This is a genomic window from Brevundimonas sp. NPDC055812 (assembly GCF_053616535.1).
Map to the genome: position 1 here is coordinate 221,996 of NZ_JBSHDX010000006.1, position 48,686 is coordinate 270,681.

The window sequence follows — 48,686 nt, forward strand, 5'->3', positions numbered from 1 at the left end:
CGCAGCCCTGATAGTATTCGTAGGCTAGTCGGCCCGCCTCGGTCATGCGGATCGAGCGCCGTCCGCGTTCGATCAGGGCCACGCCCATCTCGCGTTCCAGTTGTGCGATCTGGCGGCTGATGGAAGAGACGGCGACGCCGATCTTGTCGCTGGCCAGGCGCATCGAGCCCAGACGCGCGGCCTCATGGAAGTAATAAAGCGCGTTTCCCTGCATGGAGTCCTCCTAGGACGCAGAGGCTAGCGCGCGTTGCGTGAAACGCAATGATATTGATCATTTGTCCCGTATTGTGAGGCTAAACGAAATGATCGAGACAGGGGCGATCTGTCGCACAGTATTGATCTAGAGGTGTTTGTGACTGGCAAGAGAATGCGCGTCGGCTGGCGCGGCTACATCCCCGCGATCACGACGCCCTTCGACGTCGATGGACAGCTTGACCTGTCAGGCCTCGGGACGTTGCTGGAATGGCTGCACGCTGAGGGCATGCACGGTCTGGTGGTGGCCGGAACCACGGGGGAATGGACCAGTCTGGCCCCCCAGGAGCGCAAGGCACTGATCACCGCCGTCGGCGAACAGATGAAGGGCAAGATCTCTCTCATCGCCGGTTGCACCGCCTTTACGGCTCAAGAGGTCGTTGATTTCGCCGAGACTGCCCACGCCTGCGGCTATGAAGGCGTGCTGGTGACGCCGCCGCCCTATATTCGCCCGTCAGCGGATGAGATCGTCACCTTCTATCAGACGGTGTCGGACGGTTCCGCCCTGCCGATCTGCGTCTACAACTGGCCGCCGGGCACGGGCGTCGACATGGACTTCGACCTGCTGCGCCGTCTGGCCGACATCGAGAACGTCGTCGCCATCAAGCAGTCGACGGGCGACCTGCGCCGCTTCGTGCAGACCTATTTCGGACTGTGCGAGCAGATCCGCGTTTTCGGCCACAGCATGGACGACGGCGGCCTAGCCTTGTTAAGGGGCGGGGGCGGCGACGGCACCATGGGGGCCGGCGGCGTATTGGGGCGGACCCAGCCGGATTTCTACAATCACGTCTGGGCCGGGGATTTCGAGGCGGCGCGCGCCTGTGGCCGTCAGGACCGGGTCATCATGGACGCTTGGTACACGTCGGAGCTTGTCGGCCGCTTCGGGTCGGGGCCTGCCATTCTGAAGGCGGCGCTGAATATCCAGGGCCTGCCGGGGGGCTATGTGCGCCGTCCGCTGCTGGACGTGCGCGAAGCGGATCTGGAGCGCATTCGCGAGACTCTGGCGTCGCTCGGGCGCGCCTGATCGATGAAACGTCTGGACGTCGTGGTGATCGGCGGCGGCCTGGTCGGCGCCGCTACGGCGTTCAGGCTCGCCCAGGCCGGGGCGTCGGTGGCCGTGGTGGAGGCGGGCTATCCCAATATCGGCGCGTCCGGCGCCAATGCGGGGTCTCTGCATTTTCAGCTGGAGCGCCGTTTCCTGGAGAACGGCGAGGCGCTGGCCGATCAGGCGGCGCAGGTGTTGAGCCTCAACCGCCTCGCGATCGAGGAATGGCGGAGGCTGGACGCCGAAATGGGTCCGGATCTCCACATCCACATGCGCGGGGGCCTGATGGTCGCCGAGACGGCGGACCAGGTCCGTACGCTTGAGCGCAAGGTCGCCCGCGAGGTCGAGGGCGGTCTGGACACGAGGCTGATCGACGGCGCCGAAGCGCGAACGATCGCGCCGGGCCTTTCCGAAGCCGTGACGGCGGCGGCCTATCTCCCGTCGGAAGGCCATGCAGACCCGAAGGCTTTGACCCCGGCCTTCATGACGCGGGCCCAGACGGGGGGCGTCCAACTGCTGCAGGGCGCGCGCCTGACGGCGGCCGGAGCGGATGCGCAAGGCTATCGTCTGACCGTGCGGCGGGGCGAAGCGGACATCGAACTTGCGACCCGCAAGGTGCTGATCGCGGCGGGCGCCTGGACCGGCCGTATCGGCGAGTTGTTCAACCTGCACCTTCCCATCTATCCGGTCGCCCTGCTGATGAATGTGACCGAGCGGGCGCCGCCGATACTGGAGCAGTTGATCCAGCACGTCGGTCAAAGGCTGTCGATGAAGCAGGCGCACGCCGGAAACATGCTGATCGGCGGGGGATGGCCGTCCCGCATGCGGCTGGACGCAGCGGGCCGGTTCGATCTGGACCGGCCGGCGGAACTGCTGACGCCGTCGCTCGCGGGCAACCTGGGGGTCGCATCGCGCATCTTTCCGCCGGTCGCCGAGCTCAATCTGATCCGCAGCTGGACCGGGATCACCGCCATCACAGCCGATCAGACCCCGCTGGTCGGCGAAGTGCCCCAGGCGCCGGGCGTCTATGTGGCGGCGGGCGGCTCGGCTTTCACTCTGGGGCCGGTGTTCGCGCGTCTTCTCGCCAGACTGATTCTGGATGAGCGCGAGGATCGCCTGTCGATCTTCTCTCCGGCGCGTTTCGGCCACCTCAACAGCTTCATGGGAGGTCGGCTTGCGTAAGACCGAAGGCGTGTTGCGGGGGGAGCCCTTCGCCTTCAGCGTCGACGGCGACGCGATCCAAGCCTATCCGCGCGAGACCATCGCGACGGCCATGCTGGCCGCCGACGCCACGGGGTTCAGGCGCGATCGTTCGGGTCGGGCGCGCGGTCTCTTCTGCAACATGGGCGTCTGCAGCGAATGCCTTGTCCATGTGCGGGACGGTGACGTTTCCCGACGCGTGCGCGCCTGCCTTGTCCCGGCTGCACCCGGAATGACGGTCGAGACGGGGATCGGTGAATGAGTTCGTCCCTCAGCGGCGCGAGCCCGGATTACGACCTGGCCGTGATCGGCGCAGGACCGGCGGGGCAGGCGGCCTGCCTGAGCCTCAACGGGGCCTTGCGGATCGCCGTCATCGACGAACAGGCGCGGCCGGGGGGGCAGATCCTGCGCCAGCCGCCGCGCACGTTTTCGGTCGCCGAGTGGATGAAGGGCGGGGCCTATCGCGGGCTGAAGGCGCGGCTCGCCGCCTTTGAGGCCCTGACGAACGTCGACTTCATGGGCGGGCGATCGGTGCTTGGGCTGCGCGAAGCGGGCGGCGTGTGGACGCTGACCCTGTCCGGCGCGTCGGGCGTCGACGAGGTTTCGGCGCGCCGGGTGCTGATCGCCGGCGGCTGCTACGACCTTGCCGCGCCCATTCCCGGCTGGACCCTGCCGGGCGTCATGAGTGCGGGCGGGACGCAGGCCTTCATCAAGAGCCAGCAACTGGTCCCCGGAAAGCGCCTGGCCTTCGCGGGCAGCCACCCGCTGCAACTGCTTGTGGCCGAGCAGGCCCTGGAGGCAGGCGGCGAGGTGGCCGTGGTGGCCTTCATCCAGCCCTTCTCGACGCTCGCATGGCGCGCGATCACCCGACCCTGGGCCGCCCTGACGCATTGGCCCGTTCTGGTCTCGGCGCTAGGCAGCGCCTGGCGCCTGCTCAGGGCCGGCGTTCCCCTGCGTTTCGGTCGAGCGGCGCTGAGCGTGGAGGGGCAGGGCAGGGTTTCCGCCTTGCATCTAGGGGGCGCCGAGCGGTTCGACTGCGACGCGGCCGCCCTCTGTTTCGGTTTCATGCCCCAGGCGGACCTTCCGCGCGCGGCGGGCCTGCAGGTGACGCCTGCTCGGCCCGGCGGTTGGAAGGCGAGCCACGACGAATGGATGCGGGCCTCGCGTCGGGGCGTCTATGTCGCAGGCGAGACGACAGGCGTGAAGGGCGCCGCAGCGGCGTCGGCCGAAGGCGCTCTGGCCGGTCTGGCGGTCGCCCTGGACGAAGGCCTTATCGATCAGGGCGCAGCGCGTCGTCGCGCACGGCCCTGGCGCAAGGCGCGGCGGGCGGCGATGCGGTTTGCGGCCTTGCTTGAGGCCATCGCGGACCCGGGGCCGTTCAGCGCGCGGTTGCCTGATGCGGACACGATCGTGTGTCGGTGCGAGGATGTCGCCTTGGGTGATCTGCAGGCCGCCGTGGCGCAGTGCGCGGAAGTCGGCTCGGTCAAGCTGGCGACCCGATGCGGCATGGGCGCCTGCCAGGGCCGAAACTGCGAGCATAGCCTGCTGAGTCTGGCCGGACAGCCGCATTCCGAACGCTCAGGGTTCACGGCGCGCTTCCCTGCAAGGCCCGTCAGAGTCGGTGATCTCGCCGTTCGTTGATTGCGTTTATCGCAACGAATTTTCCAAAAGCTGTCATTGTGTGCGGCGACAGAACGCCACAAAACTGTCTTCATCAAAAGTCGGAACACGTTGCAATGGAGGGGAGCGTGGCCGGAACTACTCGCGATGGGGGCAGGCCGTCGTTCACGGTGGATCACGTGTCCAGAACCGTCCCTGACCTCGATCAGGCGCTGGCGTTCTACTGCGGCGTCCTCGGGGCGGTGGAGCTCTACCGCATGGGGCCGATGGACGCGGCCGACATGCCGACGGGTCCCGATGGGCGCGACTGGATGGAGGCCCATGTGGGCGTCCAGGGGGCTTGTCTGACCCTGGCGATGATCGCCTTCGGCGATGGCGCTCGCGTCCAACTGGTGCAGTACGACCGGCCGGACGGGCGGTGGACGGAGCCGCCGCTCAACTGCGACATCGGCGGGCATCACATCGCGTTCCGGGTGGATGACGTTCTCGCCGCCGCCGCATGGCTGACGGAGCGGGGCTGCACGCCGCTGGACGCCATCGAGATCGACGCCGGACCGCTGGCCGGAAAGACCAACCTCTACATCCAGGATCCTTTCGGGCTGCAGCTCGAACTCGTCGACTAGCCGGGAGGGCGACATGGCGACCACGAAAATCAATCCATCAGGACTCTACGACAGCACGCCTTTCGGCTTCTCGCATGCCGCCGTTCAGGACGACGGGAAGGTGCTTCACCTCGCCGGCCAGGTCGCATGGGACGCCGATTGCAACGTCGTGGGCGTCGGCGATTTCGCCGCCCAGGTCGACAAGGCGCTCGCCAACATCGCGGCGGTCCTCTCCCATTCCGGTCTGGGTCCGTCGGACGTCGTCCGGCTGCGGACCTACATCGTCGATAACGACATGGAGCGCCTCGGGGCCGTGGTCGGCGCCCTGAAACGCTTCTACGGCGACGAAACGCCGGCGCCCAACACGGTCATCGGGGTCCAGTCCCTGGCCTTGCCGGACTTCCTCGTCGAGATCGAAGCCACCGCCCAGTTCCGCGATTAAGGCCGCGGCCACGCGCGCCTGATCGCTCATCCATTCACGCTAAATTCCCTTGGAGTTCCTTCGTTGACCTCTCCCAATACGCGTCAGTGTCTGCTGACATCCACTGTTATCGGCGGTGTCGCCGCCCTGACGGCTTTCGCCGCCCAGCCCGCCGCCGCCATGGTTCAGGACGAACCCACCTCGGTCAGCGAGATCGTCGTCACGGGTTCGCGGATCGTCCGTAAGGACTATAATTCGACCAGCCCCATCGTGACCGTCGGCCAGGAAGACCTGCAAGCGACCGGGTCGGTGACGGTCGAAGGCCTGATGAACGACATGCCGCAGTTCATGCCCGGCAACAGCCACGGCTCGGTCAACCCGGGCAACGGCGGTCAGGCCAACCTGAACCTGCGCGGCCTGGGCAGCAACCGGACGCTTGTCCTGATGAATGGTCGCCGCATCGTGCCGTCGAACGCGGACGGCACGGTCGACGTCAACCTGATCCCGGCGGCCTTGATCAAGAACGTCGAAGTCATCTCGGGCGGCGCCTCGGCCACCTATGGTTCGGACGCCCTGGCCGGCGTGGCGAACTTCATTCTGAACGACAGCTTCTCCGGCGTTCAGATCGACGCCCAGTATGGTCAGACGGAACGCGGCGACGGCACGACCGAGAGCTTCACCGTGACGGTGGGCGGCAATCTGGACGACGGTCGCGGCAATGCGGTGCTGTCGATCGGCCGTTCGACCCGTTCGGCGATCATGAGCGATGCGCGCGGCTTCTCGCGCGTTTCCGGCCGCAACAGCGTCTCGCCGCTCGGGGTCACGACCTTTGACTCGACGAACCTGCCGAGCCAGGCCTTCATCAACAGCTATCTGAACTGCGCCAACTGCGTCACCCCGACCGGCGAGTTCGGCTACAACACCGACGGTTCGCTGTTCAGCCACGTCGGCGCCTACAACTTCAAGAGCCCCGGCGGCGCGGAATGGGACGCCTATCACGAGCCCGGCGTGGCCTGGGCCTACAACACCGGCGCGACCGGCATGCTCAGCATTCCGCTGGAGCGCTGGAACGCCTTCTCGGCGGTTCGCTACAACCTGACGGACTCGATGGAGCTGTACGGCAACGTCCTGTACACTCAGTACAGCTCGGACGTGATCCTGGCGCCGACGCCGATGCCGGGACCGTCGCCGACGTACGGCTTCCGCGTGCCGACGACCAATCCGTTCATTTCGGCCGACCTGCGCGCCTTCCTGGACGCGCGTCTGGATCCGACGGCTTCGTTCGGTCTGAACAAGCGCTTCAACGCCATCGGCGGCCGCCTGGCCGAAGACAGCACCACGGTCTATCAGGTGACGACCGGCGTGCGCGGCGATCTGCCCTTCGGCGACTGGCGCTACGACGTCAGCGCCCAGTACGGCCGCGTCGACAACCAGACGCAGCAATCGGGCAACGTCTCGCGCTCGGCCGTTCAGCGACTGCTGGATGATCCGACCGGCGGCGCCAGCCTGTGCGAAGGCGGCTTCAATCCCTTCGGCCTGACGCAGCTGTCGCAGAGCTGCATCAACTACATCAACCGCAACAGCAAGAACGCCACCCTCAGCGAGCAGAGCGTCGTCGAGGCGACCCTGCAGGGCGGCCTGTTCCAACTGCCGGCCGGTGAAGTCCGCGTCGCCGTGGGCGCCCAGTATCGCGAAGACACCTTCGCCTTCCGTCCCGACGCCGGCCTGTCGCAAAGCAATCCGATCGTCGACCACCTGGGAGCTGACGGCCTGCCTGACGGCGGCAAGATCGGCGGCGTGGAAGTCGCCGGTTTCAATCCGGTTCAACCCCTGACCGGCTCGACCAACTCGACCGAAGTCTTCATCGAGGCCCTGATCCCGGTCCTGGCGGACAAGCCGTTCGTCCAGTCGCTGGATCTGAACCTCGGCTATCGCTACGCCGACTACAGCACTGTCGGCGGGGTTTCCGCCTATAAGGCGGACATCGACTGGGCCGTTGTCGACGGTCTGCGTGTTCGCGGCGGCGTCCAGCGCGCCGTGCGTGCGCCCTCCATCGGCGAACTGTTCGGCAACCGCGATATCAGCTCGCCGCAGATCGGCAGCCCGGTGAACGCCGCAGGTCAGGCCGTCTATGGCGGCGACCCCTGCGACATCCGCGGCGCCTACCGGAACGGGCCGGATGCGGCCAAGGTCCGCGATCTCTGCATCGCCCAGGGCCTGTCGGCGGCCGCTGTCGACAGCTATGTCTTCAACAGCACGCAGATTCAGGGCTTCGTCGGCGGCAACCGCAACCTGAAGGAAGAGACGGCGGACACCTGGACGCTGGGCTTCGTCTATCGTCCGCAGCTGGAGAACCCGCTGTTCTCGCGCCTGTCGACCTCGCTCGACTACTACAGCATCGAGATCACCGACGTGGTCGGCACCATCACGGCCGCGAACCAGCTTCAGGGCTGCTTCAACGCCACGGGCGTGACGAACACCAGCTATGACGTCAACAACGGCTATTGCCAGCTGTTCCGCCGCGACTCCATGACGGGCAATGTGGTGGACAGCCTGGGCCTGCAGCAGAACCTGGCCACGCTGAAGACCTCGGGCGTCGACCTCCAGGTCGACTGGGGCTTCGATCTGGTGGACGCCGGCATGCCCGACTGGGGCGCGCTGAACCTGAATTTCGTGGTCGGCTGGATGGACGCATGGCAGCGTCAGGATGCTGCGGGCGGGCCGTTCAACGAGCGTGCGGGCACCATCGACTCCACCAACGGCTTCACCTTCCCGGAATGGAAGTTCCTGACTTCGGTCAACTATTCCAAGGGGCCGTATGGCGTGGGCCTGCGCTGGCGCCGGGTGGGCGAGATGGATATCTACCGCACCGACAACAAGCTGGATGCGATCAACTACTTTGATCTGCTGGGCACCTGGGAGGTTAACGAACGCGTCGTTCTGCGCGCGGGCGTCAACAACCTGACCGATCAGGACCCGCAGACCTGGTCGCCGGGCATCCAGGCCAATACCGATCCCTCGACCTATGACATCCTGGGACGGCGCTACTTCGTGGGTCTGACGGCTAAGTTCTGACCCCGATCAGGCGCGGCGGCGACGGTTCGGCCATCCTCCTGAGGCCGTCGTCGTCGCGCTTTGAATTCTGAGCGGGACGTATGAGTTGAGGGAACCGAGTATGAGAAGACGTGAACTCCTTCTGGGCGTGGCCGGTGCGGCGGCGCTCAGCATTGTAGCCGCATCGCCCGCTGCGGCTGCATGGCGCCAGACGGACGCGCGCGAGCGGTTCGCGGCGCTGGTCAAGGAGAGCCAGAAGGCGGATGATGCCCTGAATCCGCTGCGCCTGGCGCGACGGGGGCAACGGCCGACCGGCGACGTCTTCATCGACCCTCAGGGCGAGGCCTACGCCCGGCAATTCGGGGCCCAGAAGCGGGCGGAGCTGAACGCGCTGTCGGCTATCGACCGCGCCTCCCTGCCCGAGGGCGATCAGATCGCCTATGATGTCTTCCGCTATCAGGCGGAGAAGGCGGTCGACGAGATCGACAGCGGTCTGCATGCGATCCGCAACAAGGCGCCGCTGAACGCCTCGTTCGGCCTGCACGTCGAATTCCCCGACTATATGACCAGCGCCCAGTTCAAGTCGGTTCAGGACTATGAGCTGGGTCTGGCCCAGCTGGAAGGCTTCACGACCTTCATGAACGACACGGTGAAGCGTCTGGAGCAAGGGATGGCCGAGGGCTATCATCAGCCGAAGATCGTGGTCACCAACGTCCTGGCGCAGGTCGAGGCCTTCCTAGCCCTGCCGGTCGAGGACAATCCCCTCTATGCGCCGGCGACGCGCTTCCCCGACGCGATCGGGGCGGCGGATCGTACGCGGCTGGAGGCGGCCTATCGCAGGGTGGTCCAGGACGGCGCCTATCCGGCCTATGACCAGTGGCGCGTGTTCCTGCGCGATCGTTACCTGCCGACCGCGACCGATGGCGCGGGCCTGTGGGCGATGAAGGACGGCGCGCGCGTCTATGCGGCCGACCTGGTCCGCCACACCACGACCACCATGAGCGCCGAGGAGATCCACCGTCTGGGCGTGTCGGAAGTGGCCCGTATCCGGGCCGAGATGGAGGAGTCGCGCAAGGCGGCGGGCTTCACCGGCGATCTGCCGGCCTTCTTCGAACATATCCGCACGGAGCCGAGCTTCTACTACACCGAGCCGAAAGACCTGATCGATCACTTCGAGCGGATCGAGGCCAAGGTCTGGCAGCGGATGCCCGAACTGTTCTCACGCCGCCCGCGCGCCGAGTTCGAGGTCCGTCCGCTGCCGGCGCTGGGGGACCAGCGCGGCACGGGCTATTACCGCTCGGGCCCGCCGGACGCTTCGGAGCCCGGCGTGCTCTATTTCAACATGGCGATGCTGAACACGCGCCCCATCCCGACGCTGGAGACCCTGGCGCTGCACGAAGGCGTGCCGGGCCACCACTATCAGTCGTCCTTGGTGCAGGAAGACGAAAGCCTGCCGGATCTGCTGCGTTTCCGCCTGGCGCCGGCGACCGCCTATACCGAGGGCTGGGGGCTTTATGCGGAGTCTCTGGGCAAGGACTTGGGCCTGTTCACCGACCCCTATCAGTGGTTCGGTCATCTGGACATGGAGATGCTGCGCGCTGTGCGTCTGGTGGTCGACACTGGGCTTCACGCCCTGCGGTGGGAACGTCAGCAGGCCATCGACTACATGCTGGCCAACACCTCGATGGCGCAACGCGACGTGGTGGTCGAAATCGATCGCTACATCACCAACGCTGGTCAGGCCTGCGCCTATAAGGTGGGCGAGCTGAAGCTTCAGGAACTGCGCGGCCGGGCGACCCAAAAGCTGGGCGACCGGTTCGACATCCGCCATTTCCACGATCAGGTGCTGGACACCGGCGCCCTGCCGCTGGACGTGCTGGAAGCCAAGATCGACCGCTGGCTGGCCGCCGCTTAAGCGGGCGGGACTGAAGGGGAGCAGGGCATGAACAGACGGCAGATGCTGACGGCGGCGGCTGGGACCGCCGCTCTGGCGGCCGCGCCTGCGGCTGCGGCTTTCGACAGCGCTGATGCTCGGCTGGCGGCGCTGTTGGAACGACACGCCCGCTCCCTTCAGGTGTTCGACGGCGGCAGCGAGGCGGATCCGCTGGGCGACCGTTCCGTTGCAGGACGCGCTGGTTTCAGAGCGGAGAACACGCAAAGGATCGCCGAACTTCAGAGCGTCGATCGCGCGGCCCTGTCGCCTGCCGCTCGCATCGACCGCGATACCGCGGCCTTCGTCTATGGCGTTCTGGATGATCATCTGGCGCGGCCGGGAACCGTGGATCTTGATCTTCGCCCCAGCCCCTATGTCGTCAGCCAGATGAACGGCGCCTACTACTGGTCGCCGCCGCGTATCGGGGCGCGGGCGATCAAGGGACGGGACGTCTATCTGGACGGCGTCGCCGCCCTAGCGCGCGGCATCGAGCAGGAGAGCGAACGCATCGTCCACGACGCGGCGCAGGGCGTCATTCCACCAAACTTCATTCTGGCGATGACAGCGGCGCAGGTCAGGGCCCTGCGCGACAGCGCGCCGGAGGCCAATCCCGTCCTGGCTCCGGCGTATCGCTCCGACGAAGCCCTGGGCGAGGAAGGGGCGGCCCTGTTCCGCCGGATCGTTGCCCCCGCGCTGGACCGTCAGGCGCAGGCGCTGGACGCCCTTGTCGGGCGCGCGTCGGACAAGGCGGGGGTCTGGGCGCAACCGGACGGCGAGGCGCTCTACGCCTCGTCGCTGTACGCCAACATCACCATCCGGCGGGCGCCGGGCGAGTTGCATCGTCAGGGTCTGGAGTGGGTGGCGGCCCTGTCGGCCGAGATCGACGCTGATCTGAAGCGACTGGGTATGAGCCAGGGCTCGGTCGGCGAGCGTATCGCCGCCCTGAACGTCGACCCGCGCTTCCTGCAGCCGAATACCGATGCCGGGCGGGTCGAGGTTCATCGTCAGGCCGAAGCCTATCTGGCGGCGTCGCGGGCGCGGGCGTCGCGGGCCTTCACCCATCTGGTCGATACGCCGGTCGAGGTTCGCCGCATGTCGACGGCCACCGAGGACAGCTCTCCTGTCGCCTTCTACAACGGGCCGTCAGGCGGAGCGCCGGGCGGGGTGCTGCTGAACCTGAAGACGCCCAGCGATCTGCCGTCCTGGCGCCTGCCGACGCTGATCCATCATGAGGGCGTGCCGGGTCATCACTCTCAGGCGGCGGTGCTGGACGAGGTCGGCGGCCTGTCGGCCTTCCGGCGCGCAGCGCGCTTCTCCGCGTGGACCGAAGGCTGGGCCCTTTACGCCGAAGCCATGTCGGACGAGATCGGCGCCTATGAGGCCGACCCCTACGGCCGTATCGGCTATCTGCAGGCGCAGCTCTGGCGCGCCGGCCGCGTGGTGGTCGACACCGGTCTGCACCACGAGCGCTGGGACCGCGAACAGGCCGTCGCCTATATGGTCGACACGGTCGGCGAACTGCGCGGACCGACCGAGCGGGAAGTGAACCGCTACTGCGTCTACCCTGGGCAGGCCTGCTGCTTCATGGTCGGCAAGCAACAGATCGTCGCCTCGCGCGAGGCGGCGAGACAGGCCATGGGCGGTCGTTTCCGCCTGGGCGACTATAACGATCTTGTACTGCGTTCCGGCCCCTTGCCGATGGAAGTCCTGGACGCTCTTGTTCAGCAATGGAGCGCCGCCTGATGCGTCGTCGTGATCTCCTGGTCGGCGCTGCGGCGCTCGGCATGGCTTCCCCTCTGGCGGCGTGCGCTACGGGCGCCGTTTCGCCCGGCGCGGCGAAGGGCGGCGGGGCCGACGACGCCCGCCTTGCCGCCATGCTCGAACGCCACGCCCAGGCCCTGCGCGCCGAGGAAGGGGGCGGCGACCGCCTGGCCGACTATTCGCTGGCGGCCCGCGCTCGCCACGGACAGGCGACGGCGCAGCGGCTGGCTGAACTGGGCGCGGTGAACCGCGCGGCGCTCTCGGCCGCCGCAGCGCTGGACTACGACACGGCCCGCTTCGTCTATGAGGCGATGGCCGACCAGTACGGCCGTTACGGCTTCTCGGACATCAATCTTCGGCCCAGCCCCTATGTCGTCAGCCAGATGAACGGCGCCTACTACTGGCTGCCGGACGGCATCGGCGGTCGCTCGCCGATGAAGAACGCGGCCGACGCCGACCGCTATCTCGACAAGCTGAACCAGTTCGCCGTCGCCCTGGATCAGGAGACCGAACAGATCCGCCACGACGCGGGGCTCGGCGTCATCCCGCCCGGCTTCATTCTCGCCAAGACCTTGACCCAGATTGCGGCTCTTCGTGAGTCCTCGCCGACGGGCAATGCGCTGACGGCGCCCGCGCTGGAGCGAGCGCGCGAAGCCGGGATCGCCGGTCTGGACACGCGCGCGGCGGCGATCTTCGCCGAGCGGATCCGACCCGCCCTGCAGCGCCAGAGCGAAGCCCTGGCCGCCTTGCAGCCTCGCACCGACGCTCGCGCCGGCGTGTGGGCCAAGCCGGACGGAGAAGCCTATTACGCCTCCGCGCTTCATTCCAACACCACCGCCAGCTATGCGCCGGGCGAACTGCATCAGCTGGGCCTGTCATGGGTCGCCGAACTCTCGGCCGAAATCGACCGGCTGCTGAGAGCCGAGGGTCTGACGGAGGGGGAAGTCGGCGCCCGCATGGCCGCCCTGGATCGCGACCCGCGCTTCCTCAAGCCGGATACGGAAGCCGGGCGTCAGGAAATCATCGACTACGCCAACCAGCGCCTGAACCGCGTCAAGGGGCTGCTGTCGCGCGGGTTCACTGTGACCCCGGATCGGCCGGTGGAGGTGCGTCGCGTCTCGCCCGCCATCCAGAACGGCGCGCCCGGCGGTTTCTACAGCGCCAGCAGCGATCCCGCTCAGCCGTCGATTATCTACATCAACCTGCGCTCGGTCGAGGAAAACGCCCTGTGGCGCATTCCCACGCTCCTCCACCACGAAGGCGTGCCGGGGCACCATTTCCAGGATAGCGTCCTGCAGGCAGCCGGCGAGCTGTCGCTGTTCCGGCGGACGGTCCGTTTCTCGGCCTGGACGGAAGGCTGGGCGCTCTACGCCGAGCAGCTCGCCGACGAGATCGGCGCCTTCGAAGGCGATCCGGTCGGTCGGATCGGCTATCTGCAGGGGCAGCTTTTCAGGGCCTGCCGCGTGGTCGTCGACACGGGGATTCACCATGCCCGCTGGACGCGTGAACAGGCGATCGACTGGATGGTGACCCATGCCGGCGAGCATCGCGACGCCGCCGAGCGCGAGATCGACCGTTACTGCGTCTATCCCGGTCAGGCCTGCAGCTTCATGGTCGGCAAGCAGCAGATCGCAGCCTCGCGCGAAGAGGCAAGGCGCCGGCTTGGGGCGCGGTTCGACTTGCGCCAATATAATGATTTCGTCCTGGCTTCCGGGCCGCTTCCCATGGATGTCCTGGCCGAGGCCGTGCGTTTGAGGGTGGCCTAATCAAGCAGCGCGCCCGAGACTGACTCGTCGCGGGGCGCTCATGCGTATTACAGGTCTAGTCTTCCACCAGGCCGCGCCGGAGACGACCTGGGTAGCCGTGAGCTGAGCCTTCAGGTGCGGCGGCGTTCGTCGCCGCGCCACAGCCACAGGCCGCCGAAGATCAGGGCGAGGGCGACCAGCGTCAAAGCCTGGGGCGCGACTTCGGCCAGGCCGGCGCCCATGGCGTTCATCCGCACGAAGGCCTGAACCGCCGCGGTCGAGGGCGACAGATGCGCCAGCCAGACCAAGGCTTGCGGCATCATGAAGTGCGGCCAGGCTGCGCCCGCCAGGAAGAACAGCGGCGCCGAGGTTCCGACCAGCACCTGCAACACCCGCTCGTGCCGGTCGAACAGTCCGCCCAGCAGCAGGCCCAGCGCCGCAACCCCGGCGGCGAAGACCGGCGCCAGCAGGATCACCCCGGCCAGGTCGCCCGCGCGCGGATAGTCCTGAAACCAGAAGACGAAGCCGAAATAGAACAGGCAGGACGCCGTGCCGATCGTCGTCAGCGCCAGCCACAGACCCAGCCGGGCGCTGCGCCGCATGGGGGACGCGCCGGTCTCGCGACGCAGGGCGGCGATGACGCCCGCGCCCAGCAGCAGGGTCTGTTGCAGGATGATCAGGCTGACGGCGGGCACGGCGTAGTCGCCATAGCCCTCGGTCGGGTTGAACAGGGATTCCTGTTTCAGGCTCGGCGCCAGTCGGGCCGCGCGGGCGGCCTCGGGCAGGCCCTCCAGCCGCGTCTCGGCGACATGGGCGGCGGCCGCCGCGACCGCCTTGCCGACCGAGGTGACGCGGACCAGATAGCCGCCGTTCAGCCAGACGGCCACGCCGTCGGGCGCGCCGCGCGCCAGGTCGGCCTCGAACCGCTCGGGCAGGATGACGACGCCGTCGACCACGCCGCGCTGCATCAGGTCCGACGCCTCGGCGGTGGAGGGGATGACGGCGGCGACCTCGATCGCATGGGAGGCGTTCAGGTCTTCGACCAGCGCGCGAGTCAGGGCGCTCTGCGTCGGCGTCACCACGGCGACCGGCAGGCCCGTCGCCGCCTGTCCGGCATAGGCGGCCGGATAGTAGAAGGCGTAGAGAACGACAGCGAGGATCAGCAGGCTGCTGACCGGCCGGGCGCGCGGCAGGTTGCGGAAGGTCGCGATGCAGGCGGCGCCGACGCCCTGTTCGGGCAGGGGAAAGGCCAGCGCTTCGGCCTTGGGAGCGCGCCGGGCGCGCAGGCGGATCAGCACGGCGGCCAGGATCAGGGCGATCAGGGTGACGGCGCTCAGGATCGCCAGATCGCGCCAGGCCCCGCCGGTCGCCGCACCGGTCACCATCTGTCCGGTCTGCAGCCGCAGATAGTGGGTGTAGGGCAGGATGTCGCTCCAGATCCGGGCGAAGCGCGGCCCGTGATCCAGCGGCAGGGTGCCGTTCGAGAAGGCGATGGCCGCGCCCGAATAGATGGCGGTGGCCGAAAACGCCATGTCGACGTCCCCCAGCAGGGCGACCAGCAGGGCCGACAGGGCGACGCTGACCGCCATCAGGGCTGCCACGCCCAGCATCAGCAGGGGCAGCGACCCGGCCACGCCCCAGCCTCTGATCCCGCACAGCCAGCCGATCCAGGCCAGGCCCCACAGGGTGAAGATGACGAAGTGCGGCGTCAGCCGCCCGATCAGGGCCGCCGTGCTCCGTCCGCCGGTCTGCGCCCTGAACGTCTGGAAAGAGCCGCCCTGCATCAGTCGTCCGACCGCCAGCACCGCTGAACAGGCCGCCAGCAGGTGCAGTACGCCTGGCGCCAGCAGGCCGCCGAGGAACAGCTCGAAACTCAGCTGCGGATTGCCGATGATCGACACCTGGACGGCGGGCGGCTCCAGCGCCGTGGCCGGCAGGCCCATCTGGCGCGCCCGCTCCTCCAGCCGGGGCGCGGCGGCCGAGGCGATGGCCGAGGACTGGCCCAGGGCCGACAGGGCGCCGACGGTCTGGAAGGCGCCGTTGAACGACACCGTCACCTGCTCCGGGCGGCGAAAGGCGCCTTCGCTGAAGCCTGGGGGGAAGTGGGCGATGCTGTAGACCTCGCCGCGCCGCATCAGAGCCACGGCCTCGTCCACCGTCGCCGGGGCGCGGGCCACGCGCACGCCGGGGCTGGCCTCCATGTTGCGGATGGCCGCGCGGCTGAAGGCGGAGTCATCCTGATCCACCACGGCGACCGGGGCCTGGCGGATGACGCCGGGGGCCAGCATGGCCGCGATCACCGCCAGCAGGATCAGCGGCAGGCCGAAGGCGACGAAGGCGTCCCACGGGCGGGTCGCCAGCCGCCGCGTCTCGTCCTGAACGGCCGCGAGGAAGACGGCCGCGCCGCCCTTCATCGCGACGACCAGTCGAACAGGACGCTCATGCCTGGCCGCAGACCCTCGATCGGCCGGGCGGGCTTGGCCTTCACCTGAAAGCTGCGCACGTCATAGCCGCGGGACTGGCGGGTCGAGCGCCAGGTGGCGAACTCGCCCTGGGGGCTGATGGCGGTGACGCGGAAGGCGGCGCCCTTGATCCCCAGCGCGGGCACGTCGCCGCGCACGGCGGCGCCGATCTTCAGGTCGCGGAACTGGTCCTCGCGCACGCTGAAGGCGACCCAGGGATCGGCCGTGTCGACGATGGTGAAGACCGGCACCCCCGTCAGCACCAGTTCGCCGACATTGGCGAAGCGTTCGGACACCTCGCCGCCGTGGGGGGCGGTCAGGCGGGTCTCGCCCTGCAGGCTCTCGACCTCGGCGACGGCGGCGCGGGCGCCGCTGACGTTGGCGTCGGCGACCGACTTCTCCTGCGGCCGGGTTCCGGCCAGGGCCTTCAGATACTGCTGGCGGGCGGCCTCGGTCTGGGAGGCGGTGGCGGCGCGAGCGGCGACGGCCTCGTCGCGGCGCTGGGCCGAGATGACGCCCTCGGCGAACAGGGTCTCGGCCCGGCGCGCGGTCTGGTCGGCCAGGCGGGCGGTGGCCTGGGAGGCGCGCCAGACGGACTCGACCGTCCGGACGTCCTCGGCGCGGGCGCCCTCGCGGCTCATGGACTGGATGGCCTCGGTCGACTGCAGCAGGGCGCGGGCCTGGGCGTCCTTGGCCTCGACCTCGGGGCTGCTCATCAGGGCCAGCTCCTGCCCCGCCTTCACCTGATCGCCCTCGGCGGCCAGGAAGCGTTCGACGCGGCTGGGCACCTTGGTGGCGACGGTGAAGGTCTCGGCCTCGACCATGCCCTGGACCTGATCCGGCGCCGGACGGGCGGCCAGGAACAGGCCCACGACGATGAAGGCGATCAGCAGGACCACGCCCGCCGCGACGATCAGGGGCAGGGGCGACCGGCGCGGTTTCGGCGGGGGCGCTTCGGCCGGCTGGGGCGGCGTATAGGCCGAGGAAGGCGTCTCGCTCATGGGGCGCTGATCCGGTCGTCGCGTTGCAGATAGTCGTTCAAGGTCTGGTCGCTTCCCGCCGCCGCCAGCAGGGCCGACAGGCTGAGGTCGTATTCATAGGCCGCCGCCGCCCGTTGCAGCCGCGCCGTACCCAGCAGGTTGCGGGCGTCGATGACCGAGGCGGCGGTCGCCTCGCCCTCGCGGAAGCCGACCTCCTGAACGCGCAGGTTTTCGCGCGCGGCCGCCAGACTGCTGTCCATGGTCAGGAACTGCCGCCGCGCCAGCTCGACCTGGTTGTAGGCGCGCGTGACCAGCAGGCGGGCGTCGTCGCGGGCCTGGCGCTCGACCTCGCCGGCGGCCGAGGCCTGGGCGCGGGCGGCGCCGAGCATCCGACGCCGATCCAGCGACGACATCAGGGTGTAGCGGGCGCCCAGCCCAAAGGCCCAGTCCGGCTCGGTCGGCAGGGCGTCGTCCGGGTTCATGTTGTAGGTTCCGAAGGCGTAGACCGACGGCTTCATCCGCGAGGCCGCGAGATCCGCCCCGGCCTCGGCCAGATCGCGCCCGGCCTGGGCCTGAACGATGCGCGAATTCGACTGGCCCGCGCTGTCCAGGAAGACGGAGGCGGGGCCGACCGGGTCGCGATTGACGAACAGGGGCGTGGTCGGGGTCACGCCCGCCTCGACGTCGGCGACGCGCGCCAGGGAGGCGACGGCGTTCTCATGCTCCAGTTCGGCGCGGTTGACCTGGCGTTGGGCGGCGTCGCGGGCGACCTCGACCTGAAGGGTCTGGGCGCGGCTGAGCATCCCTTCCTCCTCCATGCGCCGAGCGTTGTGCAGGTGCAGGTCGAACCCGTCGCGGGTCTCCAGCGCGATCTTCAGCGCCTCGGCGGCCAGCACCTGGCCGAAATAGGCGCGGGCCAGGTTGACGCTCTCCAGGTTCAGGGCCTCCTGCCGCCGGGCCTCGGCCAGGTCGACGTTGGCCGCCGCCGCGCGCCGCAGGGCGGGGATGGCCCCGCCGGTGTAGATAGGCTGGAGCGCCGTGACCGTCGGGCGGAAGGTGGTGTCGTCCACCTGCAGCCGGATGTCGTGGGGCAGGGCGGCGAAGATCTCCGGCAGGGCGGCCTCAAGCCGCTGGCCCACCGCGTTCAGCACGTCGCCCGGCACGCCCGGCAGGTCCGATATCAGGCCGGGGATGGCGGCGCCGAGGTCGGACTGGGCGCGGTCCAGCGCGTCCGACAGCGACAGGTCGAAGGTCTTGCGATAGCGGATCAGCTGGGCGTCCAGCGACACCGTCGGCCGGTTCAGTCCGGCGGCGACCTGGGCCTGGGCCTCGGCGGCCTGGACCCCGTAGCCGGCGGCGCGCCCAAGGCTGGAGGTGGTGCGCAGCCGCGCCTCGGCTTCGGCGTAGGTCAGGGGCGTGCGCGACGTCTCCTGGGCGGCGGTAGGCTGAACCTGCGCCATGACGGATGTCGCGCCCAGGGTCAGGACGCCCGCAGCCAGGGCTCCACGCCATCCGATCCAAGCCCTAGCCATCGCTTCAACCCCGCAATCAGCCGTGAACAACGATCCTGAAGCACGGCCGTTGCGTCAAGCAAGCCGCGCCAATTGCAAAAGGCGCGCTCGCCGTGACGAACGCGCCTTTCGATTGAAGACGAAGGTTTCCGGCTGCGCCTAGAGACCCGGCAGCTTGAACCGGCTGTCGCGACGCGGCGCGATGGTGATGCCTTCGCGGCCGCCGGTCAGAGCTTCCAGGCGGGCGTGCTCGCTGGAGGCGTCAATGGTCTTGGCGCCTTCCGAGGTCTGGCTGACCGTCGCGGCCTGGCTGGCCGGATCGTCCTTGCGCCAGAACATGATGCGGTTGGCCCAGCTTTCTTCCTTGTGCGCCAGGCCGCCGAACTCGTCGTCGACGACATAGCGGGCCAGGGGGTCGGCGCGGTCGGCACCGGCCTCGGCTGCCAGGACCTGTTCGCCGGGGGTGCGGGTCACCGCCTGGCGCTGGCCCAGCAGAATCTGACGGGCGGCGCTTTCAGGCGCCAGCTCCTGCGGACGCGGGGCGCCGGGCGAAGGCGGGGTCAGGCCGTATTCCGGCGGCACCACCAGGGGGGCGCTGGCCACGGTGACGAATTCGTCCGGCACGACCTTGGTCAGGCCGATGCTCTGCTTCATCGATCCGCAGGCGCTCAGGCTGAGGGCCGCGCCGGCGGCCAGGGTCACGATCAGGACGGGACGGTTACGCATGGGTCGTTCGGCTCCGGGAGGCGCGCCGCACGGGCGCAGGCTCGGGTCGATAGTTAAGGGGGTGTGATTACGACTTTTCGTGGGCCGCGCCAACTGTCGAACGCCGCTCGGACAGGAAGCTGTCCAGGATCAGCAGCACGACGCCGACGGTGATGCCGCTGTCGGCGATGTTGAAGATCCAGGGAAACAGGCCCGTGCCGGAAAAGTCGAGAAAGTCGACCACGCCGCCGAAACGGATGCGGTCGACGACGTTGCCGATGGCGCCGCCCATGACCAGGCCGATGGCGGCGATAAGCAGGCGACGATCGGCCCGCGTCGCCCACCAGGCCAGCAGCCCGGCCACGACGACGGAGAAGACGCTCAGGATCCAACGCCCCGCGCCGCCGCCGAACAGGCCGAAGCTGACGCCCGTGTTCAGCACATAGGTCAGGTTGAACACCGGCGGCGCCACCTCGGCGATGCGATAGCCGTCGGGGATATTGGAGATATGGGCGGCGTCGATGGCCCCCAGCACCCAGGCCTTGGTCAGTTGGTCCAGGATGATGACGGCCAGGGCGATGCCGTAGGCGCCGAGCGCGAGACGGGAAATCTTCATGCCGAGCGAGTTAGCAGGAAGACGTTCGGCGGCGAAGAGGGAAAGCGAAGAGGCGCGGATCGTCGGCACGGCCTTTCCCCCCGGTTTTCCCTCGCTATAAGCAGGGCATGACCCTGCCTCATCCGCTGCCCCGCCTGTCCGCCGTCGCCGACGACTACGACATCCTGCTCTGCGACGTCTGGGGCGTGATCCACAACGGCCGCGAAAGCTGGCCGGCGGCCTGCGAGGCCCTGACGAAGTTCAATGAGAAGGGCGGTCATGTCGTCCTGATCTCCAACTCGCCGCGCCCGTCGCCGGACGTGGTGGCGCAGCTGGACGCCCTGGGCGTGCCGCGCAGCGCCTGGAAGGCCTTCGTCACCTCGGGCGACGCCACTCGCATGGAATTGGCGCGCCGCGCGCCCGGACCGGCCTGGATCATCGGGCCGGATCGCGACTTCGTCCTCTATGAAGGCCTGGACCTGACCAGCGCCCACGATGCCGGCGACGCGGCCTTCATCTCCGTCACCGGCCCTTATGACGACACGACCGAGACGCCCGAGGACTATCGCGAGCGGTTGACGCCCGCCGTCGCGCGCGGGCTGGAGCTGATCTGCGCCAACCCCGACCGCATCGTTCAGCGCGGCGATTCCATCATCTACTGCGGCGGCGCCATCGCCGATCTGTATGAGTCGATGGGCGGCCGCGTGGTCATGGCGGGCAAGCCGTTCGCGCCCATCTACGCCCTGGCGCTGAAGGAGGCCGAGGGTCTGATGGGCCGCGCGGTCGATCGTTCGCGCGTCCTGTGTATCGGCGACGGCGTGGTCACGGATGTGCTGGGCGCCGCCGAACAGGCGCTGGACTGTCTGTTCATCGCCCAGGGCATTCACGGCGACGCGGCCAAGGGCGCGGACGGGGCCCTCGATCCGGCCCGCGCGGCCGAACTGCTCCGCGCCGAGACGACCTTCGCCCGCTACGCCGCTCTGGAACTGACGTGGTGAGTCTCGCCATTTCGTCGCACCTGCCTTAAAGGGCCGCTCATGGTTGATCTGGTCCAAGCGCACCCGTCGGGCGGTTACATCCTCGACGAACTCCACGTCGGCATGGCCGCCGAGAAGACGGTTCACGTCACGGAGGAGCGGATTCGTCTGTTCGCCGAGGCCTCCGACGACTTCAATCCGGTGCATCTGGATGAGGCCTTCGCCGCCAAGACGGCCTATCGCGGCCGCATCGCCCACGGCCTGCTGTCGGCGGCCTTCGGCTCGGCGGTGGTGGGGACGATCCTGCCGGGGGCGGGGTCGATCTACATCTCCCAGACGCTGGCCTTCCACTTCCCGGTGCGGATCGGCGACACGGTGCGGATCGTCATCACCGTCATCGGCCTGGACCATGACAGCGCACGCGGCGAGCTGCGCTGCGAAGGCTTTGTCGAGGACAAGCTGATCATGGACGGCGTGGCCGTCGTGCGCGTGCCGCGCCGCCGCAAGCCTTCGGCCCGCTGAAGGCCGCCTGAAGTGGTCGAGGTCATTCGCGACTGGCGCGGCCTGACGGACGCGCAGAAGGGGGCGGCTGTCGCCGTCGGCGCTTTCGACGGCGTGCATCGCGGCCATCAGGCGGTCATCGCCTCGGCGCGTGGGGCGGCCGAGCGCCTGGGCGTTCCCCTGGCCGTCGTCAGCTTCGACCCTCATCCGCGCCGCCTGTTCCAACCCGAGGCCGCGCCCTTTCGTCTGATGACGCCGGACCAGATGGCCCGCGCCCTGGCGCCGCTGGGCGTCGATCGCCTGTACCTGCTGCCGTTCGATCGCGAGATGGCGGGCATGACGGACGAGGAATTCGCCCGCCGCGTCCTGTCCGAAGGCCTCGGGATCGTCCACGCCGCCGTCGGCTTCGACTTCACCTTCGGCAAGGGCCGCTCCGGCTCGCCCGCCTTGCTGCAGGCTTATGGCGAGACGCTGGGCTTCGGCGTCTCGGTCACCGACCGCATCGACGACGCCTCAGGGCTCAAGCTTTCGTCCAGCGCCGTGCGCGAGGCGCTGAAGGCGGGCGACATGGACCGCGCCGCCGCCATCCTGGGCCGCCCCTTCGCCATTCAGGGCGAGGTGATCCACGGCGACAAGCGCGGCCGCACCATCGGCACGCCCACCGCCAACATCGCCATGGGCGAGTATATGCGCCCGGCCTATGGGGTCTATGCGACCCGCACCCGCCTGCCCGACGGCCGGGTGGTCAAGGGCGTCGCCAACCTGGGCGTGCGCCCGATGTTCGAGATCGAGGAGCCGCTGCTGGAAGTCTGGCTGCTGGACTTCGACGAAAGCCTCTACGGCCAGGTGCTGGAGACCGAACTGATCGCCTTCCTGCGCGGCGAGATGAAGTTCGACGGCCTGGACGCGCTGAAGGTCCAGATCGACGCCGACGCAGAGGCGGCGAGGGCCGTGCTGGGCTGACGCATCTTCTGCCTTGTGACTTGAAGGCGGCGCGACCCGATCCCAACTCTACCCGGCAATGTTGGGGAGAGGGCATGACGGAAGATTCGAGTGTCTGGTTCGCCGTCGTCGGCATCTGCATCCTTTGGAGCGTCGGCGCCGCGTTCACCGGCGCGGGTCTGTCGGCGCCGTTTTGGGTCGGCACGCTCGCCCTGGTTTTCGGCGCCAATGCCGAAGCGCGACGCTGGGCCATGGACAAGATGTCATGGGCCTTCTCCGGCTCATCGCTGCGGTTCGCGCTGGTGATGATCGGCGTGATGATCCTGTGGCAAACGGTCGGTCTGGAACTGGCGTTTTTCGCCGCCGGGGACGTGTTGGCCTATCTGGAAGTCTTCACGGCAGTCAGCCTGATGGCCGCCCAGAACCGGTTTTCGCCGGTGAAGGCAGCGGTGGTGCGTTGGGCGGCGGTTCGCCTTCGGCCCTTGCGTCGGCTGGACGTTGGTGGCCGGACACGCCGGACCCGCCCGAAGACGCCGCTCTCTTTCGATGACGCAGACGGACCGGCGGGCGTCTGGGCCTTCGCCTGACGCCTTAACCCGGCGCCTTCTCGGCGATGGCCATCAGGTCGTCGTGCAGCGACTTGCCCTTGTCGTCGATGATGTCGGCGATGCGCCACATCGGGCCTTCCTTCAGCAGTTTCAGCGTCCGGCGCTGGTCCTCGCCGTGGTTGGTGAAGACGACGTCGGCCGTGGCCGCGCGCGGACCGTCCGGCGTCATCGTCACCGTTTTCAGCGCAAAGCCGTCGATGTCCTGACAGGCGCAGATCGGATCGTGGTCGAGGTAGGGGGCGCTGTTCGTGCGCTTGGCTTCGCGGTCGTCGACGCCGATCAGGGCGTTCATGGTGCGCGAATAGAGCGGATCGCGGCCGGGGGTGATGGTCGCCTCGGCTGGGTCGGGCCTCTCGCGCGGCTCGCTGACGCGGGCGTAGAGGGCGCGCACGAAGGCCTCGGCGTCCTTTTCGCCCGCGGCGTAGACGGCGGCGCGGCCGGTCAGGGCGGGGGCGGCCTTCTCAGCCGCCGCAGGCGTGCTCGTCGGTTCTGAGCAGGCGGCCGCCGTCAGGGCCAACGCCGCCGCCGTCGCCAAGGCTTGAACACGCATCTGATCGTCTCCCCATCTGTTCGTCTGGACTATGGCGCAGGGGACGCCGGGTCTGCTAGAGCCTTACCATCATGACCGTTCGCGTGATCCGTCCGATTTCGATTAGCCGCCCGGCGTAGCGCTGCAGGGCTGACAGCCCCGCGCACGTCGGGATTTCTCGAAACATTCCGCCGAGACGCCGCCTTGAGGCATCAGGGCATGGGCCGTTCGGCGCCTTCACGCTAGACTGACGCCCGACGCCGCTTCCAAGCGGCCGCGCGCGACAAGACGAAAAGACATTCCATGGCCGACGCCGACACCCAGACCCCTTCCGGCCGCGACTATCGCGACACCGTCTTCCTGCCCGAGACGCCGTTCCCGATGCGTGGCGGCCTGCCCAAAAAGGAGCCGGAAATCCTGGAGCAGTGGGGCGACCTTTATGGCCGCCTGCGCGCCATCCGTCAGGAGCAGAAGGCGCCGCTCTATGTGCTGCACGACGGCCCGCCCTACGCCAACGGCGACATCCACATCGGCCACGCCCTGAACAAGACGCTGAAGGACTTCGTGGTCCGCTCGCGCTTCCTGCTGGGTTATGACGTCGACTACGTGCCGGGCTGGGACTGCCACGGCCTGCCCATCGAGTGGAAGATCGAGGAGGAATTCCGCAAGAAGGGCCGCCGCAAGGACGAGGTGTCGAAGGAAGAGTTCCGCACCGCCTGCCGCGAATACGCCGGCAAATACATCGACCTGCAACGCGACCAGTTCCTGCGTCTGGGCATCACCGGCGACTTCGCCAACCGCTACGCCACCATGGACTTCACGTCCGAGGCGGCCATCGTCGCTGAGTTCCACAAGTTCAAGAACTCGGGCCAGCTGTATCGCGGCTCCAAGCCGGTGATGTGGTCGCCGGTCGAGCGCACGGCCCTAGCTGACGCGGAAGTCGAGTATCACGATCACGTCTCGCCCACGATCTGGGTCAAATTCCCGGTGGTCGGCGCGACCGACAGCCACCCGGACGACCTGCTGGCCTTCCGCACGGCGACGCCCGCGATCGTGATCTGGACGACCACGCCGTGGACCATCCCGGCCAACCGGGCGATCAGCTACGGCCCCGAAATCAACTACGGCCTGTATGAGGTCACGGCCCTTGAGGAAGGGCTGGACTATGAGCCCTGGGCCAAACCGGGCGACCGCTTCATCCTGGCCGACAAGCTGGCTGAAGAGGTGTTCAAGGCCGCCAAGATCGCCGCCTGGACGCGCGTCTACGACATCGATCCGTCGGGTCTGGAGTGCGCCCACCCGCTGGCGGCGCTGGACAGTGGTTACGGCTTCTCGGTGCCGCTGTTGGCGGGCGACCACGTCACGGACGACGCAGGGACCGGCTTCGTCCACACGGCGCCGGGCCACGGCGCGGACGACTACAATGTCTGGCTGGCTCACGGTCATCGCGAAGTGCCGGACACGGTCGATCCCGACGGCGCCTACTACGACCACGTCCCCCTGTTCGCGGGCCTCAAGGTGCTGGAGACCGAAGGCAAGAAGACCGGCAAGTTCGGTCCCGCCAACGGCGCGGTGATGGACAAGCTGATCGAGGCCGGCAACCTGCTGGCGCGCGGCCGGATGGAGCACTCCTATCCGCACTCGTGGCGCTCCAAGGCGCCGATCATCTTCCGCAATACGCCGCAATGGTTCATCCGCATGGACGAGCCGCTGGAGGACGACGGGACCCTGCGCGACCGGGCGCTGAACGCCATCGACGCCACCGCCTTCCACCCGGCGGCGGGCAAGAACCGCATCCGGTCGATGGTCGAGGGCCGTCCCGACTGGCTGATCAGCCGCCAACGCGCCTGGGGCACGCCCCTGGCCATGTTCGTGGACAAGCAGACCGGCCAGCCCCTGCACGACCCCGAGGTCGACGCCCGCATCGTCAAGGCCGTGGCCGAGGGCGGGGCCGACGTGTGGTTCTCGGCGCCCGACGCCGACTTCCTGGGCGCGCACGATCCCGAACGGTTCGAGAAGGTGACCGACATCCTCGACGTCTGGTTCGACAGCGGCTCGACCCACGCTTTTACGCTCGATCCGCGCACGGCCGAGCATGGCTATAGCGGCGACCGCCCGTCGCACTGGCCCGCCGACCTCTATCTGGAAGGCTCGGACCAGCATCGCGGCTGGTTCCAGTCGTCGCTGCTGGAAGGCTGCGGCACGCGCGGCCGCGCGCCGTTCAATGCGGTGCTGACCCACGGCTTCACCCTGGACGAGAACGGGGAGAAGATGTCGAAGTCGCGGGGCAACACCACCGACCCCCTGACCATCATCAAGGAGTCGGGCGCCGACATCCTGCGTCTGTGGGTGGCCCTGGTCGACTATTCGGACGACCAGCGCATCGGCAAGCAGATCCTGCAGACCACGGTCGACGCCTATCGCAAGCTGCGCAACACCGTCCGCTATCTGCTGGGCGCGCTGAACGGCTTCGACGAGGCCGAGCGCCTGTCCTACGACCAGATGCCGCCGCTGGAGCAGTTCATCCTGCACCGCCTGTGGGAGCTGGACGGCCAGGTGCGCGAGGCCTACCGCGACTACCGCTTCCAGGACGTGGTGCGTCCGGTGCTGGAGTTCTGCTCGGGCGACCTGTCGGCCCTCTATTTCGATGTGCGCAAGGACAGCCTCTACTGCGACCGTCCCGACAGCGTCCGCCGCCGCGCCGTGCGCACGGTGATGGACGAGGTGTTCAGCCGCCTGACCGCCTGGTTGGCCCCGCTGACCCCCTTCACCATGGACGAGGCCTGGACCACGCGCTTCCCCGACGCGGGCACCAACTGCGCGCGGGTGATCCCCGAAACGCCGGGCCAGTGGCGCAACACGGCTGAGGCCGAACGCTGGACCAATGTCGAGACGGTGCTGGAAGTGGTCAACGAGGCGCTGGAAGCCGCGCGTCGCGACAAGGTCATCGGCGGGGCGCTGGACGCCTGGCCGGTAGTGACGGCCCCGGCCGAGTTGCTGGCGCCGTTCGATGGCCTGGACGCCGCCGAGGTGTTCCGCACCTCGGGGGCTGAACTGATTGCGGGCGGCGAGGCCGTGACGGTCGAGGTGAAGACGGCGGACTATCCCAAATGCGCCCGTTCGTGGCGCCGGGTGCCGGATGTGGGGTCGGACGCTGACTACCCCGACCTGTCGGCCCGTGACGCTGATGCGGTGCGCTGGCTGGACGCGCAGAAGGCGTAAAAGTGATCAGGCCCCTCCGTTTCACCGGAGGGGCCTTTTTTAGAGCGCAACTTCCAACACCCGCTCATCCCCGCGGAGGCGGGAACCCAGTGCTTTGGCTGCAGGCGCTGCGGTGGGATTGGGCGGGATTTCAATCGGATTCGCGTGAAGCTCTCACTAGGTCCCCGCCTCCGCGGGGATGAGCGGACTTGTTATGCCGCATCATGAAAGATCAGCCCCAGCGTCATCCGCTTGCCTGCGCGCACGGTGCTGACGCCGTGGCGCATCTGGACGCGGTAGTCGCCGCGCGTTCCGGCGACCGGGCGTTCGCGTACGGCGAAGATGACCGCCTGTCCCTGTTTCAACGGCACGACATGGGCCTGTGACTGGGAACGGGGCTTTTGCTCGACCAGAACGAACTCTCCGCCTTCGAATTCGGTCGGATCGCTCAGCAGGATGGCGGCCTGCAGCGGGAAGACCAGATCGCCGTACAGGTCCTGATGCAGCCGGTTGTAGTCGCCCGGACCGTAGCGCAGCATCAGCGACGTCGGCCGCGTCTGTCCCGCCGCGCGGCAGCGGGCGGTCAGCTCTTCCAGTTGCGCCGGAAAGCCGGGTCGTCCCATCCGTCTCGCCCAGTCGTCCGCGATCGGCGCCAGGCCCTCGTAAAGCCGCGCCCGCAGCCGGGGCAGGGGATCAGGCAGGGGCTCGGCGAAATACTGATACTCGCCCTGACCGAAGCCGTGGCGCTGCATGACAATGCGGCTGCGGAACCGCTCGGGCTGGTCATAGAGGGTCTGCAGGGCCTCGCACGTCGCGGGCGTCAGCAGGGGGCCGGTCATGGCCCAGCCCTGAGCGTTCAGGTCGGCGGCGATGCGGGGCCAATCGAGGGAGGCGTCGGTCATGCCGCCATCAGAGCGCGCGGCGGCGCGGCTGTCTGGCGGCTTTCGGCCGTGGGCCTAGAGGCGCACCCTCTGCTCGGCCGATTTCAGCGTCGAGCGCACGAAGTCGGCGGGCGGGTCGGTCTCGGCCAGGACGGCTTCCTTGATGGCGCGCGGCTCGCCGAACAGATGGCCCTGACCCATGGCGATATCCAGTTCGAGGATGTCGACGACCTGTTTCTCGCTCTCGACCTTTTCAGCGATCAGCTCGAGGCCGTGACGGCGGGTCAGGGGGGCGAAGTCGCCGGCGCGGATGTCCGGCTGGCTGGGAAGGGGGGCGGCGCCGTCCAGATCCAGCAGTTGCTCGATCAGCAGGTCGGCGGCCACCTTGATGAAGCGCACGTCCGAGCGTTGCAGATCGGCGAAGTCCAGGTCCAGCGTCTGCACCTTGTCGATGGAGAAGCGGAAGCCCAGGTCGGCCAGCTTGGCCATGTTGCGCGCCTCGATGGCGCCGCGCGCGTCGAACGTCGCCTGACCCAGTTCGAAGATCAGGGCGTCCTTCAGGTCGCGATTCTGGCTCAGGAAGTCGAGGAACTGCGGGAAGAAGGTCTCGTCGCCCAGAGACGCCAGCGAGATGTTGCAGAAGACCCCGACCTTGCGGTCCTGCCCAGCCAGACGGCGCACGATCTGGGCGCAGCGGAACAGCAGCAGATTGTCGATGGCGGGCAGCAGGCCCTCGCCCTCGGCCACCGACAGGTATTCGGCCGGCATCATCACCCGGTTCGACGGGTCGCGCAGGCGGGTGAAGCTTTCGTAGAAGACCGTCCGCCGCTGGGGCAGGGTCACGACGGGCTGAAGATACAGGTCGACGCGGTTCTCGCTGAGGGCGTCGTGGACAGTCTTCAGCAGGGTGTTCGACTGGACCTGACGGCGCCCCTCGAAGGTGTCGGCGGTCAGGGTGGAGGCGGCCAGCCGCTCCTCGATTGAGGCGCTCATCTGCTGGACCAGGCCTTCCAGCATCCGCACCTCGCCGGTCAGGGCGTCGGTGCGCGACAGGGCGCCGGTCTCGATCGCCTGCGCCAGTTCGGTCAGGGCGCCCTGGGTCGACTCCATCGCATCGGCCAGCAGACGGTGGGCCTCGCGCACCTTGCCGATTTCCAGACGCAGGGCGCGTCGGTCGGCCAGGCCGGTGACGATGGCGTGGAGGCCGGCCATGATCCCCAGCGCGCCCAGCACCCCGGCCGCGCCCGCGCCGCCGCCCAGACCGGCGCGCCAGATCGCCGCCCCGATGGTCAGGGCGAGGAACAGGTAGCCGAAGAAGAGGAAGCCGCCGGTGATCTTTCGCATGGGGCCGGTCAGAACCGCCTTTCCCTATAGAATCGATCAAGTATCACGTTAACGAAGGCTAACGGCTAGGGTCCGCGCGGATAAACGGGCGGTAAAAGGAGGTTAACGCATGGAATTGTTCGATCTGAGCGGCAAGGTCGCCATCATCACCGGCTCTTCCAAGGGCATCGGCAAGGCCATCGCCGAGCGTCTGGCCGAGCACGGCGCCCGCGTCGTCATCTCCTCGCGCAAGGCCGGGCCGTGCGAAGAGGTCGCCGTCGCCATCAATGACAAGCACGGCGAGGGCCGCGCCATCGCCATTCCCGCCAACATCGCCTCAAAGGAAGACCTGCAGCGGCTGGTGGACGATACCCGCACCGCCTTCGGCCAGATCGACATTCTGATCTGTAATGCGGCGACCAATCCCTACGCCGGGCCGATGGCCGGCATCAGCGATGAACAGTTCGAAAAGATCCTTCAGAACAACGTCATCTCCAACCACTGGCTGATCCAGATGGTCGCGCCGGAGATGGTCGAGCGCAAGGACGGGGCGATCCTGCTGATCTCCTCCATCGGCGGCCTTCGCGGGAACGCTTTGATCGGCGCCTACAACATCTCCAAGGCGGCGGACATGCAGCTGGCGCGCAATCTGGCGGTCGAATACGGGCCGTCGAACGTGCGGGTGAACTGCATCGCGCCGGGCCTGGTCCAGACCGATTTCGCCCGCTACCTGTGGGAGAACCCCGAGCTGCTGAAGACCGTCACCGACCCCGCGCCGCTGAAAAGGATCGGCCAGCCGGATGAAATCGCGGGCACGGCGGTCTATCTGTGCAGCCCTGCGTCGGCCTATGTGACCGGCCAGACCCTGGTGGTGGACGGCGGACTGACGATTGCCTGGTGATCAAACGCGCTCAAGCAGCCCGAAGGGCGGTAGCGCACATAGAGAGGTCCCGTTTCTGCAGGACCTGAACTGGCGGCTGGAGGCGGCGGCCTTCCAGGGGCTGTTCGGCTTCCTGCGCCTGCTGGGCGTCGAACGGGCCTCGGGCTTCGGCGGCAAGCTGCTGCGGACGCTGGGGCCGCTGACCGGCACGCACAGGACGGTGACGCGCAATCTGAGGATCGCCTTTCCCGACATGGACGCCGCCGAGCGCGATCGTCTGGCTGTGGATCAATGGGAGCAGACGGGGCGGACCTTCGCCGAATTGGCGGTGATGGATCGACTGACGCCGGAGAGCGGGCGGATCGACATCGTCGGGCTGGAGCGGCTTCACGCCGTGCGCGACAGCGGCCGTCCGGTCGTGCTGATCTCGGGCCATCTGGCCAATTTCGAGGTCATGGCGGCGGTCATCATGTCGGCGGGCGTGCCGTGTCAGGTGACCTATCGCGCGGCCAACAACCCCTATGTCGACGCCCTGATCCGCCAGAGCCGCGAGCGTTACGGCATCAAGCTGTTTGCGCCCAAGGGCGACGGCACGCGCGAGCTGATGGCGGGGATGAAGCGCGGCGAATCTATCGCCCTGCTGGTCGATCAGAAATACAGCCAGGGCCCGGAGGTCGAGTTCTTCGGCCAGCCGGTCAACGCCTCGCCCGGCGCGGCGCGCATGGCGCTGAAGTTCGGCACGGTGATGCAGCCCCTGTCGGTGGTGCGCTTGCCCGGCGTGCGTTTCCGCGTGACGGCGCACGAGCCGATCGCCGTGCCCGACACGGGCGACAAGGCGGCGGACGTCCTGGCGGGCGTCCAGGCGGCCAACCGCTTCGTCGAGGATCGGGTGCGCGAGCATCCGGTCGACTGGTTCTGGGTCCACAAACGCTGGCCGCCTCAGGTCTATGAGGCGCTGCGGGCGTCGGACGCCTAATCCAGCACGCCGTCGCCGGCGCGGCGGAAGGGGCCGGCGTAGCCTTCGGTTCGGGTGCGGCGACGATCCGGGCCGAAATAGCTGGGCGAGCGCACGAACGGGCGGGGGCGCAGGATCACCGCTTCGAGACGCGTCAGCAGGGTCTGGGCCTTCACCGGCTTGGCCACGAATTCGGTGACGCCCGCATCGCGCGCCTCGGTCACGCGGCTTTTCTCGGAATGGCCCGTCATCATGATGACGGGCAGATAGGGATTGGGACTGTCGGCCTGGTTGCGGACGGCGCGGGTGAAGGCCACCCCGTCCATCGGCTTCATGCGAAAGTCGACGATGGCGATGTCGACGGCCTCTCGACGCAACAGCTCCAACCCGTCGGCGCCGTCCTCGGCCTCGGTCAGGCGGCCGACGCCGACGGATTTGAGCATGGCGGCGACGATGGCGCGCATATTGGGATTGTCGTCGACCAGCAGGACGTGGATCGAACTCAGGGCGGACATCTCAGGACACCGGAAAACAGGAACGCCGGAGGCCGTCCGGCGCGACACGAGGATGGGCTCAGCGCCCGGCGGCCGCCAGATACTCGCCCGGCCCGGCGTAGGCCTCTTGCCGCTCCACTGACCAATAGCGCAGGGCCGTCAGGGGAATGGCGGCGCCGCTGACGGCGCAGCGCACGAAGGCGCCGGCCGACAGGACGGCGAATTCGCCGTCGCCGTAGTGCAGGCTGGCGGTCTGACCCGCCGCCTGGCCCGGGTCCTGGGGAGAGGATTGCGTGCTCATGAGGCCATCATAGCGTGAAGCCTGTGCGGGACGAGAGGCGAATCGCCGTCATCTGACCGCTTCTCGTTCATAAGTTCGGATGTTTCATGTCTCGATCGCCCGCCGACATCCTCGCCGCCGGCGTCTTCGCCGCCGTTCTGGCCGCCGCGCCCGGCGCGGTCGCTCAGGAGACGCAAGGCCAGCGCCCGACCATCCGCGAATTGGGCCGGGCGCCGGGCGTCCTGTCGCCGGGGCCGCTGAACGCCATCACCGACGTGGCCGGGGTGAAGGTCGGGCAGGTGACGCTGCGCTCGGGCGACAACATCCGCACCGGCGTCACCGCCATCGTGCCGCACGAGGGCTCTCTGTTCCGCGACAAGGTCCCGGCCGGGCTGTCGGTGGCCAACGGCTTCGGCAAGCTGGCGGGCGCGACCCAGATCAGGGAGCTGGGCGAGATCGAGACGCCCATCGTCCTGACCAACACCCTGTCGGTGGCGCGGGGCATCGACGGCGTTCTGGACTGGATGCTGAAGCAGCCGGGGCATGAGGACATCCGTTCGGTCAACGCCGTGGTGGGCGAGACCAACGACGGCGGGCTGAACGACATCCGCGCCCGCGTCGTCACCGCCGCCGACGTGGTGCGGGCCATCGAGACGGCGACATCGGGGCCGGTGGAGCAGGGCGCGGTCGGCGCCGGGACCGGGACCATCGCCTTCGGGTTCAAGGGCGGGATCGGCACCAGTTCGCGCAAGCTGCCTGACAGCTTGGGCGGCTTCACCGTCGGGGTATTGGTCCAGTCGAACTTCGGCGGCGCATTGAGCATCGATGGAGCGCCGGTCGGGGTGCGGCTGGGCCGCTACTACCTGCGCGAAGAGGTGGAGAATGAGCGCGCCGACGGCTCGATCATGATCGTGGTGGCGACCGATGCGCCGCTGTCGGACCGCAATCTGGAGCGGCTGGCGAACCGGGCCTTCGCCGGTCTGGCGCGGACGGGGGCGGCGTTCTCGAACGGGTCGGGAGACTATGCGATCGCGTTTTCGACGGCGGAGGGCGTGCGGCGCACGCCTGAGCGGCGGATGGGGCCGGCGATGGTCGCGGACTGGCCCAACGATCGGATGTCGCCGCTGTTCGTCGCGGTCGCCGAGGCGACGGAGGAGGCCATCCTCAACTCCCTGCTGAAGGCGCAGACGACGACCTCGGTGATTGACGGCAGGGCGGTCACGGTCGAGGCGCTGGACATCGACGCGGTGAAGGCGGTGTTGGGCGAGACCGCCAGCCGTTAGGGCTCCGCCCTCTAAACCCGCTCATCCCGGCGGACGCCGGGATCCAGTAAGAGCGACGCGCTCGGTTCTCTGAAGACTGACGCCTAGTTTCCAAGCGCTGAGGTTGAAGCCAAAACACTGGGTCCCGGCGTCCGCCGGGATGAGCGGAGTTTTCAGGGGGTTAGAACAGGTCGCCCTGACCCGCCGGCGCGGCCTTCGGGCGCGGGGCGGGCTTGGGCGCAGGGACAGGACGCGGCGCCGCCCCCTCGCCGTCGATGGTCGCGCCCTTGGCGCCGTCGCCGAAGACGATCCGCACCGTCTGCCCCGGCGACAGGGCGGCGGCCGAGGCGATCATGGCGCCCTCGGCGTCCTCGATACGGGCGAAGCCGGGCTTGGGCCGCTTGGGGTCCAGCGTCGACAGCGCCCGCGACAGGGCGGCCAGCCGGGTTTCGTCGCGGTCCAGACGCCGCTTCATCGCCGGGCCGAAGCGGTCGGCATAGGCGGCCAGCCGGTCGCCGCGCCGCTCGATGGCGCGCTCCAGCAGGCCCCTGGACAGCCGCCCGGCGACGACCGCCAGCTGCCGCTCGTGCACGGCGACGTTGCGGTGCAGGCCCGAGCCGAGACGGCTGGCGGCATGGTCGAGGCGTTGCTGCGGCAGGGCCAGCAGGTCTTCGGGCCGGGCAGGCAGGCCGCGCGCGGCGGCCCGCAGGCGGGTGCGGCGGTCTTCCAGCATTCGCGCCCCGGCGCGCGACAGGCGGCCCTCCAGATCGCTGAGCGCCCAGCGCAGGTCGGCCAGGACGGGCGTGGCGATCTCGGCCGCGCCCGTGGGCGTCGGAGCGCGCCGGTCGGAGACGAAGTCGATCAATGTGGTGTCGGTCTCGTGCCCCACGGCCGAGATGATGGGGATGCGGGCGGCCGCGACCGTGCGCGCCAGGCCCTCGTCGTTGAAGCACCACAGGTCCTCGACCGAGCCGCCGCCGCGCGCGACGATCAGCAGGTCGGGGCGCGGGATCGGCCCGTCCGGCGTCATGGCGTCGAAGCCGCGGATGGCGTTGGACACCTGGCCGCAGGCGGCGTCGCCCTGGACCACCACCGGCCAGACGATGACGCGGCAGGGCCAGCGTTCGGCGATGCGGTGCAGGATGTCGCGGATGACGGCGCCGGTCGGGCTGGTGATCACGCCGATGGTCGCGGGGAAGGTCGGCAGCGGCTTCTTCTTCGCCGGATCGAACAGGCCCTCGTCGCGCAAGCGGACTTTCAGCCGCTCCAACTGGGCCAGCAGGGCGCCTGCGCCCGCCGCCTCCATGCTCTCGATCACGATCTGATAGGAGGAGCGCGCCGGATAGGAGGTGATCTTGCCGGTGACGATGACCTCCAGCCCCGTCTCGGGCTGGACGCCCAGGCCGCGCACCACGCCCTTCCAGATCACGCCGTCGATGGCCGATTTGTCGTCTTTCAGCGTCAGGTAGACGTGGCCCGAGGCGTGGCGGTTCACCTTGGAGATTTCGCCGCGCAGCCGCACATGGCCGAAGCGTTCCTCCAGCGTGCGCTTCAGCGCGAAGCTCAGCTCCGAGATCGACAGCGGCGGATTGTTGTCGCGGGCGGGCTGCGGGGCCGCGCCCTCGAAGGCGTAGTCGTCATCGGAGGTCATGGCGCGCACCCTAGCCGCAGCCGACGCCCCCGCAAAGACATCCGCCGGGGCGCCGCGACAAGCGTGGCGGAACGGGCGCGTCCCCGCGCGCGTTCGCGAAACATGGTGCAGTCCCCAGACCCGCCCTCGGAGGAGGCCATGGCCGACGACGTACCGCCCGATCAGGCGCGCGAGCGCGATCTGGCGCGGCGCAGTCACAATCCGGCGCTCAGCCCGTGGCTGGTTCTGGGGCTGATTCTTCTGGCCGGCGTCGGCGTCTATGTGGTGTCGGCCGTGATCTAGAGACAGGAGGGTTTGATGATGAGGATTTTGCTCGCCGCCGCCTCGACCGCCGCCTTGCTGGCCGCCTGTTCGCAGGCGCCGTCCAGGCCGGACAGGACGCCCGAGGCCTCGCCCGATGCCGCTTCGGCGCCGAAAACGGCGACCACGCCTGCGGCCGCCCCGGCAGGGGCCATGGCCCTGGGCCTGACCGTCGCGCAACTGGAGGAGGCCGATCTCATCACGTCGGCCGGCGTCGATCTGGGCGATGTCCAGCGGGTCGACCTGGACGCGTCGGGCGCGGTCACGGGCCTGATCATCGAGCCGGCAGGCGAGGGCGGGCCGCGTTGGGTGCGCATTCCGCTGGATGGTCTGACGCCTCGAAAGGAAGGCGACGACTACGACCTGGTGTCGACCATGACGCTGGAGCAGTTGAAGGCCATGCCCGCCTGGATGCCCTGATTTCCATGATCCTGCGTCCGCTAACCGTTTCCGGCGCTTGACCAGGACGGCGCGCGCGGCCATTCCGCCCCCATGAACATTCTGCTCGTCGGATCGGGAGGGCGCGAACACGCCCTGGCCTGGAAGATCGCCCAGTCGCCGCTGGTGGAGCGGCTCGTCGTCGCGCCTGGTAATCCGGGCATGGCCAGGCTGGGCGAGATGCGGCCCGACCTGAAGGCGACCGACGCTGAAGGTCTGGCGGCCTTGGCGCGCGAGATGAAGGCGGATCTGGTCGTCGTCGGCCCGGAATCGGCCCTGGCCGAGGGGCTGGCCGACCGGCTGCAGGCGGCGGGCATCCCCTGCTTCGGCCCGACCCAGGCGGCGGCGCAACTGGAGACGTCCAAGGCCTTCTCCAAGGCCTTCCTGCAGCGCCACGGCATTCCGACGGCGGGCTATGGCGTCTATGAGGACGTCCCCTCGGCCAAGGCGGCGCTGGACCGGTATTCGGCCCCCTATGTCATCAAGGCCGACGGCCTGGCGGCGGGCAAGGGCGTGGCCATCAGCCCCGATCGCGCCGACGCCGAGGCCGAGATCGAGCGGATGCTGGGCGGCCGGTTCGGCGCGGCCGGATCGCGCGTGGTGATCGAGGAATTCATGGACGGGGAGGAGGGCTCCCTCTTCGCCCTGTCGGACGGGACGCGGGCCGTGCTGTTCGGCGGCGCCCAGGACCATAAGCGCGCCTTCGACGGCGACCTGGGACCCAACACCGGCGGCATGGGCGCCTATTCGCCCGCGCCCGTCTTCACGGCGGCCTTCACCGAGGCGGCCAACGACCGCGTCGTCGTCCCGACCATCCAGAAGATGGCCGAGGAAGGCGCCCCTTATCGCGGCGTCCTCTATGTCGGCCTGATGGCGACGGCCGAAGGCCCCAAGGTGGTCGAGTTCAACGCCCGCTTCGGCGACCCGGAATGCCAGGTGCTGATGATGCGGTTCGACGGCGATGTCGTGCCGCTGCTGCTGGCCTGCGCGCGCGGCGACCTGACCCAGGCGCCTGCGCCGACGTTCAAGCCGGGCGTGGTGATCTGCGTGGTGCTGGCGGCCAAGGGCTATCCCGACAGTCCGCTGGAAGGCTCGGTCATTCGCGGCGCGGATCAGGACTTCGGCCCGCACGTCCAGGTCTTCCATGCCGGGACCAAGCTGCGCGACGACGGCGCCCTGGCGGCGGCGGGCGGTCGGGTGCTGAACGTCTGCGCCTATGGCGACGACGTGGCCCAGGCGCGCGAGCGCGCCTATGAGGCTATCGCCAAGATCGACTGGCCGGGCGGTTTCCACCGCACTGACATCGGCTGGCGGGCGCTGGAGCCGCGCTAAAATTACGTCACCCTCGGGCTTGCCCCGAGGACCCATGGCGGCCGTTAGGCGCGGCGGTTGGTTCTTATGACGCGCTCTTAAGCCCGATGCGGCGCCTGTAGAACGATAGGCCCTCGGAACAAGTCCGAGGGTGACGATCGTTATGTCAGGTCATCGCAAACAACAGCCGGCCTTCGCCCATGCGTTCGCGCAGGGGGATCAGATCGGCGTGGGACACGGAGAAGCAGCCGTAGGACCGGCCCAGCTTGCCCTGACGCGCCAGGAAGGCGGGGTCGGCGTAGTCGGCGCCGTGGATGATGATGGCCCGTTCGCGCGCCAGATTGTTGGAATACTCCAGCCCGTCCAACAGGACGTTCGGTCCCTGCTGGCTCCCCCAGCTGGCGCCCGCCGTGGCGTAGGCGCCGATGGAGGACATATGGCTGTCTGGGCGGTTGGAGAACTGCTGCGCATAGCCCGAATGCGCCGGGTCCGAGCCGCGCCCGTGGCTGGTCCGGTAGGCTGTGACCCAGCCGCCTTCCAGATCGACTTCGTAGAGCCGGTCCTCGCCCGAGAATTTCTGGAAATCGACCAGATACATCCGGTCGCGCTTCGAAATCTTGTGGCCGTGCACGTCCATGGCGGCGCGCGCGCGTTCGATCAGATCCTTGCGGACGACGCCGTGGGGATCGATCGTCGTCCCGACGTCCGTGATCTGGACAGCGGCCGGCGCTGCGTGATCCGGCAGGGTGGGAAGGTTTGGAGCCACGGCCCCGGCGAGCTGAAGGCTGGAGGTGGAAGCGGCGGAGGAGCACCCCGCCAACAGGGCCGATCCGCCCAGAATCAAGCCACGTCTGGAAAGCCGCATGCGACGCCCCTCGCACGGTTAAACAACTGTATCGGCTTGTTTCATGAACCGTCCTTGCAAAGCAACCTTGGCCTTGGCGGGAAGATTGGAACGGTTATGTTGCGCGCCTCAGTAACGGGAGGGATGAATGAAAAAGCTTGCCCTGATTGTGACCGCGGCCGTTCTGGCCGCGACCGGCGCCGAAGCGCGCCAAACCCCGGCGCCTGCGTCGGTTTCCGCTGAACAGCCGACGAAGTTCGTTCAAGTGGGGCGGCTTTTGGCCGATCCGGCCAGCGGTCGGGTCCTGCGTGATAAAACTCTCGTGATCAGAGGGAACCAAGTCGTCGAGATCCGCGACGGCTTCGTCGGCGAAGGGGACGTCGTCGATCTGCGCTCGGCCTTCGTCCTGCCCGGCCTGATCGACAGCCATGTCCATCTGACCTTCGAATCGAATCCGAATTCGCGCCTCGATGGACTGACGCAGTCCAATGCGGCCCAGGCGATGGTCGGTGCGCGATATGCGCGGCGCACGCTCAATGCGGGCTTCACCACGGTGGCCGACCTCGGTGCGACGAACGAATCCATCTTCGCCCTGCGCGACGCCATCCGCATGGGCGACGTGCCCGGACCGCGCATCATCGCCGCCGGTTCGGCCGTTTCGGTCCATGGGGGGCACGGCGACGTCAACGGCTATCGCGACGACATCCTGCACTTGATGTCGCCTGAGAGCATCTGCTCGGGTCCGGAAGACTGCCGCCGCGCGGTGCGAATGCAGGTGCGCGCGGGCGCCGACATCATCAAGATCACGGCCACGGGCGGCGTCCTGTCCAATACGGCAGCAGGCCTGGCGCAACAGTTCACCGAGGACGAACTGGCCTCTATCGTCGAGGTCGCCCATCGCATGGGCCGTCAGGTCACCGCTCACGCTCACGGGGGCGACGGCATCAACGCCTTCCTGAAGGCGGGCGGCGACTCCATCGAGCACGGCACCTATCTGGATGACGACTCCATCCGGATGTTCAAGGCGAACAACGCCTGGCTGGTGCCGACGCTGATGGCGGGGGATTTCGTCGCTCGCGTCGCATCCAGCCCCGACAACTTCTTCACTCCGGCCCAGACGGCCAAGGCGCTGGAAGCCGGACCCAAGATGCTGGACATGGCCGCGCGCGCGCACCGCGGCGGGGTCAGGATCGCGTTCGGCACCGACACCGGCGTCTCGGCCCACGGCGACAACGCTCAGGAGTTCGCCCTGCTGGTCCGCGCAGGACTGACGCCGCTTGAGGCGATCCAGGCGGCCACTGTCGGCGCCGCCGAGCACCTGCGCATCCAGAACGAAGCCGGGCGCCTGGCGCCGGGGATGCCGGCCGACCTGGTTGCGGTCAGCGGCGATCCGCTGACGGACGTCACCGAACTGGAGCGCGTGCGCTTCGTGATGAAGGGCGGCCAGGTCTTCCGGGCCGACTGATCCGACTGCCTAGAAAGAGGCCGCCGCTCAGTCCTTGTCGCGGGCGGCGGCCTTGGCGGCGCGCTCGGCCTGACCGCGCCAGCCATAGCCTTCGCCGTGCTTGCCGACGCTGACGAAGGTGGCTTCCTCGGCCTTGTGGAAATACTGCTCGGACACCATCCAGCCCTTGAAGGGCCGCAGCACCCACAGGCACATGGCCGCCAGGATCGGGAAGGTCACAAGGAAGTGGACCCAGACCGGCGGATGCAGGCTGAACTCGAAGATCATGAAGGCGATCATGCCGACGACGCCGACCGCGCACATGACGAAGAAGGCCGGGCCGTCGGCCGGATCGGCGAAGCTGTAGTCCAGCCCGCATTCAGGGCAGGATTCACGCAGGCTCAGGTAACCCTTGAAGACAGGGCCCTCGCCACAGCGCGGGCAGCGGGCGCGAAGGCCGGTCTTCAGCGGGCTGATCGGAGGATAGGCGGGATCGGACACGAAACGGTTCCTAGAAGAACGATGTCCATGATGTCGGCCGTTCGCCCTGGGGAAGCAAGCGGGTGTTTTGTCCTATCCGCGCGGATAGGCCCTGCAGGTCGGGCGAGTTAGGCCCCGTTAACCGCGATTAAAGCCCTTCGCGCGAGCATGCGCGCGATATGTCCGGGGCCCCCGCCAAGAAGCGCGTTCTGCAGACGACCGTGGCGGCCGCCGCGGCGGGCGTGGTCGTCTTCGCGCCCCTGGCGCCGGCGCCGTCTCTGGCCCAGGCCGGCGCGCCGGTCGAGATCCGCATCGGCGCCAATGCGGGCTTCACCAAGATCGAGTTCGCCGGGGTCGTGGGATCGCGCGCGCGGGTGCGCCAGGACGGCCGCACCGTCGTGGTCCGCATCGGCACGACCGCCGCCCCCGACGTCAGCCGCCTGCGCGTCGATCCGCCCAAGGGGCTGGAGAAGATCGAGACCCGCGCCGCTCAGGGAGCGACCGAACTGGTCCTGACCCTGGCCGAGGGGGCGGGCGCGACCAGCGGCGCCGCCGACGGCGCCGTCTGGCTGAACCTCTATGCGCCGGGCGCGCGCGCCGACGGTTCGCGACCCTCGCCCGTGCCGATCGGCGGGGCGGTGCCGGTGGCGGCCGAGGTCAAGGGCCAGCAGACGGTGATGCGTTTCGCCTGGAACGGGCCGGTCGGCGCCGCCGTCTTCCGGCGCGGCGAGGCGGTCTGGGCCGTCTTCGACCATGCCGCCCGCATGGAGATGAAGGGCGAGGGGCTGAACGGCGCCCGCTGGGCCGCCGGACCCGACTTCACCGCCGTACGCATTCCGGTCGAACCGGGTCAGGCCGTGGCCGCCCGCGCCGAGGGCTCGACCTGGGTCGTGACCATCGGCGGGACCGCGCCCTCGCCCAGCGGCGTGGACATCGAGCGTGACGACGCGGTCAAGGCGTCGCTGACCGCGCGCATGGCCGGGGCGACCCGCACCGTCTGGCTGACCGATCCGATGATCGGCGACCGCTTCGCCGCCGTCACCGCCCTGGCGCCCGGCAAGGGGCTGAAGACCGGGCGGCGCACGGTGGACGCGGGCTTCCTGCCTACCGCCCACGGCCTTGCGATCGAGACGCCGACCGACGACCTGAGCGTCACGGCCGACGGCGACCTGGTGACGGTGACGCGTCCGCGCGGCCTGACCCTGTCCTCGCCGACCGCCGGATTGGAGACGGCGGTCGAAGGCGCCGACGCGCCGCGCGCCGCGTCGCGTCCGGCCCTGATCCTGGCCGACTGGTCCGCCGATGCGGGCGAGGGCGGCTTCACCGCCCGTCATCGCGCCCTTCGGGACGCCGCCGAGCGTGAGAGCGGCCGCGCCGCCGAAGATCCGCGCGCGCCCATCGAGGCGCGGCTGGCCTACGCCCGCTTCCTGGTCGGGCACGGTCTGGGGTTCGAGGCGGTCGGGGTGCTGAACGCCCTGATCAAGCAGACGCCCGCCATGCAGGGCGTGGCCGAGGTGCGCGGCCTGCGCGGCGCCGCCCGCGCCTCCATCGGCCGTTTCGCCGAGGCCGAGGCCGACTTCTCGTCCGGCGCCCTGGCCGGGGATCCCTCGACCAAGGTGTGGCAGGGCTATATCGCCGCACAGCAGGGCGACTGGGCCAACGCCCGGCGGCTGTTCGCGGCCGGCGCGGGCGTGGTCGACGGCTTTGCTCCCGAATGGCGCGCCCGCTTCGGCGCCACCCACGCCATGGCGGCGGTCGAGACCGGCGACGCCGACGCCGCGCGCGAACTTCTGGCCTATGTCTTCAGCCAGCCGAACGTCTCGGCCCCCGACCAGCTGACCGCCCGCCTGGTGCAGGCCCGGCTGTTCGAACTGGACCATAACCCCGACCGCGCCCTGGCGATCTACAAGGCGGTGGCGCGCGCCCCGCTGGACGGCGTCGCCACGCCCGCGCGGCTGGGCGTCATCAAGCTGGAGATGGCCAAGGGGACGCTGAAGGCCGACGCCGCCGCCGCCCAGCTGGAGGCGCTGAAATGGCGCTGGCGCGGCGACGCGACCGAGCTGGCGGTGATCCGCACCCTGGGCGAGCTCTATCTGTCGCAGGGCCGCTATCGCGAGGCCCTGACCACGCTGAAGACGGCGGGGCCGAAGATCGTCACCCTGCCGGGCGGGGATCGGCTTCAGGCCGATCTCGACAACGCCTTCCGCGCCCTGTTCCTCGAAGGCGCGGCCGACGGCTTGCAGCCGGTGCAGGCGCTGGCCCTGTTCTTCGACTTCCGCGAACTGACGCCCGTCGGCGCCGACGGCGACGAGATGGTGCGGCGTCTGGCGCGGCGCCTGATCGACGTCGACCTGCTGGATCAGGCGGCGGAGCTGCTGAAATACCAGGCCGAGAACCGGCTGGACGGGGTGGCCAAGGCGCAGGTGTCGACCAATCTGGCCGCCGTCTATCTGATGAACCGCCAGCCGGAAGAGGCGCTGAAGGCCCTGTGGTCGTCGCGCACGACCTTGCTGCCCACGCCGATGAACCTGGAGCGCCGCGCGCTGGAGGCTCGCGCCCTGATGGAGCTGGGGCGCTACGATCATGCGCTGGAGGTGCTGGGCAAGGACGCCTCGCCCGCCGCGCGGGACGTGCGCGCCGACATCCTGTGGAAGCAGCAACAGTGGGGGGCGGCCGCCGCCCTCTACGAACAGCGTCTGGGCGATCGCTGGAAGGAGACGGCCGTGCCGCTCAGCGAGGTCGAGGAGACGCGCCTGATTCGTGCGGGCGCGGGCTATTCCCTGGCGCAGGACGCCGGCGCCCTGAGCCGCCTGTCGAAGAACTACGCCCGCTTCGCCGAAGGGGCGCGCTCGCCCGGCGCGATCCGGGTGGCGCTGGCGGGACTGGACGGGGCCGACGGCTCGGGCCGCCCGCAGGACTTCGCCGCCCTCAGCGCCGGAGCCGACGCCTACGCCGGCTGGATCACGCAGACCAAGGCCGAGTTCCGGGCCAGGACCGGCGCGGGCCAATAAAAGACCCCCCTCCCGGCGGGAGAGGGGTCTTTTGCGTCTATCCCCGCGAGGGGGATCGAACGCGCCTGAAAGGCTTAGCCGTTGACGGCGTCCTTCAGCGGCTTGGACACGCGGAAGCGCACGGCCTTCGAGGCCGGGATCTTGATCGTCGCGCCCGTGGCCGGGTTGCGGCCTTCGCGCTCGGCGCGCTCAGCCGTGTCGAACACGCCCAGGTTCGAGATGCGAACGTCGCCGCCCGACTTCAGGGACTTGTGGATGTTCTCGACAATGGCGGTCAGCACCTTGCCGGCGTCAGCTTGCGAAACGCCCGCGTCCTTGGCGACGGCGGCGATCAGTTCAGCTTGAGTGGTCATGAGGGTCGTTTCCCAATGGTGGTCGCCCGGAAAGAAGCGCCGGGCGAGGACCGGGGGATCAACGACGGTTTTTGCAGGCTTGGCAAGCCCGCATCGGCGCGAAGGCCTTGCAGGCTGGGGATTTATCCCGCTCCGGAGGCTCTCTGGAAGCTCTCGACAAGGCTTCCGGCGACCAGTCTCCACCCGTCCACCAGCACGAAGAAGATCAGCTTGAAGGGCAGGCTGACGACCACCGGCGGCAGCATCATCATACCCATGGACATGAGCACGCTGGCGACCACCAGATCGATCACAAGGAACGGAACAAAAAGAAGAAATCCGATCGTGAAGGCGGTCTTCAACTCGCTGATCATGAAGGCCGGCGTGACCACGCGCAGGGGCAGGTCCTGCACGTCCGCGGGGGGCTCCACACGCGACAGGCGAGTGAACAACGCCAGGTCGTCCGGCTTCACCTGGGCCAGCATGAAGGTTTTTACCGGTTCAGACGCCGCATCGAAGGCCTGAGGCAGCTCCATCTGCTGATCCATCAGGGGGCGGACCCCCGAATCATAGGCGTCCTGCCAGGTCGGAGCCATGACGATGGCGCTCAGAAACAGGGCCAGGGACACCAGGACGGCGTTCGGCGGCGACTGCTGCATCCCCAGCGCCGTGCGCAACAGGGACAGCACCACGACGATTCGCACGAAGCTGGTGGTCATGATGACGATGGACGGCGCCAGCGACAGGACCGTCATCAACCCGACCAGTTGCACCACGCGCTGCGTCAGGCCCGCGCCGGTCCCCAGGTCGATATTGATGGCCGAGCCGGTCTGAGCCGCTTCCTGCGCCAGCGCGCCCAGCGGCCAGATCAGGCACAGGGCGGTCGTGATCAGCGACAGCAGGGCCGCGCGTTTCAGTTCTGCGCGGGTCGGCGCGCCGAACAGGGCGGGGCGCTTCACTTGACGTCTCCCGGCTGGCGCGGCTCGATCAGTTCGCGGCCTTCGCCCAGCAGGATCAGCCGTTCTTCGTCGTCGACGCGGATCAGCACCAGGCGGCGCGAGGGGTCCAGCACCAGGGTCTCGACCACCTTCATCCGCCGCACCTGTCCCTGCGGCCCCTGGAAGCGGGCCAGGATTTCGGGCGCATAGCGGCGCGCCGCCCAGGCGGCCAGGCCGATGATGCCCAGGGTGATGGCCAGGCCGAAGATCGCCCGGAACAGATCGAGGAAGTTCATGCGTTCGCAGGCCCCAGACGCGACGGAGACGACGCGGACCGCCGCGACGCTTCGCCCGCATGTTTCAACGGACGTGGTTAACGGCGCGTTTAGGGATACGGGATATTAACCATGCAGGCGGCAAATTCTGCCGATCCGTTCGTCCGAGGGATTCGCGTGTCCGTCACCGACCTGCCGCTGCTGAATCAGATCAAGGGCCGCCTGGGCTGGCTGGACGACCGCCAGCGGGTGATCGCCCAGAACGTCGCCAACTCCGACACCCCCGGCTATGTCGCCCGCGACCTGAAGACGCCGACCGATTTCGCCGAGGCGATGCGGACGGGCGGCGGCCTTCGCATGACGGCCACCAACGCCCGTCACATCTCGCCGCCCGGTCAGGCGGCACGGTTCGAGGCGACGAATACGCCGGATTCCGAGACCACGCTGGACGGCAATTCGGTCGTGGTCGAGGAGCAGATGCTCAAGATGGCCGAGAGCCGCATGGCCTATGACGCCGCCATCGGCTTCTACCAGAAGTCGATGCAGATGATCCGCCTGGCGGCCAAGAAGCCCGGCGCCTGAAGGGGATTGAACCATGCCTGATCCGGTCAACAATCGCCCCGTAACGCCCCGCAACACCGCCATGGCCGTCGCCTCGACCGCGCTGAAGGCGCAGCAGTCGCGGATGCGCATCATCGCCGAGAACATCGCCAACGCGGAATCCACGGCCAACGTTGCGGGCGGCCAGCCTTATCGCCGCCAGACGCCAGTGTTCCAGGCCCGCAACGTCGACGGCGCGACCGGCGTGGTCCTGGCCGAGGTGCGGCCGGACCAGAGCGACTTCCGCATGGATTACGACCCCTCGCACCCGGCGGCGAACGCGGAGGGCTATGTCCAGCGGCCCAACGTCGACACCCTGGTCGAGGCCATGGACATGCGCGAGGCGCAGCGCGCCTATGAGGCCAACCTGAACGTCATCGAGACGGCGCGGAACATGGAGTCCCGCACCCTCGACATCATCAAGAAATAAGAGGGGCTAGGGCATGAATCCCATCATGGCCGCCCGCGCCTACGCCGCCGTTCAGGGCGGGGGCGGGGTCAATGTCGCCACCTCGGCCAATGCAGCCGCCTCGACGGGGCCTAATGCAGCGGGGGGCTTTGCGGACCTGCTGCAGAACGTCATGACGCAGACGACGCAGGCGACCCGCGCGGCCGAAACCCAGATGGCCCAGTCGGTGCAGGGGCAGGGCAATCTGATCGACGTCGTCACCGCCATCTCCTCGGCTGAGGCCTCGCTGGAGACGGTCATGGCCGTGCGCGACCAGGTGATTTCGGCCTATCAGGAAATCATGCGGATGCCGATCTGACGGCGCCTTGCGGTCAGAACCCCAGTTCCGCCCTCAGCGCTTCGGGCGTCAGCCTGCTCTCTCTCAGTTCAGCCAGAGTGACCGAGCGGTCGCGCTTGGCGTACCGGCGGCCGTCCGGCCCGGCCAGCAGGCGGTGGTGGCGATAGACGGGCGCGGGCCAGTCCATCAGCGCCTGGATCAGCCGCTGGATATGCGTCGCCTCGAACAGATCCTGGCCCCGGATGACATGGCTGATCCCCTGCAGGTCGTCGTCGTGCGTCACGGCCAGATGATAGGCGGTCCCGGCGTCCTTGCGCGCCAGCACCACGTCCCCCGCCGTCTCGGGGCGCGCCTTGACCATGCCGGTCTCGCCATCGGGGCCTGAGCCTTCCTCGATGAAGCTGAGTGCGTCCCAGGCCGCGCCGCCCAGCGCCTCCTTCGCCCGATCCAGCGACAGTCGCCAGGCGAAAGGGCGTCCTTCGGACAGCAGGCGCGCCTCTTCCTCGGCCGGATGCGGGCCGGGGCGAGCGGCCTCGGCCGGGCCGTGAGGCGCATCGCCGATGGCGTCCAATATCTCCTTGCGGGTGCGGAAGCAGCGATAGAGCAGGCCGCGCCGGTTCAGCGCCTCGACCACGGCGGCGTAGGCGGCCAGATGATCGGACTGGCGCCGCACCGGCGTCTCCCAGTCCAGCCCCAGCCAGGCCAGGTCTTCGTAGATGGCCGCCTCGAACTCGGGCCTGCATCGCGTCGGATCGATGTCCTCTATCCGCAACACGAAGCGCCCGCCCACATCCTTCGCTGCGCGCCAGGCCGTCAGGGCCGAAAAGGCGTGCCCCCTGTGCAGGCGGCCGGTGGGCGAGGGGGCGAAGCGGGTGGCGAACATGGAGACAGACTAGCGGTTTCCGGCCGTGGTCAGAACCGGGCGGCGAACGGCTCTTTTCGAGGGATGGGGCGCAGGCCTAGCATGGCGTCATGGCTCTTGCTCCGTCTCCCGCCTCCGTCGCCGCCGCCCGCGAGGCTCTGGCCGCCGCCGATCCGGCGCTGGCCAAGGCGCACGCCTCGACGCCCGTGTTCGAATGGCGGTTGCGGCCGGGCGGCTATGAGGGCTTGTTCCGCATGATCGTCGAGCAGCAGGTGTCGGTGGCGGCGGCGGCCTCGATCTGGAAACGGGTGGTCGACGGGCTGGACGGGCAGGTGACGCCCGAGGCCGTGCTGGCGCGCGATGTCGAGACGCTGCGCACCTTCGGCCTGTCGGGACAGAAGGCGAAGTACGGCCATGAGATCGCCCGCGCCCAGACCGAGGGTCACATCGACTTCGACCATTTGGAGCGGTTGGACGACGTGGAGGCCATCGCCGCCCTGGTCGCCATCAAGGGGGTGGGCAAATGGACGGCCGAGACCTTCCTGATGTTCTGCGAGGGGCGGCTCGACGTCTTTCCCGGCGGGGATGTAGCCCTCCAAGAGGCGATGCGCTGGGCCGACCGCGCCGAGGCCCGTCCGAACGAGAAACAGGCCTATGCCCGCGCCGAGATCTGGCGGCCGCATCGCGGGGTGGCGGCGCATTTGCTCTGGGGGTGGTATGGTGGCGTTCGGCGCGGCGAGATCGCGCTGGACGAGGGCGCCTGACCCTCGTCTTCACCAAGGCCGGGGGCGACCCCGAAGACGGCGCCGCGTGGCGCCCTGGGGATGATGACGATGTTGGAGCCGATCGCGGGCGCAGACCTGGTTCGTCCGACTGCGGTGCTGCCGCTGCTGGATTTCGCGGGCGTGGCCGTGTTCGCCGCCACCGGCGCCCTGGCCGCCGCGCGCGAGAAGCATGACGTCCTGACCTTCGCCTTCTTCGCCGCCGTCACCGGCATGGGCGGCGGCACCCTGCGCGACCTGCTGATCGGGGCGCCGGTGTTCTGGGTGCAGGACTGGCGCTATGTCGCCGTCTGCATGGTGGCGGCGGTCGGCTTCTGGATGCTGGGTTCGCGGTCGTGGCGTTTCCGCGCCCTGCTGTGGCTGGATGCGGTGGGGTTGGCGGCCTATGGCGTCATGGGGGCGGCCAAGGCGGCGACCTATGGCGTGACGCCTCTGATCTGCATCGTCATGGGCGTGCTGACGGCCTGTTTCGGCGGCATCGTGCGCGACGTGCTGGCGCACCAGCCTTCCATCCTGCTGCGGCGCGAACTGAACATCACCGCGGCTCTGGTGTCGGCGGCCCTGTTCGTCGGGCTGAAGGCCCTGAGTCTGCCGACATGGCCCGCCGTGGCGGTGGCCGTCGTGGCCGGGTTCGGCGTGCGCGCAGGCGCCCTGAAGTGGGGCTGGAGCCTGCCCGCCTTCCCGACCGCCGCGTCGCGCTATTGAGGCTGTCCATGAGCGAGATTCCCGTCGCCTATGCCGCCGCGCCGCGCTGGGCTTTCGGCGACAGCCCTGAACTGGCGGACGAACTGCTGGCCCTGGTGCTGGCCGGCGGCAAGCGCGCGACCTGTTCGTCGCTGGCGTCATGCGAGGCCGACATCATGCCGACCGTGGGCGAGGTCAGCGTCATTCTGGACGGCGCGGGCGTCCCGCGATGTGTGATCCGCACGACCGAAGTCGAGATCATGCCTTTCGAGCAGGTCAGCGAGGACTTCGCTCGCGCCGAGGGGGAGGGCGACCTGACCTATGCGTGGTGGCGCGACGCGCACGAGGCCTACTATCGCCGCGAAGGCAGTTGGGCGCCGGGGATGAAGGTGGTCTGCGAACGCTTTGAACTGGTCGAGGCCTTCTGATCGCGCCGTCACGAAAACTCCTCACGCCGGTCATGGCGATGCGTGGGAATCAGGCGTAGGATTTTCGTCAGCAGACCAAGGAAGGAGACGTGTCTTCAGTCCTGTCGCGTCGATAACCCCCCGTATGAGCGGGAGGGCCTGATGCAGGTCCTGACCCGCCCGCCGGCCGGCTTTCCAGCCTTGGTGCTGAACGCCGATTTCAGGCCCTTGTCCTACTTCCCCCTGTCGCTCTGGCCCTGGGAAGAGGTGGTCAAGGCTGTGTGGCAGGACCGCGTCGACGTGGTCGCCACCTATGACAAGGTCGTCCGCAGTCCTTCGCTGGAGATGCAACTGCCCAGCGTGGTCTGCCTGAAGTCCTATGTGGATCAGGACCGCAAGCCGGCCTTCACCCGCTTCAACGTCTTCCTGCGCGACGGTTTCGCCTGCCAGTATTGCGGCGAGCCTGGCACGTCCCAGGATCTGACCTTCGACCACGTCATCCCGCGCTCGCGTGGCGGGCGCACGACGTGGCAGAACATCGTCGCCGCCTGCGGTCCCTGCAACCTGCGCAAGGGCGGCCGCACGCCCGGTCAGGCGCACATGCCCCTGCGCCGCACCGCCCACCAGCCCAGCGCCTGGCAGCTTCAGCAGGCGGGGCGGCGCTTTCCGCCCCACTTCCTGCACCAGAGCTGGCTCGACTACCTCTACTGGGACATCGAGCTGGAGCCCTAGCGCGTCGCTGGTTTCACCCGGCGGAGTAGCTGGTTTTGGTCAGAGTGTAGAAGTCTGCGGCGGCGAAGCCCTGTTCGCGGGGGCCGTAGCTGGACTTCTTCGTGCCGCCGAAGGGGACGTGGTAATCGAC

General features: G+C 68.7%; 49 protein-coding genes (1 of these 49 cut by a window edge). 30 read left to right on the forward strand and 19 right to left on the reverse strand.

Annotated features, from left to right (window positions below):
• A protein-coding gene (locus ACWGL1_RS12045; RefSeq protein WP_291779730.1) for a LysR family transcriptional regulator crosses the window boundary here: on the reverse strand, positions 1-214 show its 5' end (the start). 704 nt of this gene lie to the left of the window's left edge; only the first 214 of its 918 coding nucleotides appear in the window; its start codon is at positions 212-214; its stop codon lies off the left edge, out of view.
• Positions 215-352: 138 nt separating this feature from the next.
• Between ACWGL1_RS12045 and ACWGL1_RS12050 the strand changes: the two genes are divergently transcribed.
• From ACWGL1_RS12050 to ACWGL1_RS12095, 10 genes are all read left to right on the forward strand, one after another.
• Positions 353-1,276 (forward strand): dihydrodipicolinate synthase family protein, encoded by a 924-nt coding sequence (locus tag ACWGL1_RS12050; RefSeq protein ID WP_338578053.1) that lies wholly within the window; start codon positions 353-355, stop codon positions 1,274-1,276.
• A 3-nt stretch (positions 1,277-1,279) separates the two neighbouring features.
• A complete protein-coding gene (locus ACWGL1_RS12055) occupies positions 1,280-2,479 on the forward strand; it encodes an NAD(P)/FAD-dependent oxidoreductase (protein ID WP_452112125.1) in 1,200 nt (399 codons plus the stop codon).
• Positions 2,472-2,759: a (2Fe-2S)-binding protein gene (locus ACWGL1_RS12060; RefSeq protein WP_452112126.1), complete on the forward strand. Its 288-nt coding sequence runs from the start codon at positions 2,472-2,474 to the stop codon at positions 2,757-2,759. Before ACWGL1_RS12055 ends, ACWGL1_RS12060 begins: the two co-directional genes overlap by 8 nt.
• A complete protein-coding gene (locus ACWGL1_RS12065) occupies positions 2,756-4,138 on the forward strand; it encodes an FAD-dependent oxidoreductase (RefSeq protein ID WP_452112127.1) in 1,383 nt (460 codons plus the stop codon). The genes ACWGL1_RS12060 and ACWGL1_RS12065 overlap by 4 nt, the downstream gene beginning before the upstream one ends.
• Positions 4,139-4,296: 158 nt before the next feature.
• On the forward strand, positions 4,297-4,740 hold the full coding sequence (locus ACWGL1_RS12070) for a VOC family protein (protein ID WP_291779746.1): 444 nt from the start codon (positions 4,297-4,299) through the stop codon (positions 4,738-4,740).
• A gap of 13 nt (positions 4,741-4,753) precedes the next feature.
• Complete coding sequence (locus tag ACWGL1_RS12075; protein ID WP_452112128.1) at positions 4,754-5,161, forward strand: RidA family protein; 408 nt, start codon at positions 4,754-4,756, stop codon at positions 5,159-5,161.
• 63 nt (positions 5,162-5,224) lie between these two features.
• Positions 5,225-8,215, forward strand: coding sequence for a TonB-dependent receptor domain-containing protein (locus ACWGL1_RS12080; protein WP_291779752.1), 2,991 nt, complete (start codon positions 5,225-5,227; stop codon positions 8,213-8,215).
• Between the two features lie 100 nt (positions 8,216-8,315).
• On the forward strand, positions 8,316-10,109 hold the full coding sequence (locus ACWGL1_RS12085; RefSeq protein ID WP_291779755.1) for a DUF885 domain-containing protein: 1,794 nt from the start codon (positions 8,316-8,318) through the stop codon (positions 10,107-10,109).
• A gap of 27 nt (positions 10,110-10,136) precedes the next feature.
• On the forward strand, positions 10,137-11,870 hold the full coding sequence (locus ACWGL1_RS12090; RefSeq protein ID WP_452112129.1) for a DUF885 domain-containing protein: 1,734 nt from the start codon (positions 10,137-10,139) through the stop codon (positions 11,868-11,870).
• A complete protein-coding gene (locus tag ACWGL1_RS12095) occupies positions 11,870-13,654 on the forward strand; it encodes a DUF885 domain-containing protein (protein ID WP_452112130.1) in 1,785 nt (594 codons plus the stop codon). The genes ACWGL1_RS12090 and ACWGL1_RS12095 overlap by 1 nt, the downstream gene beginning before the upstream one ends.
• A 110-nt stretch (positions 13,655-13,764) precedes the next feature.
• On the opposite strand, the gene ACWGL1_RS12100 is transcribed toward ACWGL1_RS12095, so the two are convergent.
• The 5 genes from ACWGL1_RS12100 to lspA all read right to left on the reverse strand — a co-directional run bounded on the left by ACWGL1_RS12100 (position 13,765) and on the right by lspA (position 19,907).
• Positions 13,765-16,047: an ABC transporter permease gene (locus ACWGL1_RS12100; protein WP_452112131.1), complete on the reverse strand. Its 2,283-nt coding sequence runs from the start codon at positions 16,045-16,047 to the stop codon at positions 13,765-13,767.
• Positions 16,044-17,096: an HlyD family secretion protein gene (locus ACWGL1_RS12105; protein ID WP_338578062.1), complete on the reverse strand. Its 1,053-nt coding sequence runs from the start codon at positions 17,094-17,096 to the stop codon at positions 16,044-16,046. The genes ACWGL1_RS12100 and ACWGL1_RS12105 overlap by 4 nt, the downstream gene beginning before the upstream one ends.
• Positions 17,093-18,607, reverse strand: coding sequence for a TolC family protein (locus ACWGL1_RS12110; protein ID WP_452112132.1), 1,515 nt, complete (start codon positions 18,605-18,607; stop codon positions 17,093-17,095). Before ACWGL1_RS12110 ends, ACWGL1_RS12105 begins: the two co-directional genes overlap by 4 nt.
• Positions 18,608-18,745: 138 nt before the next feature.
• A complete protein-coding gene (locus ACWGL1_RS12115) occupies positions 18,746-19,312 on the reverse strand; it encodes a DUF3035 domain-containing protein (RefSeq protein ID WP_291779772.1) in 567 nt (188 codons plus the stop codon).
• A 67-nt stretch (positions 19,313-19,379) separates the two neighbouring features.
• Entirely contained in the window at positions 19,380-19,907 is a 528-nt protein-coding gene (lspA, locus tag ACWGL1_RS12120) for a signal peptidase II (RefSeq protein WP_291779776.1), read from the reverse strand.
• A 107-nt stretch (positions 19,908-20,014) separates the two neighbouring features.
• Between lspA and ACWGL1_RS12125 the strand changes: the two genes are divergently transcribed.
• The 4 genes from ACWGL1_RS12125 (at position 20,015) to ACWGL1_RS12140 (ending at position 22,893) form a co-directional block, all read left to right on the forward strand.
• The gene (locus ACWGL1_RS12125) at positions 20,015-20,884 is read left to right on the forward strand and encodes a TIGR01459 family HAD-type hydrolase (RefSeq protein ID WP_343828600.1); all 870 of its coding nucleotides are present in this window, start codon (positions 20,015-20,017) and stop codon (positions 20,882-20,884) included.
• A gap of 39 nt (positions 20,885-20,923) precedes the next feature.
• On the forward strand, positions 20,924-21,385 hold the full coding sequence (locus ACWGL1_RS12130) for a MaoC family dehydratase (protein ID WP_291779782.1): 462 nt from the start codon (positions 20,924-20,926) through the stop codon (positions 21,383-21,385).
• A gap of 12 nt (positions 21,386-21,397) precedes the next feature.
• Entirely contained in the window at positions 21,398-22,327 is a 930-nt protein-coding gene (locus ACWGL1_RS12135; RefSeq protein ID WP_452112133.1) for a bifunctional riboflavin kinase/FAD synthetase, read from the forward strand.
• Positions 22,328-22,401: 74 nt separating this feature from the next.
• Positions 22,402-22,893, forward strand: a complete 492-nt coding sequence (locus ACWGL1_RS12140; RefSeq protein ID WP_452112134.1) for a hypothetical protein — start codon at positions 22,402-22,404, stop codon at positions 22,891-22,893.
• Positions 22,894-22,897: 4 nt separating this feature from the next.
• On the opposite strand, the gene ACWGL1_RS12145 is transcribed toward ACWGL1_RS12140, so the two are convergent.
• Complete coding sequence (locus tag ACWGL1_RS12145; RefSeq protein ID WP_452112135.1) at positions 22,898-23,464, reverse strand: DUF3828 domain-containing protein; 567 nt, start codon at positions 23,462-23,464, stop codon at positions 22,898-22,900.
• 282 nt (positions 23,465-23,746) lie between these two features.
• Here ACWGL1_RS12145 and ileS point away from each other — a divergent pair, with 282 nt between their 5' ends.
• The gene (ileS, locus tag ACWGL1_RS12150) at positions 23,747-26,665 is read left to right on the forward strand and encodes an isoleucine--tRNA ligase (RefSeq protein WP_452112136.1); all 2,919 of its coding nucleotides are present in this window, start codon (positions 23,747-23,749) and stop codon (positions 26,663-26,665) included.
• Positions 26,666-26,856: 191 nt separating this feature from the next.
• Here ileS and ACWGL1_RS12155 read toward each other — a convergent pair whose 3' ends face one another.
• Positions 26,857-27,546, reverse strand: coding sequence for a 2OG-Fe(II) oxygenase (locus ACWGL1_RS12155; RefSeq protein WP_452112137.1), 690 nt, complete (start codon positions 27,544-27,546; stop codon positions 26,857-26,859).
• A 54-nt stretch (positions 27,547-27,600) separates the two neighbouring features.
• Positions 27,601-28,869 (reverse strand): flagella assembly cyclic-di-GMP phosphodiesterase TipF, encoded by a 1,269-nt coding sequence (gene tipF / locus ACWGL1_RS12160; RefSeq protein ID WP_452112138.1) that lies wholly within the window; start codon positions 28,867-28,869, stop codon positions 27,601-27,603.
• 109 nt (positions 28,870-28,978) lie between these two features.
• On the opposite strand from tipF, the gene ACWGL1_RS12165 reads away from it, so the two are divergent.
• Positions 28,979-29,749 carry an SDR family NAD(P)-dependent oxidoreductase gene (locus ACWGL1_RS12165; RefSeq protein WP_452112139.1) on the forward strand — a complete coding sequence of 257 codons (771 nt, stop codon included), beginning with the start codon at positions 28,979-28,981 and terminating at the stop codon, positions 29,747-29,749.
• 55 nt (positions 29,750-29,804) lie between these two features.
• The gene (locus ACWGL1_RS12170) at positions 29,805-30,704 is read left to right on the forward strand and encodes a lysophospholipid acyltransferase family protein (RefSeq protein ID WP_452112148.1); all 900 of its coding nucleotides are present in this window, start codon (positions 29,805-29,807) and stop codon (positions 30,702-30,704) included.
• On the opposite strand, the gene ACWGL1_RS12175 is transcribed toward ACWGL1_RS12170, so the two are convergent.
• Positions 30,701-31,198: a response regulator gene (locus ACWGL1_RS12175; protein WP_452112140.1), complete on the reverse strand. Its 498-nt coding sequence runs from the start codon at positions 31,196-31,198 to the stop codon at positions 30,701-30,703. The two genes, ACWGL1_RS12170 and ACWGL1_RS12175, sit on opposite strands and share 4 nt — an antisense overlap.
• A 58-nt stretch (positions 31,199-31,256) precedes the next feature.
• Entirely contained in the window at positions 31,257-31,478 is a 222-nt protein-coding gene (locus tag ACWGL1_RS12180) for a DUF2093 domain-containing protein (RefSeq protein ID WP_123154994.1), read from the reverse strand.
• Between the two features lie 86 nt (positions 31,479-31,564).
• On the opposite strand from ACWGL1_RS12180, the gene ACWGL1_RS12185 reads away from it, so the two are divergent.
• A complete protein-coding gene (locus ACWGL1_RS12185; protein WP_291779812.1) occupies positions 31,565-32,740 on the forward strand; it encodes a DmpA family aminopeptidase in 1,176 nt (391 codons plus the stop codon).
• A 160-nt stretch (positions 32,741-32,900) separates the two neighbouring features.
• Here the strand turns inward: ACWGL1_RS12185 and xseA are convergent, their stop codons facing one another.
• Positions 32,901-34,370, reverse strand: a complete 1,470-nt coding sequence (gene xseA / locus ACWGL1_RS12190; protein ID WP_452112141.1) for an exodeoxyribonuclease VII large subunit — start codon at positions 34,368-34,370, stop codon at positions 32,901-32,903.
• Positions 34,371-34,508: 138 nt separating this feature from the next.
• On the opposite strand from xseA, the gene ACWGL1_RS12195 reads away from it, so the two are divergent.
• The 3 genes from ACWGL1_RS12195 to purD all read left to right on the forward strand — a co-directional run bounded on the left by ACWGL1_RS12195 (position 34,509) and on the right by purD (position 36,440).
• On the forward strand, positions 34,509-34,652 hold the full coding sequence (locus ACWGL1_RS12195) for a hypothetical protein (protein WP_291779819.1): 144 nt from the start codon (positions 34,509-34,511) through the stop codon (positions 34,650-34,652).
• Between the two features lie 15 nt (positions 34,653-34,667).
• Positions 34,668-35,090 (forward strand): PRC-barrel domain-containing protein, encoded by a 423-nt coding sequence (locus tag ACWGL1_RS12200; protein ID WP_291779822.1) that lies wholly within the window; start codon positions 34,668-34,670, stop codon positions 35,088-35,090.
• Between the two features lie 72 nt (positions 35,091-35,162).
• On the forward strand, positions 35,163-36,440 hold the full coding sequence (gene purD, locus ACWGL1_RS12205; RefSeq protein WP_452112142.1) for a phosphoribosylamine--glycine ligase: 1,278 nt from the start codon (positions 35,163-35,165) through the stop codon (positions 36,438-36,440).
• Between the two features lie 145 nt (positions 36,441-36,585).
• On the opposite strand, the gene ACWGL1_RS12210 is transcribed toward purD, so the two are convergent.
• Entirely contained in the window at positions 36,586-37,284 is a 699-nt protein-coding gene (locus ACWGL1_RS12210) for a murein L,D-transpeptidase catalytic domain-containing protein (RefSeq protein WP_452112143.1), read from the reverse strand.
• A 127-nt stretch (positions 37,285-37,411) separates the two neighbouring features.
• Here ACWGL1_RS12210 and ACWGL1_RS12215 point away from each other — a divergent pair, with 127 nt between their 5' ends.
• Positions 37,412-38,728: a metal-dependent hydrolase family protein gene (locus ACWGL1_RS12215; protein WP_291779831.1), complete on the forward strand. Its 1,317-nt coding sequence runs from the start codon at positions 37,412-37,414 to the stop codon at positions 38,726-38,728.
• A gap of 27 nt (positions 38,729-38,755) precedes the next feature.
• On the opposite strand, the gene ACWGL1_RS12220 is transcribed toward ACWGL1_RS12215, so the two are convergent.
• A complete protein-coding gene (locus tag ACWGL1_RS12220) occupies positions 38,756-39,208 on the reverse strand; it encodes a DUF983 domain-containing protein (protein ID WP_312220387.1) in 453 nt (150 codons plus the stop codon).
• 158 nt (positions 39,209-39,366) lie between these two features.
• On the opposite strand from ACWGL1_RS12220, the gene ACWGL1_RS12225 reads away from it, so the two are divergent.
• Positions 39,367-42,198, forward strand: coding sequence for a tetratricopeptide repeat protein (locus ACWGL1_RS12225; protein WP_338578074.1), 2,832 nt, complete (start codon positions 39,367-39,369; stop codon positions 42,196-42,198).
• Positions 42,199-42,272: 74 nt separating this feature from the next.
• Here ACWGL1_RS12225 and ACWGL1_RS12230 read toward each other — a convergent pair whose 3' ends face one another.
• The 3 genes from ACWGL1_RS12230 to ACWGL1_RS12240 all read right to left on the reverse strand — a co-directional run bounded on the left by ACWGL1_RS12230 (position 42,273) and on the right by ACWGL1_RS12240 (position 43,764).
• Positions 42,273-42,551, reverse strand: a complete 279-nt coding sequence (locus ACWGL1_RS12230) for an HU family DNA-binding protein (protein ID WP_003165927.1) — start codon at positions 42,549-42,551, stop codon at positions 42,273-42,275.
• Positions 42,552-42,673: 122 nt separating this feature from the next.
• Positions 42,674-43,489: a flagellar type III secretion system pore protein FliP gene (fliP, locus tag ACWGL1_RS12235; RefSeq protein ID WP_338578075.1), complete on the reverse strand. Its 816-nt coding sequence runs from the start codon at positions 43,487-43,489 to the stop codon at positions 42,674-42,676.
• Positions 43,486-43,764 (reverse strand): FliO/MopB family protein, encoded by a 279-nt coding sequence (locus tag ACWGL1_RS12240; protein WP_338578076.1) that lies wholly within the window; start codon positions 43,762-43,764, stop codon positions 43,486-43,488. Before ACWGL1_RS12240 ends, fliP begins: the two co-directional genes overlap by 4 nt.
• A gap of 156 nt (positions 43,765-43,920) precedes the next feature.
• On the opposite strand from ACWGL1_RS12240, the gene flgB reads away from it, so the two are divergent.
• Genes flgB through fliE form a run of 3 tightly spaced genes read left to right on the forward strand, consistent with a single transcriptional unit; the run spans position 43,921 to position 45,110 of the window.
• On the forward strand, positions 43,921-44,325 hold the full coding sequence (gene flgB / locus ACWGL1_RS12245; protein ID WP_338578077.1) for a flagellar basal body rod protein FlgB: 405 nt from the start codon (positions 43,921-43,923) through the stop codon (positions 44,323-44,325).
• 13 nt (positions 44,326-44,338) lie between these two features.
• Positions 44,339-44,773, forward strand: coding sequence for a flagellar basal body rod protein FlgC (flgC, locus tag ACWGL1_RS12250; RefSeq protein WP_338578078.1), 435 nt, complete (start codon positions 44,339-44,341; stop codon positions 44,771-44,773).
• 13 nt (positions 44,774-44,786) lie between these two features.
• Entirely contained in the window at positions 44,787-45,110 is a 324-nt protein-coding gene (fliE, locus tag ACWGL1_RS12255; RefSeq protein ID WP_338578079.1) for a flagellar hook-basal body complex protein FliE, read from the forward strand.
• 13 nt (positions 45,111-45,123) lie between these two features.
• Here fliE and gluQRS read toward each other — a convergent pair whose 3' ends face one another.
• Positions 45,124-45,972 (reverse strand): tRNA glutamyl-Q(34) synthetase GluQRS, encoded by an 849-nt coding sequence (gene gluQRS, locus ACWGL1_RS12260; protein WP_338578080.1) that lies wholly within the window; start codon positions 45,970-45,972, stop codon positions 45,124-45,126.
• 89 nt (positions 45,973-46,061) lie between these two features.
• Here gluQRS and ACWGL1_RS12265 point away from each other — a divergent pair, with 89 nt between their 5' ends.
• From ACWGL1_RS12265 to ACWGL1_RS12280, 4 genes are all read left to right on the forward strand, one after another.
• A complete protein-coding gene (locus ACWGL1_RS12265) occupies positions 46,062-46,715 on the forward strand; it encodes a DNA-3-methyladenine glycosylase family protein (RefSeq protein ID WP_338578081.1) in 654 nt (217 codons plus the stop codon).
• Positions 46,716-46,775: 60 nt separating this feature from the next.
• On the forward strand, positions 46,776-47,438 hold the full coding sequence (locus tag ACWGL1_RS12270) for a trimeric intracellular cation channel family protein (protein ID WP_338578082.1): 663 nt from the start codon (positions 46,776-46,778) through the stop codon (positions 47,436-47,438).
• An 8-nt stretch (positions 47,439-47,446) separates the two neighbouring features.
• Positions 47,447-47,845 carry an ASCH domain-containing protein gene (locus tag ACWGL1_RS12275; protein ID WP_338578083.1) on the forward strand — a complete coding sequence of 133 codons (399 nt, stop codon included), beginning with the start codon at positions 47,447-47,449 and terminating at the stop codon, positions 47,843-47,845.
• A 138-nt stretch (positions 47,846-47,983) separates the two neighbouring features.
• Positions 47,984-48,556 carry an HNH endonuclease gene (locus ACWGL1_RS12280; protein ID WP_452112149.1) on the forward strand — a complete coding sequence of 191 codons (573 nt, stop codon included), beginning with the start codon at positions 47,984-47,986 and terminating at the stop codon, positions 48,554-48,556.
• A gap of 13 nt (positions 48,557-48,569) precedes the next feature.
• Here the strand turns inward: ACWGL1_RS12280 and ACWGL1_RS12285 are convergent.
• A partial coding sequence (locus tag ACWGL1_RS12285; RefSeq protein ID WP_452112150.1) for a hypothetical protein occupies positions 48,570-48,686 on the reverse strand: 117 nt, incomplete at its 5' end.

Bases quoted from the DNA above. Each gene is read 5' to 3' on its own strand.
- ACWGL1_RS12055 (WP_452112125.1), top strand. From the start codon at position 1,280: ATGAAACGTCTGGACGTCGTGGTGATCGGCGGCGGCCTGGTCGGCGCC.
- ACWGL1_RS12065 (WP_452112127.1), top strand. From the start codon at position 2,756: ATGAGTTCGTCCCTCAGCGGCGCGAGCCCGGATTACGACCTGGCCGTG.
- ACWGL1_RS12075 (WP_452112128.1), top strand. From the start codon at position 4,754: ATGGCGACCACGAAAATCAATCCATCAGGACTCTACGACAGCACGCCT.
- ACWGL1_RS12085 (WP_291779755.1), top strand. From the start codon at position 8,316: ATGAGAAGACGTGAACTCCTTCTGGGCGTGGCCGGTGCGGCGGCGCTC.
- ACWGL1_RS12090 (WP_452112129.1), top strand. From the start codon at position 10,137: ATGAACAGACGGCAGATGCTGACGGCGGCGGCTGGGACCGCCGCTCTG.
- ACWGL1_RS12095 (WP_452112130.1), top strand. From the start codon at position 11,870: ATGCGTCGTCGTGATCTCCTGGTCGGCGCTGCGGCGCTCGGCATGGCT.
- ACWGL1_RS12100 (WP_452112131.1), bottom strand. From the start codon at position 16,047: ATGAAGGGCGGCGCGGCCGTCTTCCTCGCGGCCGTTCAGGACGAGACG.
- ACWGL1_RS12105 (WP_338578062.1), bottom strand. From the start codon at position 17,096: ATGAGCGAGACGCCTTCCTCGGCCTATACGCCGCCCCAGCCGGCCGAA.
- ACWGL1_RS12110 (WP_452112132.1), bottom strand. From the start codon at position 18,607: ATGGCTAGGGCTTGGATCGGATGGCGTGGAGCCCTGGCTGCGGGCGTC.
- ACWGL1_RS12115 (WP_291779772.1), bottom strand. From the start codon at position 19,312: ATGCGTAACCGTCCCGTCCTGATCGTGACCCTGGCCGCCGGCGCGGCC.
- lspA (WP_291779776.1), bottom strand. From the start codon at position 19,907: ATGAAGATTTCCCGTCTCGCGCTCGGCGCCTACGGCATCGCCCTGGCC.
- ACWGL1_RS12125 (WP_343828600.1), top strand. From the start codon at position 20,015: ATGACCCTGCCTCATCCGCTGCCCCGCCTGTCCGCCGTCGCCGACGAC.
- ACWGL1_RS12130 (WP_291779782.1), top strand. From the start codon at position 20,924: ATGGTTGATCTGGTCCAAGCGCACCCGTCGGGCGGTTACATCCTCGAC.
- ACWGL1_RS12140 (WP_452112134.1), top strand. From the start codon at position 22,402: ATGACGGAAGATTCGAGTGTCTGGTTCGCCGTCGTCGGCATCTGCATC.
- ACWGL1_RS12145 (WP_452112135.1), bottom strand. From the start codon at position 23,464: ATGCGTGTTCAAGCCTTGGCGACGGCGGCGGCGTTGGCCCTGACGGCG.
- ileS (WP_452112136.1), top strand. From the start codon at position 23,747: ATGGCCGACGCCGACACCCAGACCCCTTCCGGCCGCGACTATCGCGAC.
- ACWGL1_RS12155 (WP_452112137.1), bottom strand. From the start codon at position 27,546: ATGACCGACGCCTCCCTCGATTGGCCCCGCATCGCCGCCGACCTGAAC.
- tipF (WP_452112138.1), bottom strand. From the start codon at position 28,869: ATGCGAAAGATCACCGGCGGCTTCCTCTTCTTCGGCTACCTGTTCCTC.
- ACWGL1_RS12165 (WP_452112139.1), top strand. From the start codon at position 28,979: ATGGAATTGTTCGATCTGAGCGGCAAGGTCGCCATCATCACCGGCTCT.
- ACWGL1_RS12175 (WP_452112140.1), bottom strand. From the start codon at position 31,198: ATGTCCGCCCTGAGTTCGATCCACGTCCTGCTGGTCGACGACAATCCC.
- ACWGL1_RS12180 (WP_123154994.1), bottom strand. From the start codon at position 31,478: ATGAGCACGCAATCCTCTCCCCAGGACCCGGGCCAGGCGGCGGGTCAG.
- ACWGL1_RS12185 (WP_291779812.1), top strand. From the start codon at position 31,565: ATGTCTCGATCGCCCGCCGACATCCTCGCCGCCGGCGTCTTCGCCGCC.
- xseA (WP_452112141.1), bottom strand. From the start codon at position 34,370: ATGACCTCCGATGACGACTACGCCTTCGAGGGCGCGGCCCCGCAGCCC.
- ACWGL1_RS12195 (WP_291779819.1), top strand. From the start codon at position 34,509: ATGGCCGACGACGTACCGCCCGATCAGGCGCGCGAGCGCGATCTGGCG.
- ACWGL1_RS12200 (WP_291779822.1), top strand. From the start codon at position 34,668: ATGATGAGGATTTTGCTCGCCGCCGCCTCGACCGCCGCCTTGCTGGCC.
- purD (WP_452112142.1), top strand. From the start codon at position 35,163: ATGAACATTCTGCTCGTCGGATCGGGAGGGCGCGAACACGCCCTGGCC.
- ACWGL1_RS12210 (WP_452112143.1), bottom strand. From the start codon at position 37,284: ATGCGGCTTTCCAGACGTGGCTTGATTCTGGGCGGATCGGCCCTGTTG.
- ACWGL1_RS12215 (WP_291779831.1), top strand. From the start codon at position 37,412: ATGAAAAAGCTTGCCCTGATTGTGACCGCGGCCGTTCTGGCCGCGACC.
- ACWGL1_RS12225 (WP_338578074.1), top strand. From the start codon at position 39,367: ATGTCCGGGGCCCCCGCCAAGAAGCGCGTTCTGCAGACGACCGTGGCG.
- ACWGL1_RS12230 (WP_003165927.1), bottom strand. From the start codon at position 42,551: ATGACCACTCAAGCTGAACTGATCGCCGCCGTCGCCAAGGACGCGGGC.
- ACWGL1_RS12240 (WP_338578076.1), bottom strand. From the start codon at position 43,764: ATGAACTTCCTCGATCTGTTCCGGGCGATCTTCGGCCTGGCCATCACC.
- flgC (WP_338578078.1), top strand. From the start codon at position 44,339: ATGCCTGATCCGGTCAACAATCGCCCCGTAACGCCCCGCAACACCGCC.
- fliE (WP_338578079.1), top strand. From the start codon at position 44,787: ATGAATCCCATCATGGCCGCCCGCGCCTACGCCGCCGTTCAGGGCGGG.
- gluQRS (WP_338578080.1), bottom strand. From the start codon at position 45,972: ATGTTCGCCACCCGCTTCGCCCCCTCGCCCACCGGCCGCCTGCACAGG.
- ACWGL1_RS12265 (WP_338578081.1), top strand. From the start codon at position 46,062: ATGGCTCTTGCTCCGTCTCCCGCCTCCGTCGCCGCCGCCCGCGAGGCT.
- ACWGL1_RS12270 (WP_338578082.1), top strand. From the start codon at position 46,776: ATGATGACGATGTTGGAGCCGATCGCGGGCGCAGACCTGGTTCGTCCG.
- ACWGL1_RS12275 (WP_338578083.1), top strand. From the start codon at position 47,447: ATGAGCGAGATTCCCGTCGCCTATGCCGCCGCGCCGCGCTGGGCTTTC.